50 protein-coding genes, 1 tRNA gene and 2 pseudogenes (1 of these 53 running past the window's edge) are annotated in these 57,671 nt (G+C 58.7%); 40 read left to right on the forward strand and 13 right to left on the reverse strand.

What is annotated here, in order from left to right; translation table 11 throughout:
* Positions 1–286: transposase (locus tag MAIT1_RS02310; protein ID WP_085440407.1), on the reverse strand; the 286-nt coding region annotated here is incomplete at its 3' end.
* 506 nt (positions 287–792) lie between these two features.
* Between MAIT1_RS02310 and MAIT1_RS02320 the strand changes: the two genes are divergently transcribed.
* Positions 793–1,074 (forward strand): hypothetical protein, encoded by a 282-nt coding sequence (locus MAIT1_RS02320; RefSeq protein WP_085440409.1) that lies wholly within the window; start codon positions 793–795, stop codon positions 1,072–1,074.
* Between the two features lie 93 nt (positions 1,075–1,167).
* Here MAIT1_RS02320 and MAIT1_RS02325 read toward each other — a convergent pair whose 3' ends face one another.
* The 4 genes from MAIT1_RS02325 to MAIT1_RS02340 all read right to left on the reverse strand — a co-directional run bounded on the left by MAIT1_RS02325 (position 1,168) and on the right by MAIT1_RS02340 (position 3,603).
* On the reverse strand, positions 1,168–1,449 hold the full coding sequence (locus tag MAIT1_RS02325) for a type II toxin-antitoxin system YafQ family toxin (RefSeq protein WP_085440410.1): 282 nt from the start codon (positions 1,447–1,449) through the stop codon (positions 1,168–1,170).
* The gene (locus tag MAIT1_RS02330) at positions 1,436–1,708 is read right to left on the reverse strand and encodes a type II toxin-antitoxin system RelB/DinJ family antitoxin (RefSeq protein ID WP_085440411.1); all 273 of its coding nucleotides are present in this window, start codon (positions 1,706–1,708) and stop codon (positions 1,436–1,438) included. Before MAIT1_RS02330 ends, MAIT1_RS02325 begins: the two co-directional genes overlap by 14 nt.
* A gap of 838 nt (positions 1,709–2,546) precedes the next feature.
* Positions 2,547–3,380: a plasmid replication initiator TrfA gene (gene trfA, locus MAIT1_RS02335; RefSeq protein ID WP_085440412.1), complete on the reverse strand. Its 834-nt coding sequence runs from the start codon at positions 3,378–3,380 to the stop codon at positions 2,547–2,549.
* On the reverse strand, positions 3,367–3,603 hold the full coding sequence (locus MAIT1_RS02340) for a hypothetical protein (protein ID WP_085440413.1): 237 nt from the start codon (positions 3,601–3,603) through the stop codon (positions 3,367–3,369). Before MAIT1_RS02340 ends, trfA begins: the two co-directional genes overlap by 14 nt.
* A 901-nt stretch (positions 3,604–4,504) precedes the next feature.
* Between MAIT1_RS02340 and MAIT1_RS02345 the strand changes: the two genes are divergently transcribed.
* From MAIT1_RS02345 to MAIT1_RS02390, 11 genes are all read left to right on the forward strand, one after another.
* A complete protein-coding gene (locus MAIT1_RS02345) occupies positions 4,505–5,101 on the forward strand; it encodes a ParA family protein (RefSeq protein WP_085440414.1) in 597 nt (198 codons plus the stop codon).
* A gap of 17 nt (positions 5,102–5,118) precedes the next feature.
* Entirely contained in the window at positions 5,119–5,379 is a 261-nt protein-coding gene (locus MAIT1_RS02350; protein ID WP_085440415.1) for a hypothetical protein, read from the forward strand.
* A 788-nt stretch (positions 5,380–6,167) separates the two neighbouring features.
* Complete coding sequence (gene pglW, locus MAIT1_RS02355; protein WP_085440416.1) at positions 6,168–10,400, forward strand: BREX system serine/threonine kinase PglW; 4,233 nt, start codon at positions 6,168–6,170, stop codon at positions 10,398–10,400.
* 16 nt (positions 10,401–10,416) lie between these two features.
* Positions 10,417–10,569, forward strand: coding sequence for a hypothetical protein (locus MAIT1_RS21740; protein ID WP_158089263.1), 153 nt, complete (start codon positions 10,417–10,419; stop codon positions 10,567–10,569).
* A gap of 22 nt (positions 10,570–10,591) precedes the next feature.
* Positions 10,592–14,200 (forward strand): BREX-2 system adenine-specific DNA-methyltransferase PglX, encoded by a 3,609-nt coding sequence (pglX, locus tag MAIT1_RS02360; protein WP_085440417.1) that lies wholly within the window; start codon positions 10,592–10,594, stop codon positions 14,198–14,200.
* Complete coding sequence (locus MAIT1_RS02365) at positions 14,197–14,574, forward strand: HEPN domain-containing protein (RefSeq protein ID WP_085440418.1); 378 nt, start codon at positions 14,197–14,199, stop codon at positions 14,572–14,574. Before pglX ends, MAIT1_RS02365 begins: the two co-directional genes overlap by 4 nt.
* Positions 14,553–14,879: a nucleotidyltransferase domain-containing protein gene (locus MAIT1_RS02370; protein ID WP_085440419.1), complete on the forward strand. Its 327-nt coding sequence runs from the start codon at positions 14,553–14,555 to the stop codon at positions 14,877–14,879. Before MAIT1_RS02365 ends, MAIT1_RS02370 begins: the two co-directional genes overlap by 22 nt.
* A 19-nt stretch (positions 14,880–14,898) precedes the next feature.
* Positions 14,899–18,549 carry a BREX-2 system ATPase PglY family protein gene (locus tag MAIT1_RS02375; protein WP_085440420.1) on the forward strand — a complete coding sequence of 1,217 codons (3,651 nt, stop codon included), beginning with the start codon at positions 14,899–14,901 and terminating at the stop codon, positions 18,547–18,549.
* 4 nt (positions 18,550–18,553) lie between these two features.
* A complete protein-coding gene (gene pglZ, locus MAIT1_RS02380) occupies positions 18,554–21,253 on the forward strand; it encodes a BREX-2 system phosphatase PglZ (protein ID WP_085440421.1) in 2,700 nt (899 codons plus the stop codon).
* Positions 21,254–21,269: 16 nt separating this feature from the next.
* Positions 21,270–22,586, forward strand: coding sequence for a BREX system ATP-binding protein BrxD (gene brxD, locus MAIT1_RS02385; protein ID WP_085440422.1), 1,317 nt, complete (start codon positions 21,270–21,272; stop codon positions 22,584–22,586).
* Positions 22,583–24,709, forward strand: a complete 2,127-nt coding sequence (locus tag MAIT1_RS02390; RefSeq protein ID WP_085440423.1) for a DEAD/DEAH box helicase — start codon at positions 22,583–22,585, stop codon at positions 24,707–24,709. The genes brxD and MAIT1_RS02390 overlap by 4 nt, the downstream gene beginning before the upstream one ends.
* Here the strand turns inward: MAIT1_RS02390 and MAIT1_RS22180 are convergent.
* Positions 24,644–24,811: pseudogene (locus MAIT1_RS22180) on the reverse strand (IS3-like element ISMasp3 family transposase); the annotation flags it as partial. The gene MAIT1_RS02390 and the pseudogene MAIT1_RS22180 overlap by 66 nt on opposite strands.
* 130 nt (positions 24,812–24,941) lie before the next feature.
* Between MAIT1_RS22180 and istA the strand changes: the two are divergent.
* The 7 genes and pseudogenes from istA (at position 24,942) to MAIT1_RS21415 (ending at position 31,103) form a co-directional block, all read left to right on the forward strand.
* Positions 24,942–26,442: pseudogene (gene istA / locus MAIT1_RS02395) on the forward strand (IS21 family transposase).
* Positions 26,439–27,239, forward strand: a complete 801-nt coding sequence (gene istB / locus MAIT1_RS02400) for an IS21-like element helper ATPase IstB (RefSeq protein WP_085440234.1) — start codon at positions 26,439–26,441, stop codon at positions 27,237–27,239. Before istA ends, istB begins: the two are co-directional and overlap by 4 nt.
* 227 nt (positions 27,240–27,466) lie before the next feature.
* Entirely contained in the window at positions 27,467–27,970 is a 504-nt protein-coding gene (locus MAIT1_RS02405; RefSeq protein ID WP_198947779.1) for a tyrosine-type recombinase/integrase, read from the forward strand.
* A gap of 301 nt (positions 27,971–28,271) precedes the next feature.
* On the forward strand, positions 28,272–28,520 hold the full coding sequence (locus MAIT1_RS02410; protein ID WP_085441204.1) for a type II toxin-antitoxin system RelE family toxin: 249 nt from the start codon (positions 28,272–28,274) through the stop codon (positions 28,518–28,520).
* 14 nt (positions 28,521–28,534) lie between these two features.
* Positions 28,535–28,906, forward strand: a complete 372-nt coding sequence (locus tag MAIT1_RS02415; protein WP_085440425.1) for a helix-turn-helix domain-containing protein — start codon at positions 28,535–28,537, stop codon at positions 28,904–28,906.
* A gap of 189 nt (positions 28,907–29,095) precedes the next feature.
* Positions 29,096–29,632 carry an ImmA/IrrE family metallo-endopeptidase gene (locus MAIT1_RS02420; protein ID WP_085440426.1) on the forward strand — a complete coding sequence of 179 codons (537 nt, stop codon included), beginning with the start codon at positions 29,096–29,098 and terminating at the stop codon, positions 29,630–29,632.
* 1 nt (position 29,633) lies between these two features.
* Positions 29,634–31,103 (forward strand): NUDIX domain-containing protein, encoded by a 1,470-nt coding sequence (locus tag MAIT1_RS21415; RefSeq protein ID WP_143814612.1) that lies wholly within the window; start codon positions 29,634–29,636, stop codon positions 31,101–31,103.
* 4 nt (positions 31,104–31,107) lie between these two features.
* Here MAIT1_RS21415 and MAIT1_RS02435 read toward each other — a convergent pair whose 3' ends face one another.
* Together MAIT1_RS02435 and MAIT1_RS02440 are read right to left on the reverse strand one after the other, a co-directional pair.
* Complete coding sequence (locus MAIT1_RS02435; protein WP_158089264.1) at positions 31,108–32,094, reverse strand: site-specific integrase; 987 nt, start codon at positions 32,092–32,094, stop codon at positions 31,108–31,110.
* A 935-nt stretch (positions 32,095–33,029) separates the two neighbouring features.
* Entirely contained in the window at positions 33,030–33,245 is a 216-nt protein-coding gene (locus MAIT1_RS02440) for a hypothetical protein (RefSeq protein ID WP_085440430.1), read from the reverse strand.
* Positions 33,246–33,494: 249 nt separating this feature from the next.
* Between MAIT1_RS02440 and MAIT1_RS02445 the strand changes: the two genes are divergently transcribed.
* Positions 33,495–33,869, forward strand: coding sequence for a helix-turn-helix domain-containing protein (locus MAIT1_RS02445; RefSeq protein ID WP_085440431.1), 375 nt, complete (start codon positions 33,495–33,497; stop codon positions 33,867–33,869).
* 472 nt (positions 33,870–34,341) lie between these two features.
* On the opposite strand, the gene MAIT1_RS02450 is transcribed toward MAIT1_RS02445, so the two are convergent.
* Together MAIT1_RS02450 and MAIT1_RS02455 are read right to left on the reverse strand one after the other, a co-directional pair.
* Positions 34,342–35,142: a DUF3800 domain-containing protein gene (locus tag MAIT1_RS02450; RefSeq protein ID WP_158089265.1), complete on the reverse strand. Its 801-nt coding sequence runs from the start codon at positions 35,140–35,142 to the stop codon at positions 34,342–34,344.
* A 259-nt stretch (positions 35,143–35,401) separates the two neighbouring features.
* Positions 35,402–36,592, reverse strand: coding sequence for a helix-turn-helix domain-containing protein (locus tag MAIT1_RS02455; protein WP_085440433.1), 1,191 nt, complete (start codon positions 36,590–36,592; stop codon positions 35,402–35,404).
* Positions 36,593–36,697: 105 nt separating this feature from the next.
* On the opposite strand from MAIT1_RS02455, the gene MAIT1_RS02460 reads away from it, so the two are divergent.
* The 13 genes from MAIT1_RS02460 (at position 36,698) to MAIT1_RS02520 (ending at position 45,085) form a co-directional block, all read left to right on the forward strand.
* Positions 36,698–36,925, forward strand: a complete 228-nt coding sequence (locus MAIT1_RS02460; protein ID WP_085440434.1) for a helix-turn-helix domain-containing protein — start codon at positions 36,698–36,700, stop codon at positions 36,923–36,925.
* Between the two features lie 11 nt (positions 36,926–36,936).
* Positions 36,937–37,542, forward strand: coding sequence for a hypothetical protein (locus tag MAIT1_RS02465; RefSeq protein WP_085440435.1), 606 nt, complete (start codon positions 36,937–36,939; stop codon positions 37,540–37,542).
* On the forward strand, positions 37,539–37,766 hold the full coding sequence (locus MAIT1_RS02470) for a hypothetical protein (protein WP_085440436.1): 228 nt from the start codon (positions 37,539–37,541) through the stop codon (positions 37,764–37,766). The genes MAIT1_RS02465 and MAIT1_RS02470 overlap by 4 nt, the downstream gene beginning before the upstream one ends.
* Positions 37,767–37,920: 154 nt before the next feature.
* Entirely contained in the window at positions 37,921–38,289 is a 369-nt protein-coding gene (locus tag MAIT1_RS02475) for a hypothetical protein (protein WP_085440437.1), read from the forward strand.
* A gap of 23 nt (positions 38,290–38,312) precedes the next feature.
* Complete coding sequence (locus tag MAIT1_RS02480) at positions 38,313–38,594, forward strand: helix-turn-helix domain-containing protein (RefSeq protein ID WP_085440438.1); 282 nt, start codon at positions 38,313–38,315, stop codon at positions 38,592–38,594.
* A 12-nt stretch (positions 38,595–38,606) separates the two neighbouring features.
* Positions 38,607–40,670: a toprim domain-containing protein gene (locus MAIT1_RS02485; protein WP_085440439.1), complete on the forward strand. Its 2,064-nt coding sequence runs from the start codon at positions 38,607–38,609 to the stop codon at positions 40,668–40,670.
* Positions 40,615–41,223, forward strand: a complete 609-nt coding sequence (locus MAIT1_RS02490; protein ID WP_085440440.1) for a hypothetical protein — start codon at positions 40,615–40,617, stop codon at positions 41,221–41,223. Before MAIT1_RS02485 ends, MAIT1_RS02490 begins: the two co-directional genes overlap by 56 nt.
* On the forward strand, positions 41,220–41,489 hold the full coding sequence (locus MAIT1_RS02495) for a hypothetical protein (RefSeq protein WP_085440441.1): 270 nt from the start codon (positions 41,220–41,222) through the stop codon (positions 41,487–41,489). The genes MAIT1_RS02490 and MAIT1_RS02495 overlap by 4 nt, the downstream gene beginning before the upstream one ends.
* Positions 41,489–41,980, forward strand: coding sequence for a hypothetical protein (locus MAIT1_RS02500; RefSeq protein WP_085440442.1), 492 nt, complete (start codon positions 41,489–41,491; stop codon positions 41,978–41,980). The genes MAIT1_RS02495 and MAIT1_RS02500 overlap by 1 nt, the downstream gene beginning before the upstream one ends.
* Positions 41,977–42,810: a terminase large subunit domain-containing protein gene (locus MAIT1_RS02505; RefSeq protein WP_085440443.1), complete on the forward strand. Its 834-nt coding sequence runs from the start codon at positions 41,977–41,979 to the stop codon at positions 42,808–42,810. The genes MAIT1_RS02500 and MAIT1_RS02505 overlap by 4 nt, the downstream gene beginning before the upstream one ends.
* Before the next feature lie 28 nt (positions 42,811–42,838).
* A complete protein-coding gene (locus MAIT1_RS02510) occupies positions 42,839–43,579 on the forward strand; it encodes a hypothetical protein (RefSeq protein WP_085440444.1) in 741 nt (246 codons plus the stop codon).
* Positions 43,580–43,742: 163 nt separating this feature from the next.
* Positions 43,743–43,940, forward strand: coding sequence for a helix-turn-helix transcriptional regulator (locus MAIT1_RS02515; RefSeq protein WP_085440445.1), 198 nt, complete (start codon positions 43,743–43,745; stop codon positions 43,938–43,940).
* Complete coding sequence (locus MAIT1_RS02520) at positions 43,913–45,085, forward strand: site-specific integrase (protein ID WP_085440446.1); 1,173 nt, start codon at positions 43,913–43,915, stop codon at positions 45,083–45,085. Before MAIT1_RS02515 ends, MAIT1_RS02520 begins: the two co-directional genes overlap by 28 nt.
* A 158-nt stretch (positions 45,086–45,243) precedes the next feature.
* Here the strand turns inward: MAIT1_RS02520 and MAIT1_RS02525 are convergent.
* Positions 45,244–45,333, reverse strand: a tRNA-Ser gene (locus MAIT1_RS02525).
* Between the two features lie 199 nt (positions 45,334–45,532).
* Between MAIT1_RS02525 and gpmI the strand changes: the two genes are divergently transcribed.
* From gpmI to MAIT1_RS02550, 5 genes are all read left to right on the forward strand, one after another.
* Positions 45,533–47,083 (forward strand): 2,3-bisphosphoglycerate-independent phosphoglycerate mutase, encoded by a 1,551-nt coding sequence (gene gpmI / locus MAIT1_RS02530; protein ID WP_085440447.1) that lies wholly within the window; start codon positions 45,533–45,535, stop codon positions 47,081–47,083.
* Positions 47,073–48,272 (forward strand): murein hydrolase activator EnvC family protein, encoded by a 1,200-nt coding sequence (locus MAIT1_RS02535; RefSeq protein WP_085440448.1) that lies wholly within the window; start codon positions 47,073–47,075, stop codon positions 48,270–48,272. The genes gpmI and MAIT1_RS02535 overlap by 11 nt, the downstream gene beginning before the upstream one ends.
* A 92-nt stretch (positions 48,273–48,364) precedes the next feature.
* On the forward strand, positions 48,365–49,780 hold the full coding sequence (locus tag MAIT1_RS02540; RefSeq protein ID WP_085440449.1) for a S41 family peptidase: 1,416 nt from the start codon (positions 48,365–48,367) through the stop codon (positions 49,778–49,780).
* Positions 49,777–51,246 (forward strand): divergent polysaccharide deacetylase family protein, encoded by a 1,470-nt coding sequence (locus MAIT1_RS02545; protein WP_085440450.1) that lies wholly within the window; start codon positions 49,777–49,779, stop codon positions 51,244–51,246. Before MAIT1_RS02540 ends, MAIT1_RS02545 begins: the two co-directional genes overlap by 4 nt.
* A gap of 5 nt (positions 51,247–51,251) precedes the next feature.
* Entirely contained in the window at positions 51,252–52,649 is a 1,398-nt protein-coding gene (locus tag MAIT1_RS02550; protein WP_085440451.1) for a diguanylate cyclase domain-containing protein, read from the forward strand.
* A 658-nt stretch (positions 52,650–53,307) separates the two neighbouring features.
* On the opposite strand, the gene MAIT1_RS02555 is transcribed toward MAIT1_RS02550, so the two are convergent.
* A complete protein-coding gene (locus MAIT1_RS02555; RefSeq protein WP_085440452.1) occupies positions 53,308–54,123 on the reverse strand; it encodes a FecR family protein in 816 nt (271 codons plus the stop codon).
* Between the two features lie 556 nt (positions 54,124–54,679).
* Here MAIT1_RS02555 and MAIT1_RS02560 point away from each other — a divergent pair.
* Positions 54,680–55,123 (forward strand): rhodanese-like domain-containing protein, encoded by a 444-nt coding sequence (locus tag MAIT1_RS02560; protein ID WP_158089266.1) that lies wholly within the window; start codon positions 54,680–54,682, stop codon positions 55,121–55,123.
* Positions 55,124–55,133: 10 nt separating this feature from the next.
* Here MAIT1_RS02560 and MAIT1_RS02565 read toward each other — a convergent pair whose 3' ends face one another.
* Positions 55,134–56,765: a phosphoethanolamine transferase gene (locus tag MAIT1_RS02565; RefSeq protein WP_085440454.1), complete on the reverse strand. Its 1,632-nt coding sequence runs from the start codon at positions 56,763–56,765 to the stop codon at positions 55,134–55,136.
* A 269-nt stretch (positions 56,766–57,034) separates the two neighbouring features.
* Between MAIT1_RS02565 and ispH the strand changes: the two genes are divergently transcribed.
* A protein-coding gene (ispH, locus tag MAIT1_RS02570) for a 4-hydroxy-3-methylbut-2-enyl diphosphate reductase (protein ID WP_085440455.1) crosses the window boundary here: on the forward strand, positions 57,035–57,671 show its 5' portion. Its footprint extends 293 nt past the window's final position; the window shows 637 of its 930 coding nt (coding positions 1–637); its start codon is at positions 57,035–57,037; the stop codon falls past the right edge of the window.

Genomic DNA, 57,671 nt, shown 5'->3' on the forward strand with positions numbered 1-57,671 from the left:
TTTTTTTTAGCGCAACATGCGCCTCAAGAAGCTCGGACATAACTTCATTTTTGGTTGCCAACTTCGCTTCTAGTTCGGCAATCTGTCGGTCACAAGCCTTTTGGCCGCGTTTGTCAGACAAGGCCGCTTCGCCGTTCTCAAACAAAGCCTTTTGCCAGCGATAGTACTGGCTGGGCTGAATGCCCGCCTCGTCGCACAGATCCGAGAGAACCACCTTCTCGACCAGGTGACGGCGCACATAGCCTACCTTCTGCTCAGCCGTAAATCTCCGCTTCTTCCGTTCCATACAAACCTCCGCTCAATATCTCTACATTATGAACGATTGGTTTGTCATTTTCCATCTGAACCGAAACAAAAGAGGAGAAGGCTCTCCAGGCGCAGCTAAAAAGGGAGCATGAGAAAAAGATAGCCCTTCGCAACGGCGTCATGGGACGGTGGTTACAGAGCCAAATTGATCAAGGAGAGAATGGCTGGAGTGAAGAGCGGATCTTCCACATTATGGATCGCTACCTCACAAACACCAAAGAGCGGTCCGTGTTCGGACTGCCAGAGAAATCTGCTCAACAAGAAAGCGAGGGATTTTCTGACGCAACGACCGAGATATGATCAAAATCTGTGTATGCGCGGGATGTGATCAGGCGGCGTATCCTGGTGGCGCTTTGCCGAGCATCCTCGAGAATCCACAAGGAAAGGATACGCCATAAAGAAGGGTAGCGTTGTTGCTCAACGTGCGGCAGCACAAGCGCCAAATGACCCACTCACGGAGGTGATTCGCCAAGAGGGGCGCGTTGATTGATTCATCAGGCCGTTGAGGCGGAGGTGGCGGCGCTGCTGGCGCAATACATCGCAGAAGTCGACGAAGCGGGGCGTCAGCAGATTGTGCGCTATGGCTATTTGCGGGAACGCAGCGTACAGACGGGGGTGGGAGCGATTTCGGTTCGCGTGCCCCGGGTGTGTGATCGGCGAGCTATTCTGACGGAGCAGAAAGTGCGCTTCCGCTCTTCTGTCAATGGCGCTCGAAACCTCCAACGAGCTCAACATTTTGCCGAAGTCGCGGCAAACCAAGGCCAATAAATATATCTCGTGGGCTCCCGGATACGTCTAACTGCTGCTGTCTTCCCGGAAAAGCCGGGGGATTTCCTACGTAAAGGTTATGTAAAGGCATAATTACCCGAACAGTTCGCTATGCGAACCAAGACGGGCCAGTTTGAGGGTATTGTCATTTGGCTTTTGGTAAATGAGGAGTAAATCGGGTTTGATATGGCATTCTCGATACCCTGCCCAGTTCCCACCAAGGTCATGGTCGCGGAATTTGGCTGCAAGGCTCTGGTCATTGGCCAAAGCTCCCAGAATAGCCCTCAAATCCCCATCAAGCACATTCCGGTGCTTTCCCCTAGCCTCACGCTTAAAATCACGTTTGAAGGTGGAACTGCGCTCAATCGTCCGCATGAAGATCGGCCATCAGATCGTCCACACTCGCAAATTTCTCGGCTTTTCCTGATTCAAGCTCTGCAATCGCCTCTATGGTCGTAGCATTGGGCGCCTTCACCTCGAATGGCAAACGGTGCTCTGTGGCTATGCGAACCATCAGCATCCGGATCGCATCTGAGACAGAAAGCCCCATTGCGTTGAGCGCATCGGTAGCACGTTCCTTGGTCTCGGTATCTATTCGAGCGCGAACGTAGGCTGAATTGGCGGCGGTGCTCATATAGGTCCCCCTGCGGCCAGTTTGTAGTCTATTTGTGACTACAATAGCAAATCCATGTCCAGAAGTCATTCTTAACGTTGATGCAGACGTGCATCCCGATATTCCGAGTCTACTCAGACTAAGGTGGACCCCGTTCCTGACACAGCAGGATAAGCTACACTCTGCCTCTCAAGAGGAGGGTCAGAGATGAGCAAACAACAGCGGAAGAATCATAGTTCCGAGTTCAAAGCCCGATTGACACGTACCGGACTGAATCTGAAAAGTTCGTGGTAAATCCGACAGACTGTTCGCTCTCAAAAATATTATGTCCTGTTTTGCCAATTACTACTGATTAAAGACCGTTTAAATTTTGGATAAAGAACGGATAAGGGTCGAAAGAACGCCTATAACTATATGAAGGAATTATGTTAATTTATCCACAGGGTCCCTGAAACGCCGCATTTCGGCCCCTGAAACGCCGCATTGTGGTCCCTGCTATGCCATACATCGGCCCCTGAAACGCCGCAGACAAAATCCCCTCTCTGGAAGTTATCCACATTTTATCCACAGGCGGAATAATTCAAGCGATTACAGAAGCCTATTCGTGTGTTCTGCAACAGGTCATCGCTGGATGCGGCGTTACAGGGGCTAAGGTCCAAGTGCGGCGTTTCAGGGACCATAAGCCCAGTGCGGCGTTTCAGGGACCAAAGCCTGGTGCGGCGTTTCAGGGACCAAGGCCCGGTGCGGCGTTTCAGGGACCAAGGCCCGGTGCTGCGTTTCAGGGACCAAGGCCCGGTGCGGCGTTTCAGGGACCACAGCTCGGTGCGGCGTTTCAGGGACCATGACCAAGTGCGGCGTTTCAGGGACCATAGCCCAGGCGCGGCGTTTCAGGGACCACCGCGCGCTCAGGTCGGGTTAACACCACCACCCCCTGCGCCGTAATCTCCCAATCCGCCAAAACGCCCTGCTCCTTCAACTGCTCCAGACCAGCCCGCAACATCTCGCGGAACTTCTTGTCCGTCGCGCGGGATCCCGTCAGGGGTTTGAGCGTCGACAATTTCACCCGATGCGGATTCTCCAATGTCGCGCGATGGGAGTTCACATACCCATACAGCCATTTGGACAGATCGGTTTTCAGCGCTTGGCGCACCTCCTGGATCATCCGGGTATAGTTGCCCCCGCCAAACATCTCCGCCAAGCGCGGGTTGAGCACGATCTTATACGCTTGCGTTTTTTCGTCGCGCAAAAACTCCTGAATCAGGGAGCCCTGATAGGTGGCGCGACCATTGGAGGTGATCTGTATGGAATTATTCTGCAAGCGCTCGATGGATTGCCCCAACCAGGTGCACTGTGTGCCGCCGGTCTTCTTCCCCATACAGCGCAAGAGTTCCCGCGCCGACGTTTCCACCGGCGCCGTGGTCTCCTGACTACGCGCCCGATGCAGCAATTCCAGCAGCGTATCCAGATCCCCCTGATCCATCTGTTGACCCGTTACCCGCAAAATGTGATCCCCCCAGACCGCCACCTCCTCCGACTCCAAACGCCGTCGCGTTCCGCGTTTCACCACTGGGAACAGTCCCGAAAGCAAAAACGGACGCGGCGCGGCGCGATCCGTATCGGGCCAATAGGGCAGCGCCAGGGTCAGTTGATCCCCCTCCCCTGTTTTCGAAAGCGCCTGATCACGCCTGGCCATGATCACCCCCCTCCCCTTTCGCGCTCACCGTAATGCGCACGCCGCGCGCCAGCGACATCCCGCCTGGGCTGGCCACCAGCACGGATTCGGTGCGCACCTCAACCCCCAGGCGTCTACCCACCGTGCGCGCCGTTCCACCGATCACTTTGACCTCTTCGGCGTTGCCCGCCTCCAGAATAATGGGCCGACCCGCCGCCATCGCCTGTTTCAACATCTCTTTCATCGTGTTCCCCTCCCACCTGAGGGTTCACATCTTGAATGACTCGCAAAGTGCGAGTCAAGGACAACGCGCGGAGTGCGCGGGGCGGAACGGGCGCGCGGTTGACGCGGAATGATCCGGTCACACCGGGCGCGCGGGACGAGCGGCATAAGCGGAATACGCGGGATATCCCGCGTGATCGGAACAAGCGGAATGTGCAGAGCGAACCGGATACGCGGTAGGCGCGGAATGATCCGGTCACACCGGGCGCGCGGGACGAGCGGCATAAGCGGAATACGCGGGATATCCCGCGTGATCGGAACAAGCGGAATGCGAGGAGCTAACCGGATACGCGGTAGGCGCGGAATAGGCCGGACGCACCGGGCGCGCGGGATGACCGGCATAAGCGGAGTGAGCGGAACGCGCGGGATATCCCGTGTGATCGGATCAAGCGGTAGGAGCGGAACGAACCGTATGCACGGTAGGCGCGGAATGGGCCGGACGCACCGCGCGCGCGGGACGAGCGGCATAAGCCGAGTGAGCGGAGTGCGCGGGATATCCCGCGTGATCGGAACAAGCGGAATGCGCGGAGCAAACCGGATACGCGGTAGGCGCGGGATGAGCCGGACGCACCGGGCGCGCGGGGTGTACGGAATGACCGGCAATAGCGGAGTGAGCGGAATGCGCGGCTTATTCCGCGTAATCGGATCAAGCGGTAGGCGCGGAATGAGCGGAGCGAACCGCATGCACGGAGAGCGCGGAACGCGCCGGATCAGCCGGGCGCGCCGGATGCGCGTGGCAAGCGGATTGCAACGCGTAAGCAGGATAAGCGGAATTCGCGGTATACGCCGCGCATTCCGCGAATTCCATGACGCTATCGCCAATGTCTTGGCGTTTTCAGAATCCCAGTGAGGGGAGGGGACCGATGTCCATTGCGTTTTTCAACATCAAGGGGGGGGTTGGCAAGACCTCTTTGGCGGTCAATTTTGCGCTGCAGCATGATTACGCCATTGTCACCAACGATCTGTATACCCAGCTGGAGCGGGCGTTGCCAGAGGGGAAGATTCTCAAGGTGGGGCCCGGCGAGCCATTCCCGGAGATTCCCGGCGATGCCCCGGTGGCGTATGACCTGGGCGGCTACATCGATCCGCGCATCATCCCAGTGCTGACGCGGGTGAGTCATGTGGTGGTGCCGGTTCTGGACGAGGATAACGACATTCAAGTCACCGCCCAGGCCATTGCGGAGATCCGTCAGCACAATCCCAATCTGGTGGTCGTGCCCAACCGATTGGATCGCGATGATGACGCCATGCGCATCATCAATATTCTGGTGGGGTTGGAGGTGGTGGACGCCAAAACCCAGTTTTTCCCCATCAAGCGCAGCAAGGGATTCTCCTATGCCATGCGGGATGGGCGCTCCATCCGCCAACAGATGGCGGACAACAAGTTGATGAATCGCGCGTATCATGCGGTGGCGACACAATTTGACGCGCTCTCGCGCTATTTGCTGCAACCGGTTTAACAGGGGAGGGGAGTCTCATGAGCCAAGCAGAGAAATTTGATCTCAACGCGTTTCGTAAACCGCAAGCGGGCGCGCTGCAATCGGTAGCGGCGACGCCGGAGCCCAAGGCCAAGTCGACCGCGGCGAAAAAAGACGTCGCCGAACGTCAGAGCGAGCGCTTGGAGTTGCGTTTGACCCCATCAGAGATGGCGGCCTTAACCAAGGGTCTGCCCCGGGGCATGCCCATCGCCACCCACGTGCGCTATCTGATGCAGGACGCCGGCATGCTGGGCGAATGATGCCCAGCCAAACACTCTCAGGATCCAGTCGCCTTTGGTTTGAAGGGGCAACTATCTCGAAGTTCCGGATAGTTGCCCAGCATGTTTCATACGGCGTCAGATAAACGAGCAATTCGCTCTTGTCGCCAAGGTTCATCTCTATCAGACTGAAGATGGACGCCAGAATGGAGCCCCGTTTTGTGGAAAGAGTCCTCTGGCTATCCTGGCCATTCAGGGCGGATCTGACCCGAAATAGATGGTGTCGTCATGAGAGGCAAATCTCGGGCTTCTGGCTCAAAATGAGCGCATTTTAGGCGCGCCGATCGACTTGAGCCGCCCTCAAGGAGTGAGGCGCAACGACAAAGGCGCCATTTTGAGACGGAGAATGCAAAGCATGCCCCGTTTTTGCCTCTCATGACGACACCATCTAAGGCACAGACGATCCAATGAGCATCTGGAAGTATGGCAAACATCACATCCCCACTTATTTCATATGTCAGGTGAGGAGTCGTTCGGGATCTGGCGGCTAGCCCGGATATTTCATGAATCTCTACGATGATTGCGTAGAGATTTGATCCAAAAGGGGGATTTTCGACTACGGCGAATGCTTATTGCCTTCGCAAAGGAGGAAATTCCCCTTTTGGATCAAAGATCAAGCAAGGGCGTCTGAGATTCATGAAATATCCGGGCTAGGGAAGGGGACTTTGTCGCAAAAGTTTCATCTATGGAAAAGGCTTTATAGTAGTAGAAAGTGAGTGGCGAAAAGTGACTTGAGTTCAGACTGTTAATTGATTTCTGGTAGGAAGTATATGGACAAATTTTGGACCGAAATCACCCCCTCTGAGTTTGCCTGGGAGAGAGAAGCGCTTGAGTTCATTCGGCAACAACTGCCGGATCACGAGCCGTACCGAGCGTGGTCCAATTTTGAGTTTATTGCCGATGATGGGTCCATTAATGAAGTGGATCTTCTGGTCTTAACTCCTAAAGGCTTCTTCCTCGTTGAAATCAAAAGCCGTCCAGGCCGCTTAACGGGCAATGCTGGCGCTTGGGTTTGGGTTACCGATGGGCGTGAATACGTCCATGACAACCCCCTCATCCTAACCAATCGCAAATCAAAAAAGCTGGTTTCCCTTCTGAAACGTCAAAAGGCAATGCGAGGGGATCGACTTCCCTTTTTGTCCGCACTGGTCTTTTGCTCCGATCCCAATCTGAAATGTGATCTGGATGATCATGCTCGAACAGGTGTCTGGCTCCGAGATCGAGATGAGCAGGGCGACCGGCCTGCCCGTCGAGGCATTATTCACGCTTTGACCAAAGCGCTGACGCCAGAAGAGGTCCGACGCTACCAGCGCCTGGATAAACCCATAGCCAAGAAGATTAGCCGCGCAATTGAAGAGGCAGGGATCCGGCGCTCCAATAAATTCCGCAAGGTCGGCCAATACCAACTGGGGCAACTCCTGGTTGAAGAGGACATCTATCAAGAGTGGGAAGCTCAGCACGTTGAGCTGGAAAAAATACGTCGCAGGGTGCGCATTTACCTTGTTTCCTCTAAAGAGCCTGGAGTGAGGGAAGCGATTATCCGCGCCGCCCAGCGAGAGTTCCAGATTCTTGAAGGCATTGATCATGTGGGGATCTTGCGTGCTGAGAACTATGTTGAGCATGAGCTGGGCCCAGCGCTGATCTTCGAACATCATCCGGGCGCCATTCGGCTCGATCACTTCCTGGTCCAACACAGCAAATCTTTGAGCATGGAGCAGAAGCTGCATCTGCTTCGCCAAATCGGCGAAGGCTTGAGCTATGCTCACCAGAAGCGCTTGATCCATCGAGCTCTGAATCCACAAAGCATTCTGGTTCTTGATCCTGAGTCTGATCTGCCTCGTATTAAAATCCTCAATTGGCAAACCGCCCGCCGCCAGATCGAGAGCGCCACAAGCCAAGGCTTCACGGCCACCCGCCACGTTCAGGATTTGGTGGATGATGCCGGATTGGTCTATTTGGCCCCGGAGGTTCATACAGACCCTTCGGCAAGTGGAGAGGAGTTGGATATCTTCTCTCTTGGCGCCATTGCTTATCACATCTTCTCTGGGCAGCCGCCTGCGCAAAACATTTATGGATTGGTGGACAAACTGTCTGAGCAGGACGGTTTGCAGATCTCATCTGTGATGGATGGCGCTGGGGAAAAACTCCAGGAGCTCATCCAGTACGCGACCCATCGTGACGCCAGTTTGCGCATTGATGCGCTCAAAGACTTCTTCGATCTGTTGGATGAAGTTGAAGAGGAAACTACCCGGCCTGATGGAGAGGGCTCCACCACGCGCACGCCTATCGAAGCGGGCGTCGGGGATGTGCTGGAAGGCGGGTTTCTGGTTAAGAAACGCCTGGGGCGTGGGGCGACATCCATCGCATTTCTGGTCGAGAGAGATGGCAAACAGACGGTCCTGAAACTGGCGGCTGAGTACGCGCATAACGATCGTATTCAGGAAGAGGCCCAGGTCCTGGAGGAGATCCGTCATTCAGGCATCATCGCCCTGGAAGGGGCGGTTGAGGTCAGTGGATATCGGGGCCTGCTGCTCCAATTCGCCAGCAAGGGGACATTGGACGAACGGATTCGTAAAGAGGGCCGAATCCATTCAGAGTTGCTGGAGAGATTTGGCGGGGATCTGCTCCAAGCGCTGAATCATCTGGAGGAACACGGTATTTCCCACCGGGATATCAAGCCTGGCAACTTGGGATTGGTGGCGTCTGGCGGCACGGGCAAGTTGCATCTGGTTCTATTTGATTTCTCTTTGGCGCGCGTATCAGCAGAGAACATCCGGGCTGGCACGCCGCCCTATCTGGATCCATTCCTCAATACGCCATCCCGCCGTCGCTGGGATCTTCACGCCGAGCGTTTTGCTGCGGCGATGACCCTTTATGAGATGGCCACTGGCGCCCTGCCTAAGTGGGGCGATGGTCGCAGCGATCCGGCGCTGTTGGATTGCGAAGTCACCATTGATGGCGAGCTGTTTGAACCCTCCTTGCGTGAGGGCCTCAGCAGTTTCTTCGCCAAGGCGCTGGCGCGGGACGCCAAGCGCCGATATGACACCTGTGAGGAGATGCTCAAAGCCTTCAGCCACCTGTTTCGTGAGGTGGAGCTGGCCGAGCAACGAAGCGGCTCTGGGGTCGAAGCGGATTGGCAGAGCCACGTCTCGACCCTCACCCTGGACACGCCTTTGGCAAGCCTGCCATTCAGCGATAGGGCGTTGAGCGCTTTGGAGCGCATGGACGCCAGGACGGTTTCTGAGCTGCTTGGCATTCACATCTTCCGACTTTCCCGCATGCGCGGGGTGGGGCGTGAGACGCAGAAAGAGTTGACTCAGGCGCATCGGCGACTCAGTCAGCGCTTCCCAGAGCAACAAGGGGCGACTCCGCCCACAGGCTCACCCGCCAAGACAGAAGAGTCCGCAGTCGAAGTCGAAGCCGAGGTCCAGAGCATCGACCTGTTGGTCCATCAGCTCATTCCCAAACCGACTCGTGCGGACTCGGAGACGACGGGGCGCGCTTTGCGACTGCACCTGGGGCTGGATGAGTTGCCGGCGACTCGCCGCGAACAGAGCCTCTCCATGTGGCCGGGACAGTTGGACATCAGCCAAGCGGTCGGTGTGTCGCGGGGACGAATCAGTCAAATTCTGAACACGGCGCGCAAACGCTGGGGCAAGCGCATTCCCACCTTGACGGCGTTGCGCACGGAGATCGCCGAACTGCTGGCCTCCAGCGGCGGCGTGATGACCCTGCGTGAGCTTGGCGAAGCGGTGTTGGTGCGTCGCGGATCGGCCCAGCAGGAGCCGGAGCGCTCCCGTATCGCCCAGGCCGTAACGCGCGCCGCGTTGGAAATCGAACGGGATATGAAGGAGCCCCGGTGGGTCGAGCGACGCAGTGGCCAGCAGCTCTTGCTTGCCTTGGATAAAGAGGATCGCGGCCAGGAGTTGGCCGACTATGCGATGCGCTTGGGCAAGCGGGCCGATGCGTTGGCCGCGCAGGATCCGTTGCCAACGCCTGCGCGTGTGGTGGAGGCGTTGCAGTTGGAGCGGTTGCCAGAGGATGCGCCCGTTCTGGCCAGCAGCCGGTTGCTCAAGTTGGCGGTTGCGGTCAGTGGTTCGGCCGCCGTTTCCAGTAGGCAGGAGATCTATCCCCGAGGACTCTCCGCAGCACGGGCCCTGAAACTGGCGCAGGGGGCGTTGCTGGGGGCCAAGGAGCTGACCATCGCCCAGGTGCGAGAGCGCGTGGAGGGGCGCTATCCAGAGGCCGAATCCCTACCGGAGCGCCCGCAACTGGATACGCTGTTGGACGAGGCGGGTTGCCGGTTTGTGTGGACGCCCACCGAAGGGCCGGGCGGCGAAGGAATCTACAAGGCCATTATCCCTGATTTCACCACGCTGCACACCAGCATGACCACCCGTCGGTCCACAGCGGATGACGGGGAGGGGCCGAAGGGTGAGGGCGGCGTCTCACCAAAAGAGGCGGAGGCGGAGGCGTTCCAGCAGCGCTTGGACCGCGCGGCCCAAGAGGGCGCTTTCCTGGCGCTGCTCACGCCGCCCAAACACGCGGTGGATGTGGCGGCGCGGCTTGAGGCGCTCTATGATTTGCCTGTCTACAGTCTGGACGCGCTGCTGCTGGATGCGCTCAAGGCGGTGGCGCAGGAGAAGGGGATCAAACGCTGGGAGGTGATTCTGGAGGCCGACGCCGAGGGCGCGACCGGGGCGCACTGGGGAAAATTGATGGGCTTGGTGACTCTGGCCATGCCGCGCATTGAGCAGAAGCTGCTGGATCAACAGCGCACCGCTGTGCTGACCGACCCCGGTCTGTTGGCCCGCTATGACCAGATGGGCCTGGTGAGCCGCCTGTTGGAGCAGACGCAGCGCCCGCACGGGTTGCCGGGGCTATGGATGGTGATCCCCGCCGATGGCCAGAGCGCTGGACCGGCCATCAATGGTCAGGCGGTTCCGGTGATTACGCCCAACCAGTGGGCGCGCGTGCCCGATGGGTGGATCGCTTCAAAATGACGTAAGGAAGGGCGCAATGGAGGCTTTTGTCGTTTTGCTTGCTCTTTTTCTGATTCTGTGGGCCGCGTCATATCTTCTCTTGTCACTGCTGCGTTTTCCGCTGTTTCGTGTGATATTGGTGATTTTGGGCATCTCCTGGCTTTTCGGGGGGGATGATGATGACAGTTGAACGCTGTGGATGACGCTACGCCATGATCAACGCCGCCAGATTGTTGAAGGATCTCAAAGCCCATCTGCCCAAGCTGGAGGCGGATATCCGCGAGCGGCTGGAGGAGGTGGCCGAGGAGCGGGCGCGGCTGGAGGGGCTCTATCAAGGGGCCCGCGATGGCGGGCGCACCGGCGCGACCTGGGCGACGTGGCGCGATGAGCAGGTGACCCAGGCGGCGGCGGCGTGGCTACTGGCGGGGGTGTTTATCCGCTTTCTGGAGGATAACCGGCTGATCGAGAAGCCCGGTTTGTCCGGGCCGACCCATGAGGCCGATAACCGGCGGCAGTTGGCGCTGGATCGGCATACGCTCTATTTCCGCCAACACCCCAGCCACTCGGACCGCGACTATCTGCTGGCGCTGTTCGACGAGGCGGCGCGCCATGCAGCGGTGGCGGCGCTGTTCGACCACCGCTTCAACCCCCTATGGCGGCTGATGCCCAGCGGCGACGGCGCGGCGGCGCTGCTCGACTTTTGGCGCGCCATCGATCCGAGCAGCGGCGAATTGATCCACGATTTTACCGACCCCGCGTGGAGCACCCGCTTTCTGGGCGATCTCTATCAGGACCTTTCCGAGAACATCCGCAAGCACTATGCGCTGTTGCAGACGCCGGAGTTTGTCGAGGAATTCATCCTCGACCGCACCCTGACCCCGGCGCTGGACGCGTTTGGCTTGAAAGCGGTGCGCCTGATCGACCCCACCTGCGGCTCGGGCCACTTTCTGTTAGGGGCGTTTGAGCGGCTGTATGAGCGCTGGAGCCGGGAGGACGCCAACGGCCATGCCCGAATCTGGGCGCAAAAGGCGCTGGATGGGGTGTGGGGGGTGGATCTGAACCCCTACGCGGTGGCCATTGCGCGCTTTCGCTTGATGATCGCGGCGTTAAAGCGGGTCAAGCAGGCGGAAGGGGAGCGGGTGCGCACCATTGCCGATGCGCCGGGTTTTACCCTCCATCTGGCGGTGGGGGATTCGCTGCTGCACGGGCCGCGCTTTCGTCGTGGCGGCGGTATGTTGCAGACGAGTTTCCATGGCGCGGAGGGGTTTGTGGACCCCCTGGCCAGCGTGCTGGAGACCGAGGACCGTGCGGCGCTCAAAGAGATCCTGGGCCAGCAGTACCACGCGGTGGTGGGCAACCCGCCCTACATCACCCCCAAGGACAAGGCGCTCAATCAGGCCTATCGGGAGCGTTATGACGCCTGCCATCGGCAGTATTCGTTGGGCGTGCCGTTCACCGAGCGCTTTTTTGACCTGGCCGTGACAGGGGAGGGGGGCGCGCCAGCGGGTCGGGTGGGGATGATCACCGCCAACTCTTTCATGAAGCGGGAGTTTGGCAAAAAGTTGATCGAATCCTTCTTCAAGACCGTGGATCTGGATACCGTCATCGACACCAGCGGGGCCTATATTCCCGGCCACGGCACGCCGACTGTGCTTCTGTTTGGCCAGCATCGCCCGCCGGTTTTATCCACCGTGCGCACGGTGCAGGGCATTCGCGGCGAACCCGGGACGCCCGATGATGCAGCTAAGGGAAAGGTGTGGTCATCCATTGTGGCGATGATCGACCAGCCTGGTTCCGAGAATGAGTTTATCAGCGTGGTGGAGACCGAACGGCCGACGTTTGAAACCCATCCTTGGAGTTTGGGCGGGGGCGGCGCAGCAGATCTCAAAGAACTGGTTGAGCGCAATTCGTCTAAAGTTGTAGATGAATATATTGAAGATACTGGATTTGTTTGTGTGACGCGTGCAGATGACGTTTATTTCAATCCACGCCATGCCCTTAGTTCTAGAGGAATTACAAGCGATTTTATCATAGAAAATGTAATTGGAGATTGCGTAAGGGATTTGGGTATACGAGACCCACTGACAACAATTTTCCCATATAACGACCGGTTAGAGGCAGATGAAGGGCCAAAGGGAGAAGCTGTTCGACGCTTTCTTTGGCCGCATCGCACATCTCTCTGGCTCCGAAGAGAGCCACACGGTAACCACCGAGAAATCGGGTTAACTTGGTTTGAGTGGAGTCGTTTTAATAGAAGGAGATTTTTACGTCCTCTTTCAATTACATTTGCCTTTGTCGCCACCCATAACCATTTTGTGCTGGATCGGGGCGGCAAGGTCTTTAATCGCACTGCCCCGGTGATCAAGCTGCCCCCGGAGGCTACCGAAGCGGACCACCTGGCCCTGTTGGGGCTGCTCAATAGCTCTACCGCCTGCTTCTGGATGAAGCAGACCTTCCATAACAAAGGCAGCACCGTTGACCAGAAGGGCGCGCGGCAGACCACGGTGGAGTTTGAGAACTTCTACGAATTTACCGGCACCGGTCTCAAGAGCTATCCCGTTCCAGAAGAGAAGCCTCTAACCCTCGCCTCTCAGTTGGAGCAACTGGCCCAGCAGCGCCAAGCCTGCCTGCCCGCGCAGTTGGCCCCGCAACTGCCCATGCCCCGCGAAGCGCTGGACGCCAAACGCGTGGAGGCCGAGAACCTGCTGGGCCAGATGATCGCGCGGCAAGAGGAGCTGGATTGGGACTGCTACCGCCTCTACGGCGTCATCGACCAAGACCTCACCTATCCCGGCGAACCGCCCATCATCGAACTGGGCGAACGCCCGTTTGAGATCGCCATGGGGCGCAAAATCGCCGCGGGCGAACTGGAGACCACCTGGTTCCAGCGCCACGGCTCCACGCCGATCACGGAGATCCCAGATGACTGGCCAGATGAGTATAAGAACACGGTGCAAAAGCGCCTGGAGGCCATCGCACAGAACCACAATATCCGCCTCATCGAACAGCCGGAGTACAAACGGCGCTGGAACCTGGAGTCCTGGGAGGAGCAAGAACAGCGCGCCCTGCGCGGCTGGCTCTTGGACCGCATCGAAGCCATGCCCCTGTGGCAAACCGATACGCCGGAACTGACCAGCGTCGCCCGCATCGCCGACCAGCTGCATCACGACGCCGCGTTCCAACAGGTCGCCACGCTCTATCGCGGCCGCGATGACTTCGACCTGACCAAACTGGTCGAGGAACTGGTATTGGAAGAGGCGGTCCCGTTCCTGCCGATCCTACGCTATAAGCCCTCGGGCCTGCGCAAGCGCGCCGACTGGGAGGCAACCTGGGATCTGCAACGCCGCGAGGACGCCGGCGAGGATGTCGGGGAGATCCCGGTCCCGCCCAAATACGCGGCGGCGGATTTTCTCAAACCCCACTGGTGGAAGCTGCGCGGTAAGCTGGATGTGCCCAAAGAGCGCTTTGTGCTCTACCCCCACTGTGAAAAGATCGGCGACCCCACCTCCGTGGTGTGCTGGGCGGGCTGGAATCCCCTGCAACAGGCGCAGGCGCTCTCCGGCTATTATATCGCCAGGAAGGAGGGCGAAGGGTGGGAGCCCGAACGCCTCACCCCGCTGCTGCTGGGGCTGGCGGAGCTCATCCCCTGGCTCAAACAGTGGCATAATGAATTGGACCCCCTCTATGGGGTGCGCATGGGCGACCATTTCGCCGGCTTCCTGGACGAAGAGCGCCGCGCCCTGGGCCTCACCCCAGAGCAGACGCAAGCCTGGCAGCCGCCCAAAGCCGCCATACGCAAAGGGGGGCGCAATAAATCATGAACGTGCAACGACAGATTGACCATTGGCGCACGGGATCTGATGAGGATCTGGAGGCTGCGGAGATCATGATTACCGCCGGTAAACGGCGGCATGGTCTGTTCTTTCTCCATCTGAGCGTGGAGAAGATCCTCAAAGCCCACGTCTGGCGGGTAACGCAAGAGCATCCGCCCAAGATCCATAATCTGCTGCGATTGGTCCAGATTGCGGCGCTCTCCCTGGGGCAAGAGCAGAGCGCCCTGCTGGTCAAACTGAATCGCCATTGCCTGGAAGGGCGCTACGCCGAAGAGGTGGCGGCCACGCCCGATGCGGCGGAGACCGAGATCCTATTGCAACAGGCCAAAGAGGTGCAGACATGGTTGCGCAATCAGTTATAGAGACGGTTCAAGGGTACTTGGATGCGCTCAAACGGCAGGGCGTACCCGTAGAATTTGCCGTGCTCTACGGCTCGTTTGCCCGCGGCGAGCAACACGAGTGGAGCGACATCGATCTAATGGTGATCTCTCCCCTGTTTGACGCGCCCAAAAAGAGCGCGGATGTGGACCTCCTCTGGCTGGCGACGTTGGATTCCGATGTGCGCATTGAACCGGTGGCCATCGGCGCCCAACAGTGGCGCGAAGATGACTCAATCGGCCTGATCGAAATCGCCCGTCGCGAAGGCCAGATCATTCAGCCCCATTGATTCAATCCGAGTTTTATTCATGACCCTGATTCAAGAACTCATCGACATCCCCGAGCGGGTCCACAAAGGCGACTTCGTGCTGCGCCTGACCGAAGGGGTGGACCACGCCGACCAGACTCTGCGCAATTACGTGGTCACCCCGCAACTGCGCGACTGCTTCGACCACGCAGCGGCCTTCATTAAAGGCGCGGTGGCGGCGGGCTCCAGCAAGGCGGCCTATCTGCACGGCAGCTTCGGCTCCGGCAAATCCCACTTCATGGCGGTGCTGCATCTGCTGCTGCAAGGCAATCGCGACGCCAAATCAATCCCGGAACTGGCCCCGGTGGCAGCCAAATATGGCGAGTGGATGGAGAGCAAAAAGCTGCTCATGGTCCCCTACCATATGATCGGCGCCAAGAGCCTGGAGTCGGCCATCTTCGGCGGCTACGTCAAGCATGTGCGCAAGCTGCATCCCGACGCCCCGCTACCTGGCGTCTATCAGGCCGAAGGGCTGTTTCGCGACGCCATCAAACTGCGCGAAAAACTGGGCGATTACGGCTTCTTTCCCATGATCAACGGTCCGGGCAAAGTGGACAGCGAATGGGGCGAGATGGAGGCGACCTGGACGCCGAAAAGCTTCGATCAGGCCATCGCCGAGCCGCCGGGCAGCCCGTTGCGCGCCAATCTGGTGGGGGATCTGGTCAAGAACCTGTTCACCGCCCAGGCGCAGATGGCCCACGCCCAGGAGGAGGCGTTCATCCCCATCGAGGAGGGGCTCAGCGTGCTCAGCCGCCACGCCCACAGCCTGGGCTATGACGGCCTGATCCTGTTTCTGGACGAATTGATTCTGTGGCTGGCCAGCCACGTGGCCAATCTGCAGTTCGTCGGCAGTGAAATCCAGAAGGTGATCAAACTGGTGGAGTCCGGCGTAGCCGGACGCCCGGTTCCCATCATCAGCTTTGTGGCGCGGCAGCGGGACCTGCGCGAGTTGGTGGGCGAACACATGCCCGGCGCGCAGCAGCTCTCCTTTGCCGACACCCTCAAATATTGGGAGGGGCGCTTCGACCAGATCACCCTGGAGGATCGCAACCTGCCGGTGATTGCGCAAAAACGCGTGCTCAAGCCCAAATCCGAGGCCGCCAAGGCGCAGTTGGCCAGCGCTTTTGAAACCTCCACCCGCATGCGCGAAGAGTCGCTCGCCACTCTGCTCACCGCCGAGGGCGACCGCGCCATGTTCCAGCAAGTCTACCCCTTCAGCCCGGCGCTGGTGCAGGCGCTGGTGGCGCTCTCCTCGGTGCTGCAACGGGAGCGCACCGCGCTTAAGGTGATGATTCAACTGCTGGTCAATCAGCGCGAGACGCTGAAATTGGGCGAAATCGTGCCGGTGGGGGATCTCTACGACGCCATCGCCGACGAAGCCGAGCCGTTCACCAGCGAGATGCGCCACCACTTCGAAAACGCCCGCAAACTCTACCGTCAGAAGCTGCTGCCCATGCTCGAAACCGAGCACGGCATGCGCGCTGAAGCGGTGCGGGAACTGCCCGTAGGCGACGCCAAACGCAACGCCTTTCTAGCCGATGATCGCCTGGTCAAAACCCTGCTGCTGTCGGCGTTGGTCCCCGAGGTGGATTGTTTCAAGGGGCTCACCGCCAGCCGTTTGACCGCTCTGAACCACGGCAGCGTGCGCTCGCCCATCCCCGGTCAGGAGACCAGCATGGCGCTGCGCAAGTGCCGCGCCTGGGCCGGTAAGGTGGGAGAGATCAAAATCGGCGAAGAGCCCAACAACCCCACCATCGCCGTGCAACTGACCGGGGTGGACATCGAAACCATCCTCGAGAAAGCCCGTGGGGTGGACAACGCGGGCGCGCGCGCCAAGAAGATCCGCGAAATGCTGTTCGCCCAGTTCGGCATCGCCGACTCCGATAGCCTGTATGGGGTGGAGATGGCCCATCTGTGGCGCGGAACGCCCCGCACGTTGGATATCGTCTTCGCCAATGTGCGCGAGATGGCCGATGAGGCGCTGAAAAGCGACCATGACCGCTGGAAGCTGGTGATCGACTTTCCCTTCGACGCCGAAGGCCACACCCCGCAGGACGATCTGGCGGCGTTGGAGCGTTTCCGCGATCGTCACCGCGATGCGCCCAGCCGCACCCTCTGCTGGCTGCCGACGTTCTTCAGTCGTGAGGTGCAGACCGATCTGGGCAATCTGGTGAAGATGGAGCATGTGCTGGCCAGCGATGACCGCTTCCGCGATTACGCCAATCACTTGTCGGAAGTGGAGCGCGCTTCCGCGCGCAGCTTGATGGACAATCAACGCAGTCAGCTGCGCCAGCATGTGCTCAATAGTCTGGAAGGGGCGTATGGCGTGGCCGCGCCGCAACCCGGGACGCTGGATGGCGCGCACAATCTGGCGGATCACTTCCAATCCCTGGACCCCACTTTTGATCCACAACCTCCGGTGGGCGCCAATCTGAAAGGGGCTTTCACGCACTTGGCCGATCAGGCGCTGGCGCACCAGTTTCCCGCACACCCGCTGTTTGAAGCGGAGGTGAAAACCAGCACGCTGCGCAAAGTGTGGGAAGAGACGCAGAAGGCTTTGCAAGCAAGTGATGGGCGCACGCCGGTGGAGAAACCCAATCGGCTGCTGATGCGCCAGTTGGCCAACCCACTGCAATTGGGCGAGATGCATGAAACCCACTTTGTGCTGGGCAACTACTGGAAAGTCCATTTCGATAAACGCATCGCCAGCCAGGGTGGGCAGGCTAGCGTGCATGCTCTGCGCGCCTGCTGTGACGACCCCAAGCCCATGGGGCTGCCCGCCATTGCCCAAAACCTGCTGATTCTCACCTTTGCCGCGCAGACCAATCGGGTGTTTCTCCAGCGTGGCGGCCCCATTGAGCCGACATTAGACAATCTGCCCGACGAGGCGACCTTAGAGCAGCAAACCCTGCCGACACAAGATCAATGGGAGCACGCTGTAGAGCGGGTGGGGGCTGTTTTCGGCATGGTGGAATCGGATCTGTGCAACGCCGTCAATCTGGTCAATTTGAGTAAACAGATCGAGGCGCTCATTCCGCAGCACCTGGAGAGCTGCCACAAATTGGCCAAGGCGTTGCGCTCGCGCTTGGAGGCGTTTGATCTCTCCGCTGAAGCCGACCGACGACGCAGCGCCGATGCGGCATTGACGCTCTTGGAAAAACTCAAACGCAGCGACGCCAACAGCCGGATAACAGTACTGTCGGAGTGGACATCGCCAACCAGTGACGAAGCGTTGGGGACGAGCCTGAAAAAGGCCCGAGATGTGCTGAGCGCGTTGGAGTTCGCCAATTGGGAGCTGCTGGAAATGGCATGGGCTGTGCCGGGCGAGAAGGCGCAGTTCAACCGCCAAAAGATCATGGAGGCGTTGACCCGTGATGAGTTGATCGAGCCGCTTGGCGGCGCCATCAAAGCGGCTGAAAAAGAGGCGCTGCTATTGCTCAAACCGCCGTCTGCGCTCCAAGCTCCCGCTCAACCGCCTGAGCCTTCAACACCGCCGTCGACGCCTGGCCGGCGTACATTCAAGGCGCTGCCTAAGACACGCCTGCGCGGCGCCGAGGCCAAGCAGATGCTTACAGAGTTGGAGGCGGAATTGAGCAAACATCCCAACGCAGAGATGACCATCGAAGTGCGTATTGAGGGTGAAGAGGAGTAGACCCTTGAGTCCGCTGGAAGTCACAGAGTCCCAGGTGATCGCGCAAGTCCGCGCCATTTTGCGCAAGGATCCGCTTGCGCGCGCCATCGGCATCCGCTCCGTTGGTCCCTGGCGCGGCGAAACCAACCTCACTCTGGGCGAGCATCACTTGCACATACGCAACTATGCGTCCTCATTGGCTTTGCGTGAAGCGCTGGTCAATCACGGTGGTTCAGATGAAGTCGCGGTCTTTCTGACTTCGTTGGATGAGAAGAGTCTGGGACTGGATGTTCTCGCCCGCTTATGGAATCAGCGGATCTATTCCATCCAAAGTTGGCGGATTGTGCGCGATCTGTTTGCCGTGGATGAGATCGATGCGCGCCTGGATCATCAAGGGTGGATGGCGGACGCCTTGCTCCAAGCCCAGCCAAAAGAGGGGTTTCCGCCCATTCCGGGCCAAGTGTTAACCGCTGATTTTGCTTGGCAGCTTTTGCTCAGACTCTATCTTGGGTTCGATCAGCGCCAAGTGGACGCCATTGAACTGGCGCGATGGGCTAAAGATGCGTCAAGCGTAGAGACCTACCTCACCGCGCCAATGGAGTTTCGCAAAAGTCTGCCAGACTGGATTGCCCTGTCCGCAGGGGATGTGGGTCGGATCATGCTGATGGCGCTGGAGGAGGGGCATGGCAAGGAGTTGCTCCCGTTGGGACTGGTTTGCCAGGTGATCTTTGATGCTTCCGCCTCTGGAGAAGCAGAATTGGCCACTGCCGCCGCAAGATTGGAAGAGCGTTTCTTGGGTGGGTCCAGCCTCAAGCCGGAAGTCGGTCGTGGGTGGGGCGCGGCGGTCTCCTCAGTCATGGAAGCCGAACTGGCCAAACGGGAGTTGCATGCCACGCACGCCTTCCAACGTCGAGCTGAGGAGATCCTGGCGGATATCAAGGCCGATGCTTTTGTGGCCGCCAGCCCAATTCTACCCAAAGGATTTGAACGCCGATTGGATGCGGTAGCCAGTACGATTGTGCGCGCAATTTCCGCCAAAGCTGGGAAGAAGACGCTGGAGAATCTTGAGGGAGCGGCCCAGTTCGCGCTTGATCACCGGATGGCCGGAGTCAAGCCGAATAGAGCGGACAGTCTCAAAATGGCGGTACGCTTGGTCCGATGGCTTGAAGGTTCTAGGGAGCATCACGTTGCGGATTCATTTCCGGAGGCTGTTGAACATTACTTCAGCGACAGCGGGTTTGTGGATTGGGCTCGCGCAAGAATTTGGGATGGGGACAGCAATCCTGAACTGTCAAAAGCCTATGCAAAGCTGGCAAACAAGGTGGATGAGGCCAGGGAAGAGGAAAATCGCCGGTTTGGCCAACTGATCGCGCAATGGAGCACTCACGCCGCACCGTCCACAACGGTGCTTTGGATCGAGGAACTACTGGATCGTGTCGTCGCGCCTTTGGCAAAGGATCGCCCCGCGCTCCTGCTGGTGCTGGATGGCATGAGCGTCGCGGTCTTCCGGGAGCTGTTGCAGGATCTGCATAGCCAGGGCTGGGTCGAACTGGGGCATGGAGAAGTTGGCGAGCGCAAACCCGTGGTGGCGGCCCTGCCAACCAGAACCGAGATTTCCCGGGCCAGCTTGCTGTGTGGGCAGCTCACATCAGGGAACAGCGCCAAGGAGAAAGAGGGATTCAAAAAGCATGAGGGGCTTCGCTCCATTTCGAGCGCCAAGTTCCCGCCTATTCTCTACCACAAGGCGGAACTGACCGAATCTGGGGGGCGAGGGCTTTCTCAGGAAGTGCGTAGCCAGATCGCAGGAACAGAGCGGCGAGTTATCGGGGTGGTCATCAATACCGTGGATGATTATCTGGCCAAAGGGGGACAGTTCAAAGAGAGCTGGACCTCGGAGACCATCGTTCCTCTCAGTCAGGTGCTGGATGCCGCCCGTGAATCCAATCGAACCGTGATTATCACCAGCGATCATGGGCATGTGTTGGAGCGTGATCTGGAGTATCGCGCCCATGAGCAGAGCCAAGAGCGGAGTCGACCTGTTGTTGGCGACCCTGATGATGAGGAAGTCATCATCACGGGGCCTCGGGTGTGGCCAGAGGGTGAGCGCTTGATCGCGCCCTGGAGTGAGAAGATTCGCTACGCCACCAAGAAGTATGGCTACCATGGGGGCGTGTCTCCTCAAGAGGTCGTTGTGCCCCTTGCTGTGCTCCATTCGGGGACGCAAACAACGCCGGAAGATTGGACGGAAACCACCAGCGCCTGGCCCGCTTGGTGGGATAAGATGGAGCCTGAGCAACCCAAGCCAGCAGCCAAGAAATCCAAGGCTAACAAGAGAGTGGATTCTGAGCCCTCTGCTCCCAACTTGTTCTCGGGTGTTGAGGAGTCGCTGGAAGAGTCGCTCAAGGCGGATGGATGGATCGCCGCCTTATTGCTTTCCGAGGTTTATCAGGAGCAAAAATCCATGGGAGCCCGCGTGGCGCTGGATGACGCCAAAGTCAGAAGCTTCCTTGTGGCGCTGGATGCGCGGGGTGGCAAGATGACGCGCGCTGGTCTTGCAAAAGCGCTGGAAGCGCCCCGCATGCGTTTTCCTGGCATGTTGGCGGCCTTGCGTCGAATCCTCAATGTTGATGGCTTCCCCATTCTTGAAGTGGATGAGAATAGCGATATGGTGGAGCTGGATAAGAAGCTTCTCACCACCCAATTTGAGCTCAAAGGCCCATTCTGATGGGAGGAGGACATTGATGATCAGTCCCCAGCGACGCAAAGAGATTATCGACTCTCTCCGCCGGGGAACGGTGCCTCAGCGGAGTCTGGACGCCTTTGCCGTGGGGCTCGATCGTTTTGAAGCTGCCTTGGAAGAGGAGTTGGCTGGCGTTGAACGAGGTCAGGGAGCGTTCAAGGCGGTGCGCGGCGAATATGGCAGCGGAAAGACCTTCTTTGCGCGCTGGCTCCAGGAGAGAGCCAAGAAAAAGGGCTTTGCAACCTCAGAGGTGCAGATCTCAGAGACGGAAACCCCATTGCATCGCCTGGAAACCGTCTACCGACGCTTAGTGGAGCGCCTCTCTACTTCGGATACGCCCAACGGCGCATTAAGACAAATTCTGGATGGGTGGTTCTACGCTCTGGAAGAGGATGTCCTGGCTGCAGGCGACGTGGTTGAGGATGATGAGAAGCAGCTTCTGTCCAAGACCAACGAGATGATGGAAAAACGCCTCTGGGAGATCACCCGGAGCGCCCCCGCCTTGGCCGCCGCCCTGCGGACTTATCGCGTCGCGCTTGCAGAGGATGATGCGGCCACCGCAGAAGGATTGATTGCTTGGATCTCTGGGCAACCCAATGTGTCCGCCAGCATTAAGCGCAAAGCGGGCATCAAGGGCGATATGGATCACTTTGGGGCCTTGAGCTTTCTACAGGGGCTGTTGGTCATCCTGCGCGATTCTGGTCACCCTGGGCTTCTGTTGGTGTTGGATGAGGTCGAGACACTCCAACGCGTGCGCACTGATGTCCGGGATAAGGGGCTCAATGCCCTAAGGCAGTTTATCGATGAGGTGGATTCGGGACGATTCCCCGGGCTCTACCTTCTGATCACGGGCACGCCCGCATTCTACGAAGGCCCACAAGGCATTCAGCGACTCGCGCCGCTGGCGCAGCGGCTTAATGTAGACTTCACCACGGATGCGCGTTTCGACAATCCCCGTGCAGTGCAGATTCGGCTGGCGGGATTTGATCTTCCCAAACTGGGGGAAGTCGGGCGGAATATTCGTGATCTGTTCGCTCAGGGAAGTGCGTCTGAAGAGCATATCCGCAAGATGGCCGATAATGCCTATGTGGATGTTTTGGCGCAGGCGGTGACGGGAAATCTCGGTGGGAAAGTGGGGATTGCCCCCCGCATCTTCCTGCGAAAGCTGGTCAGCGACGTGCTGGACCGAATCGATCAGTTCCCGGATTTCAACCCTCGGGAGCACTATGCTCTCACACTCAACGATAGTGACCTCAATGAGTCTGAGCGGAATGTGATGGGGGCATCGTCTGTCAACGACATTGAGCTTAGCATATGAGCTCGTTTGAAAACCTGCACCCAGCCGTACAGCATCACATTGTCAACTCACTGGGCTGGCCATCTCTCCGGCCTCTGCAAGAGTCCTCCATTGATCCCATCATGAAGGGGCGGAACGCGATTCTCCTGGCCCCAACGGCAGGGGGGAAGACGGAAGCCGCCATCTTTCCCATCTTTTCCCGCATGCTCAAAGAGAACTGGCAAGGGCTGTCTGTCCTCTATATCTGCCCGATCAAAGCGCTGCTAAACAATCTGGAACATAGACTTGAGAGCTTTGGTAACCTCATTGGACGACGCGTTGCCTTGTGGCATGGCGATGTAAAGGACAGCAAGCGTCTGAAAATCGCCAACGATCCCCCCGATATCCTGCTGGCAACCCCGGAATCCATCGAAGTGATCCTGGTTTCCCGTCGCATCGACCATCGGATTCTTCTCCAGAACGTTAAAGCTGTTGTCATCGATGAGGTTCACGCGTTTGCCGGGGACGACCGGGGATGGCATCTCCTCGCGCTTCTGGAACGATTGACGCATCTAACTGGCCGGGACATTCAGCGCATCGGCCTGTCCGCGACCGTTGGGAACCCCGAGGAGCTTCTACAGTGGGTTTCCGGCTCCTCCAAGTCCGAGGGACTGGTGATTAATCCGCCGGTGAGGGACGCCGTCAAGCCGGATGTGCAGGTGGATTACGTTGGCAACCTGAGCAATGCCGCCATTGTCATCTCCCGCTTGCACAGGGGAGAAAAGAGGCTGGTCTTCTGCGATAGCCGCAACCAAGTTGAAAAGCTCTCGGTGGAGCTGCGTGGTCTAGGCGTCGAGACCTACGTCTCCCACAGTTCGCTGAGTCTGGATGAAAGAAAGCGTGCTGAAGCAGCATTCTCACAAGGACAAGACTGTGTGATCGTCGCCACCAGCACTCTGGAGCTAGGCATCGATGTGGGGGATCTGGATCGAGTGATTCAGATCGATGCGCCCTTTACGGTCTCATCCTTTCTGCAACGCATTGGGCGCACGGGACGTAGGCCGGGAAGTAGTCGTAACTGCCTCTTTCTCACGACCTCCGAGGATGCTTTTCTCAGAGCAATGGGATTGATGCGACTTTGGGCGGATGGGTATGTGGAGCCGATCACTCCTCCGCCCTTGCCATTTCACATCCTGGCCCAGCAGATCATGGCTTTGGCGCTACAGGAATCCGGTATTGGCATACGAGCTTGGCGGGAACATATCTGTGGCATGCCTGGATTCGCAGAGATGGAGCTTAATGATCAGAATACAGTTCTCCAGCACATGCTCATTGAGGGGATTCTATTCGAAGATGGCGGGTTGCTCATAATGGGCGATGAGGGGGAAGCGACGTTTGGTCGGCGCAACTTCATGGAATTAATGTCCGTATTCCTCAGTCCCCCGATGTTTACCATCCTCCATGGTCGTAAGGAGATCGGGCAAGTTCATCAGAACTCATTCCAGACCAATAAAGAGGCGCCGGCGGTGTTAGCGCTGGCTGGTCAAAGTTGGCGCGTTACACACATAGACTGGAACCGGCATATTGCTTACGTTGAGCCTTCAAAGGAGAGAGGCTCATCCCGTTGGGTTGGCGGCGGTCAACCTATGTATTTCGAGCTTTGCCAATCTGTTGCTCAGGTATTAATGGGGCAGGTCGAAGGGATTGTCTTTTCAGAAAGGGGTCGATCTTTGTTAGGGGAACTCCATGATGAGTTTGAGTGGTTGGAGGCTGGGAAGACATTTTTAATCGACGAGGGGAAAGCCGCGATTCGCTGGTGGACCTTTGCAGGCGGGACCTTCAATGCCATGGTGGCCAAATGCATGAATCAAATGTCCCTTGTTACGCATTCGGACAATTACTCTCTGGCGATTCGTGGAAATGCGCAGAGTGAGCAGATCCGTACGGCGATAGCGTCCTGTTTGCAGCGGATGGAAAACTTAGACGCGGGAATCTGTGGAGGGGCCACATCTCCGTATAAATTTGATGAGTGCCTTCCCGTACGGATTGTTGAAAAGATGTTGGTCAGGAGAAACTCTGCGTTGGTCTTTACCCCGAAATACGTAGGCGCAATCTGGGCGGGACGCCGTAAACTCCCTGTTCAGGCGATTTGGCGCAACAGGTAGAACGTGATCTGAATCCGTTGTCACGACTTTGAAGCGGCGCTGCGCCTTGCAAACCAGCCCCAAGCCCCTTTTGATCCGAGCGACGCGACGACGACTGAGAATGGCGCCGTAATAATGCATCACTGAAACAGCTTGGATCGTCCAAAAATGGCGGTCCAAAAATCCCACACCAGAAAAAGACTCTCTAACTCAGAAAACTCAGTCATAGAGTTTCCGGGTCAGGGGTGGGAGGATGTATTCAGTGAGCATGTACAGAGAAGTGCGTTTGGCGGTAACCAGAGGCGGGATGAGCAAGCGCAAGGCGGCGGAGGCCTTTGAGCTGGATCCGCGCACGGTGCGCAAAATGATGGAGAACCCTGAGCCGCCAGGCTACCAGCGGAGCAAGCCGGTCAGATTGCCCAAACTGGGGCCGTTCACCGGGTTCATAGATCAGATTCTCAAGAACGAGTCTGGAGAAGATCAAGAAGGAGCGCCACACCGCGCAGCGGATATATGAACGGCTGTGCGATGAATACGGCTACGACGGGAAATATGGCGCGGTCAAGGAGTATGTGCGCGGCAAGCGTCTGCATCTGAAAGAGAAGTTTGTTCCCCTCAGCCATGCGCCCGGACACGCCCAGGTGGACTTTGGGCAAACGCACGGCGTGATCGGCGGCGTGGAGCGCAAGATCCACTTTTTCTGTATGAGTCTGCCCTACAGCGACGACAGCTTCGTTATGGGCTTCCCCGCGGAAACCACGGAAGCGTTTTGTGCGGGGCATAACGCCGCCTGTGATCACTTCGGCGGCGTTCCCCAAAGCATTCTGTACGACAACACCAGCATCGCCGTGGTCAAAGTTTACCGGGATGGTCGCCGAGATCTGACCGAAGAGATGATCCGGCTGCAATCCCATTACCTGTTCGATAGCCGCTTTGGCCGCCCGGCGCGAGGTAACGACAAAGGCAAGGTCGAGGGGCTGGTCGGCTACGCCCGACGCAACTTCATGGTCCCGGCTCCCCGCTTTGAATCGTTTGATGCGCTCAACGCTCACCTGCGCCAGAAATGCCTGGAGCGTCGTCAACAGACATTGCGAGGCTGTCAGCGGAGTATCGGAGAACGATTTTCCACAGACCAGGCGGCGTTCCTGCCGCTGCCGCCAATTCCCTACGACGCTTGCGAGAAGGTGAGCGCCAAGGTCACATCCCAGGCGCTGGTGCGCTATCGAACCAATGACTATTCGGTTCCGGTGCGTTATGGCTTTCACGATGTGCAGGTGCGGGGCTACATCCACGAAGTGGTGATCGCCTGTGGCGCTGAGGTGATTGCCCGGCATCCACGCTCCTATGCGCGTGAGGACGCCATCTATGACCCCTTGCACTATCTGGCGCTGCTGGAGGAGAAACCCAGGGCGCTGGATCAAGCCGCCCCGTTGCAAGGATGGGAACTGCCAGATGAGTTCGCCACCTTGCGCCGTCTGATGGAGTCCCGCCTGGGTAAAAAGGGCAAGCGGGAATATATTCAGGTTCTGCGCCTATTGGAGACGTTCTCCTTTGAACAGGTCCATTTTGCCGTGCAACAGGCGTTGAAGTTGGGCGCCATTGGCTTTGAGGCGGTCAAACATCTGCTGATCCGGCACATTGAACAACGTCCGCTCCGTTTGGATCTGTCCCGATATCCCTTTTTGCCCGAAGTGCATGTGGCGCGTACATCCGCCAGGGATTACGCCGCGTTGACGTCAGGAGAGCAACCATGAACGACTCTCCGCAGATCCTCCTGGCGCACCACCTCAAAGCGCTCAAACTGCCCACATTTTATCGAGAATATGAAAAGATCGCCAAACAGTGCGCGGCGGAAGGCGTTGATCATAGCCGATACCTGCTGCGACTGAGCGAACTGGAGTTGATTGAGCGGGAGCGGCGCATGGTGGAGCGACGTATCAAACAAGCCCGGTTTCCCACCATCAAGAGCCTGGACTCCTTTGATTTCCTGGCCATGCCCTCATTGAACAAGGTTCTGGTGATGGAGCTGGCGCGTTGCGAATACATTCAGCGCCGAGCCAATATCATCGCCTTGGGCAACAGCGGAACCGGGAAAACCCATATTGCGTTGGGATTGGGCCTGGCCGCCTGTCAGCAGGGGTTGGCGGTTGGCTTCACCACTGCCGCGTCGCTGGTACACCAGTTGATGGAGGCGCGCGACGAAAAGCAGCTGCAGCGTTTCCAGAGTCAGTTGAGTAAACACAAGCTGTTGATCATCGACGAATTGGGCTTCGTCCCACTCTCCAAAACGGGGGCTGAGCTGCTCTTTGAGGTGATCAGCCAGCGCTATGAGCAGGGTTCAGTGATGGTGACCAGCAACCTGCCGTTCGAGGAGTGGACGGAGGTCTTCGGCTCCGAGCGCCTCACCGGCGCCCTGCTGGATCGGTTGACCCATCATGTCCACATCCTGGAGATGAACGGCGAAAGCTATCGACTGAATCAAAGCAAACGGCAAAAGCGCGCTGCAGAAACAAAAGCTTCCTGCTCAAATAGCAAAACCGACCCTTCCTGAAACTGGCGATCCTGCCCACTTGCGGCTCCGGGAGAGGCGGACGCTCCGCTATCCCTGTGGAAAACGAAAACACGTTTCCCACAGGTCTGCCGCCTCTCCCTCATTCTGAATCTCAAGTGTGTTGAAAAGATGTTTTTGTTCGTTTTTTTAAAGACAAAGGAAAACGGCAAACCCCGTTGTGCGCTACGCGCCCAACCAATGCCCAAGTGATGCATTATTGCGGCGCCATGGTGCTGCATTTTTCGGGCGCCATTGACACAGTGGACCAAAGCAGTAATCCCGATTTGCCGGTGGTGGTGCGGATCTGCTTGGCAACGGGGGCCAGATGGGGCGAAGCGGAAGGGTTGTTGACAAGCCAACTGCACCGGGACCGCATAGAATTTCAGCGAACCAAAGGGGGCCGTAATCGCGTGGTTCCGGTCGATCTGGATTTGATGGCCATGATTGAAACTCGTATTCAGGAGCATGGCCATTTCCGCCCCTCGATGAACGCTTTCCGCACGGCGCTGGACAAGTCCGGCCTGGAGCTTCCCAAGGGGCAGTTGACCCATGTATTGCGCCACACCTTCGCCAGCCACTTCATCATGGCTGGGGGGAACATTCTGGTGCTGCAACGCATTCTGGGCCACACCACGTTGACCATGACAATGCGGTATGCGCATCTCGCCCCGGATCACTTGCTGGAAGCTGTGAAGCTCAACCCGCTAAAATCCGCGTTGACACTTTGTTGACAGTTTAGGGGAATTTACAGGGTAGTGAGCAGAGCGGAAAACGGTGCTAAATACTTGAAAAGATGGCGGAGGAGCAGGGATTCGAACCCCACGCATGGGGTTCGAATCCTTTTTTTATGCCTGCTCTGAGTCGGTCTATGACCATGAAAGGCAAGGGGCTTTGGCGACCATGGGAATTTGTGCCTGTGGGCATGCTTTGGCCCGATTTGGTTGCGCATAGTCACCGTATGGTCACAACTTGGTGGAAAGTGATGAGCCCTTTCTGTTTGCAATCTATTTGCACCATGCTAACATTGTCTGCATGTTCACCATCACGTATTCCAAACAAGCCGCCAGGGCGTTGACCCGGATGCCCGCCAACGAACGCAAGCGGGTACGCGGCAAGATTCGGGAGTACGCGACCAATCCCGATCAGCAGGCCAACAACGTCAAGAAGCTGCAAGGGCGGGAAGGCTACCGGCTTCGGGTGGGCAACTGGCGGGTGATTTTCACACAAGATGGCCGTGTGATGGCCATTCATGAAATAGGCGCGCGTGGCGGCGTCTATTGAAGGTGAGGTGAGTTATGGGCAAGCCGCAAATCATTGAGACCGCGTCCGGGGAAAAGCTGGCTGTGTTGCCCCTGGTGGAGTATGAGCGGATGGTGGAGGCTCTGGAAGAGAAGGCGGATATCCAAGCCTATGATGAGGCCATGGCGCGCGATGAGGAGTATTTCCCCGCCGAAGTCATCGACCGCATCGTGGATGGGGAAAACCCGATTCGTGTCTATCGGGAGTACCGTGGGCTGACCTTGGATCAGTTGGCCCAACAGTGCGGGCTCTCCAAGCCCTACCTGAGCCAGCTTGAGAACGGGAAGCGCTCTGGGGTTGAGGCTAAGCTGAAAAAGATAGCGCCAGCGTTGGGCGTTGAGCCTGATATGTTGTTGGTTTCGGAGTGAGAAAGGGGATTCCAAATGCGCACCATTCAATTGGCAGGCGGATCAAAGGCGGCAGCTTGGGGCGGGTCTGCTCTCTAATGCAGGTTCAGCGAAATGGGGCATCAAGCTTGAAAAGTTGCATTCAAGCCCCCGTTTCTCCAGAATGCACTTCTCAGGAATTTCCCCCTATGTATAAAGCGAGACAGCGCCATGGATGAACATAAGCGCCAGATTATCAATGAGATGGCAGATGATATCCGGGAGTCGCTTGGGTTGAGCGTTCCTGTGGATGTGCGTCAAGCTGTGGCTAAGCTCCAGGGGGAGATCAGGGAGCTTGGCTTCAAAGAGATGGCCTATGAAGCCACAGTGCATAAAAGCGATGAGTGGGGGTTTAGGATCAATTTACGTGAGGGCGTGAGCGAAGTCAGAGAGCGCTTTTCCATCGCCCATGAACTTGGGCACCTCTTCCTGCATATGGGCTTCGGTGTTAACTGGGAAAAGTGGAATACCATTGAGCAGGGGGACAACTCAGTTCGCACTAGATATGGAGCCACGGAGGCAGAATATGAGGCCAACGAATTTGCGGGGGCCTTTCTTATGCCTCAAGCCCAATATTTAGAGGTGTTTGACCAACACACTGATGCTGAACAGAGGGTAGACATCAAACGTGTTGCGCAGCATTTTGGCGTCTCTGAGCCTGCTGCAAGATTGAGAGGGCGCTGGCTGGGCGTGCTGGAGTGGGATTGACATGGTTAACCCCAAGAAAGCTCAAGTAGATGCGGCTCTGAGTAAGCGCAAGCATACAGACGCCGACAAAGAGTATGACCAAGCTCATAACGATGAAAATGCAGTACCGCCATCAGCACAGCTTTTTGTCTCATTGGACCTTGTAAACTCAACATCATTCAAGGCGCGCACCGAAAAATGGCCTGTAGCGTTAGATCGTTTCTATGTTAAAGCAGAAGAAGCTTTAGTGAGCGACGGTCAATTTCAGGTCTGGAAACATGTTGGAGATGAAGTGCTATTTCGCCTTCATATCCGTTCTCCAGAAGAAATTTTGTCCGCTATTCTGGAAACATACAATAAAATGAATGACGTAAAAGCAAAGTTAGATGCTTTGTGTGCAGAAGATGAGGATTTCCCCAGTGGTGTGTTAGATGTCAAAGGGACAGTTTGGATTGCATGCGTACGGTTCGAATCTGGTAACGAACGTCAAAATGATTCCCAAAATGATTGGAGCGCCATTCCAAATATTTCCCGTCAAGTTGGGGGGCAGCATCATATTGGCGCGCGGGATTTTCTGGGGCCACATATTGATGAAGGGTTCCGCGTTGCCAGTCATGCGGATAAGCGCAAACTGGCTATAAGTGCGACATTGATGGGGGTGTTGCGTCAAACTGCCAAGGGCAATGCAGAACTTGCAAACTTTCAAGTGGTTGAATATGCAAGGCTAAAGGGGATCTGGGGAGGGTTGCCCTATCCAATCATTTGGTATCATCACGATTGGAAACATATCGCCAATACTTTCCTTTATTTTGAGCAGTTAGAACCTGAGCTTAATGATCTGGGCGATTTCAAGGGAAAACGCTCTGTACGCAATGTGGGCAACGAGAAGAATGAAAAGTTAACCCGTCAGCTTGACGCAGCTTTAGTACACAATGAGGTTGATGAGTCTGTGAAGCAAATTCTTAGCGCCATCAACGATGCTCAGATGTTTCCTAACCATCCATTGGACAAGCGCCGTCAGTCCCCACGCGCCGAAGTGCATGTAGCAGCCATCGTATTAAATCGTAGGGGAGATAAAGTCCTTCTTTCAAAGCGCAAAGAGAACAAAGAGCAACTCAAAGGGAAATGGGAATTTGGTTGCGGCCAGCTTGTTCAAGGAGTGAGCCCTGTCGAGCAACTCAAAAAAGAATATCAAGCAGATTATGGCTTGGAAATCGAGGTGATTGGCGAAACCCCTGTAGGGGCTTACCTCTTTCCACGGAGTGTGGAAAAGATTCCGGGTTACCTCTATTTAGCAATTGCCCAAGAAAGCAGAAAAAATCCGCCAATATCGAGAAAGCATTCTGAAGTAAAATGGCATACCTCTAACCAATTGAAAGCTCTAAATCTCCAGGATTGTGTTCCAGATCTACATAAGAATATCTCGATAGCTCAGCGCAGATACAAAGAGTTGCGCCCCCCAAAGACCAAACAAGAGCCCCAGAGCCAGTGAACACTCATTCCCTGTTCTGAAGCGTCGCCAGTTTGCGCGCAGCGCCACGTTGGGCCGCTTGGCGTTCGGTATAGCGGGCCACCATGGCCGGGGTCTTCCATCCGCCCGCCTGCATCACGTCCGGCAAGCCCAACCCCACGTTCACCATGTCTTGCGCAGCGCCCACCCGGCATGAATGGCCAGAGATCTGGGCGGCATCCACGCCCGCCCGATCCGCCAGCCGCTTGAAGGCTCTGGCCACGCCTTGGGCGCTCAGACGCTTGTTGAGCCGGTTGGCGTTATCCACCCCCCGGAACACGGCCCCTTCGGTGATCTTGGCCAGCGCCAGCCACTCTTTGAGCGTGCGCATGCTGTCAGGAGCCAGATAGCGCACCGCGCCCGCCCCCTCTTGGTCCGTCTTGCTGCGCCGAATCAGAACGGTTCCCGAGCCATCGCCCACTTCCTCTATGTCTTCCACGTTGATGGCCACCAACTCCGAACGTCGGCACAGGGTGTCATAGGAGATGGCCAGCATGGCCACGTCGCGGGCGTCGCGGAATTGGCCGTTGTCGCCCTGCTCGATGAGCCGATCAAACACCGGGCGATTGATGGGTGAGGCTTGGCGCTGGCGCGTCCCTTTCTCCCGGTTCAAGCGCTTGACGGCCAGTTTGACCTCTTGAGCGGCGCACGGATTGTCAAAGCCCGCCGCCTTGTGCATAGCGCTGATGCTGGCGATGTAGCGGCGAATGGAGGCGGGCGCATGGCTCATGGCCATGGCATCTACGAAGGCCGCCACCGTCTCCCCCGATGCGGGCAAGGCATGATGGCCATGGGAGACGCACCACGAAGAGAAGAGGCGATTATCGTTGCGCCATGCCCTGACGGTGTTGTCTGAGAATGCGCCCCTGGCTTGCTGGGCATATTCGGCCAACCGCCCTTCCACCTCTTCCGGCGTGATGAGGCTCCCCCCGGCGTGCTTGAGCATCAGGCCCTTCTGTTCCGCTTCATTCACAGCCGCCCCCTTCATATGTGATCGTTAAGTGTAATTATCACTCACATTTGAGAGCCCATTTTACGTGGGTGAATCGGTGGCCGCAAGTCGATTCCGCGCCCGGTTCTGAGCAGGCGGATTGATGGCCACAGCGGCGGCCACGTCGTCATCTGATGGCTATAGCCAGGAACAGAGAGATGTGGCAAGCGCGCATGGCCATTCGCTTGGCGCGTTTGGGGGGAGATCGAGCGCCAAATGGACTTCCTGAGCCCTGAAAAGGGAATAAGATCTTTTCTCAACTAGGAGCCTATATTCCTCACATGCGAGGGGAGCGCATGCACATCCGTCCACTTACTTATATATCTATTTGAATTGTATAGATATAGATATATAGAGTGGACGGAAAGTCAGGAAAAGTGGACGGAATAGAAAATTCCTTGGACGGGCTGGAGTAGTGCAATGGACGGAATAGAGGCTTGGCCGGACTGACTAGACGATGATTGCAAGCGCAATCAAAAAATCGCTATTCCGTCCACCAGACACCCTATTCCGTCCACTGGACAGAATCACTCATATACATGTTTTTACTTAGTAAATTTCTTATTCTTAGCAGATTGTGGCAAAAGGGTGGACGGGTTCCGTTTTGCATTCCGTCCAGGCCTAACTATATGTAATAAGTCTAGAATCTTCGCTTCTGGACGGAAAAACGAGATTTTCGCATCTCCCCCCCCTATATATTTATTGCTGAGATCCCTTCTTCAGGGCCAGTCCTGGCGCTAAGGAATGGGCGCGCTCTACCCATAGCGCAAGGGCGGGCAATCGCAGATGGCGCGCTTATGGAAATCCTTGCATGAATAACATGTTATACGGAAATTATGGCGGTGAATTGCGCAGCGCGGTGCGCGCACAATGCCGATGATTGGGCAAGCTGCGCGCATTGGAAGCATGCGCCCCGCTCACGAACTCCAATGATCCCCTGCCAGGGCATCCCAGCAAATGAGTATGAGGAAGATGGCCATCAGCGAAGCCACCCAGCCCAAGCCGTAGAGGATGGCCAGAGCTATGAGCGTGCCCAAGGAGAGGTCAAGTTCAGGTGGGGAGCCGCTTAGCCAGAACAAAAGCCCAAGCAGGGTGACCGCCCCGGCGTGGATGCTGATTCGATAGGCTGTCATGACGCAGGCTCCCTCAAAGCACTGGGATTGCTATCGGGAAGGATGAAAAGGACAGGTTCAGTTTAGCAAAGAATTCTTCTGCTTGATGCAAAGATTGCGAAAAATCTCATCAATATCAAACAACTCGAAAGATAGGCCGGGATGCTTTTGCGATGGCTGGCTGGGTAGCCTGATGGGGCGTGTTCATCGGGGCGGGCGTCTGACTCTGGGCGTTCGCCTCTCTCCTTTCCCAGCCGATCATTTCAAACCATGGCCGCGAAACCACCGCCGAAGTATCGCTATGGCTCAGGCCATATCCGCCGCATTGCAGAGATTGCCGGGCATGACGCCGCCATGAAGATTGCATTGGAGTTGGGCGGCAAACAACTCTATATCCCAACTGATCCAACCAACTCCAGACTTGAAGCGTGTGTGGGCGAAGAGGCGGCGGCAGCACTCTCAACGGCGCTGGCGGATGAAGTGATTGAAGTGGCTTTTGAAAACAGAACTTTGGCGCGCTGGCTCTTTCAGGCGGGATGGAGTATGGCAGATATCGCCAACCGCTTGCGCGTCTCTCGTGTAAGCATCCGGCAATGGCTGAAGGGCAACGTCAAACCTTCACCGCTCAACGATCTGGTGGAATAGCCGTTCTCTTGGGGGAGTGATAGGGAGTGTCGGCGGGCGGTGGGGCCTCCCAGTCCGGCCAAGCCGGAAACCCCACATAGCACTCCGCAGCATGCTGCGTGTTACGACCGGGAGATTCATCACCGTGTCGCGCCCGCCGACACTTCAACTTATCTCACCCCATGAACCATTCCAGACAAATACTTCTTGGGTTCTGCCCTTCACCCACATAAGATTGTGTTTGGCAGTCCATCATGGTCATGAAAGCACTCCGGGGTTTGTGCGCCCAAAGGAACCATGGGGCGGGAGGTGATGCCCGGACGTCGCCTCCCATTGCCTGATTGACTGGGCATCAGGGGGGCAGTTCCCGCCAGGATATCCCACTCCCACCCCTGGCTTGACTTCAACGTGGCGGCGTTGAAGCCATCGCATAAAAAACAAAGCCGGGAGGGCTCATGCCTTCCCGGCTTTGTCGTTTCTTAACCCGTGCGTGTCATTTGCGCTTGGCGTCATGGGCGGTTTTGAATGCGTTATACATGGCCGTGGGGGCGGATGTCTGCCGTCGCTTGTTGATATTGCTGTTCTGGTGATTGCTCCGTATGCGGTCGCCGAAATAGCGCTCAGCCCATTCAAAATCTTGATATACATACGGATCGTACGAGTAGGCCGCCCAGCGGCCAATGAGGGCGCAAATCCAGTCGGCGCATTGCAGAGTCTGGTACAGGTGGCTTTCTACCTGAAATGGCAACTCAATAAGTGTTCTCACTTCATCAGAGCCAAACATGGCTTGCGCCGACTCTCTGACCATCTCAGTGCGCTGTTGATGCTGATCCATAACCAGAATGAGCTTATCGTGTGTTTTGGAAAGATGAGAGTCGATTAGCTTCAATGATTTCTTGAAGTTACCTATATAGATCTGGAGCGTTTTATGCTCCTCTGGGCGCATGTACTTTTCCACGCCGGAATAGAACACATACCCGTCCATCTCATGGATTTTATTGAGCAACCTGAATGTGAATCGCCTTAGTTCTGGATAGTTATGGATGTTTTGCGATGTGTAGAGGGACGCGCCTTTTTTCTCCCATCGTCCTGGATGCTCGCCGGACCGCTTAATTTCCCAGTCAAGCAGTTCATTCTTCCGCTGGTAGAACCAAGAACCAAAAGGGCGTGCCGCGTTCCATGGCAATACAATGCCGCCAAATCCAAACACTGGGCTTGTATTGTATTTCAGATGGCTGCGAGAGACGAATTGGCCGTCATGACCGAACTCATCCAGATAGGCGATATAGAGCATGGAGGAACTCCAGAAACGCGGAAGCCTGTGACACGCTAGCATCACAGGCCCCGGAAGGAGCGCGCACGCTCATAGAACGCCGCCACTCGCGAGAAGCAGTAGCAAACTTACTGCCATCAGTCAAGATAAATATTCGCCGCAATACTGCACGAGAATTCATCATGAGGCATCATTACCAAAGAGTATCAGGCGTTTCAGCAGAGACAGGGAAACCCTTATTGCGTTTGTTGTGTGATGCGCCTCCCGCCCGGTTGCGCACTCAGCCCGCCATGCGCGCCTTGGCGATTTCGTGGAGTTGCTCAAACAGGGCTTCCAGGGCCTCGGCGAAGGGCTCTTGGATATCCTTTTGATCCGATTCGCAGATGGACATCAGGTCATCAAACGCGGGGGCGTCAGCGAAGCTTGTTGACACGTAGCGATCAATAATGGCGTGAGCGTCTCTGAATCGCGTAGTGAAATCCAAGAAGTCCTGCCTGCGCCATGTTGCAATCTGGAGCTTGAGAATGACTTCCTTAGCCCAATGTGATCTGTGCTCCTCAACAACCCATCTGGAGATTCCCCCCTCAAGACCTTCTCTTCGTAGCTCAACCGATTTAGCTTCTAAGATATCAATCGCCTTCTCAATATCAACACATTGAATAAAGCTTTTTTCATGACAGTCAATTGACACATGCCCATCAAGAATCATGTTGAGACGGAACTTTACGATCTCTTCATGTCTCCTTTTTTCAAAGCTGAACCTGCTCAACCAATGAAAATCAATTTCTTTTTTCGGCCCTCTTGTATCCAAAATGTCCTTGGCAAAATCGGCCTTAAACTCCTCCCATGACGCAACACAGACTGATTCAATCAACGAGAACACTTTTAGCTGGCGACCAGAGAGCCCTTTTTGTTCTTCTTCACGCATATCGGCAAAATAAGGTTGCGCGAATTTATAGTCGATCCTGCCATCAGGCGCGCGTGGAATATTGTCCTTCCCAAAAACAAACCGATAAATCCGCTCAACATACTCTCTGATCAAATCTTCTTTCTCTCTGTAACCCTCAACAAGACAAGCCTTCTCGTATATCTTCGCGGCAAGAAACGCGGTTGAGGAAGCATAAAGCACCGGCATTGACTGAAATGATTCTTCTGGCCACATATCTTCATCACAGTGCCAGCTATCAAAGCCAAGCTCTTTATCAAGTTCGTGGATGATCTCCCCCAGAAGCGCATGATTGATCTCAGGCGCAACGGGCTCCCCCTTCATCCCTCCTTCACCAGTCAATAGCCAATTAGCTGAAACACCAGAGGCCTTGACGAATGCCGCAGTGATATCAAAACCCGGCTTTTTAGGGCCTGCTATGTAGTCTCTGAGCGCTTGGTATGAAATTCCTGAATCTCTACTGAATTGCTTGATGCTTTTCCCAGTGGCCTGTACAGCCGCCTTGATGCGGTCATTTGCGCTCATCGCGTTTTTCCTGTTGACAATGTAATCAATCGCTGACATCTGTTAAGCAATCGCAGCACATTATGCACTGCTGTTATCTAGTCACGTATTTTGGTGGAGATTGCCATGGATATCAACGGATTCCCCCCTGGGCAGGTTCTGCATAGACAGATTAAAGGGGCTTTTGTCGCCAAAGGTACCACTTTCACAGCTTGGTGCCGTGAAAATGGCATCTCGCCAGCCGCTGGCAAGAACAGCTTGCTTGGCGCATGGGACGGCCCGAAAGGCCGCCAAGTGCGCCAGCAACTCATTGAAGCGGCGGGCTTAACCGCTGATTCATCCGGCAACGCCTAAAGGAGGCAAGCATGTACCACAACTCAGTCACGCCCTTTTCCTGGGAAAACCTCACCCTCTGCGAAGCCATCGACCTGAATGGCGTTCCCCACGTCACCCGCCGCGCCATGGGCGAGTGGTTGGAGTATGCCAACCCTCAAACCTCGGTAGATACCATCATCAAACGCAATCCCCATATTGAGAACCATTCAGTAGCCATCAGTCTGATGGCTACTGACGGCAAGCAATACGACACCAGCGTCTATCACCCCATCGGCTTCCTGTTGACGGTGATGGCGTCGGACCAGCCCAAGGCCAAGGCGATGCAAGAGGCCGTCGCCAAATTCGTTTGGCACTTCAGCCAACAGAGTGGCCGCATTCAGGAGATGACCACGGCGCAGCGGATTCAGATGCGCAATCAACTCTTCCGGGCCATTGACCGCTACCGCAAGACCCGCAACGCCTTCGTGCGCAGCGAAATGGCGCTCATTATTCAGGATCTTCATGAAGGTCTGGGATTGGCGTCTCCCCAACTGGAGATGATTAACACTCTCTTCACCGTCTCCATTGATGGCCAAGTCACCTATCAACGGACTGACCCGCCCTATGACGACGACGACAAGGAAACGCTCCAATGAGCGCGCCCACCACACCGGCCACCACCAAGAGCGTTCGCGCCAAACTGGACCACTGCCAACGGGCGTTGAAAGCGTTTGATCTGCTGCAAGGGCTCTCCCCCGATTTGGAGAATCTGAGCTACGCCAGCCTGGAGGCGAAAAACGCCGCCAAAGAGTGTCTGCTTCAGGCGGCGGAGATGGTGGACAAGCTCCCCCTGAATCATGGGAGCGCCATCCATCCATAAAGCAACGCGCCCACGCCGCCGCCGGGAGCCAACGATAAGGCGGCGGGGCGCAATCCCCTGGCAAGCGCGTTTTTTCGCGCAGTTTCAGGGATTCTATCGTGCCAATCATCCACCAACAGCCGCGATCAAAGACGGCGAAAAGGGAGCGTGGAAAATGAGCGATGACCGGTTTCACAAATGGGAATTGAGGGAGGAGTTACAAGGCCCTCCCATCGTCGGCGATGCGCAAACGCCCGGCTATGCGGCGGGCAATGTCGCCAGCTTTCTGGAACAGGCGTTGGGCTATGCCGCCGTGCGGGGTGAAGGGCTGTTCCTGAGCCCGGACGCCCTGGAGGGAATGCGGCTGATTCTGTGCCGCGCCGCTGAGGACGCCTACACCGCGCAAAGCCGCGCCAGCGAAGCGAACCAACGCCTTGCCCAATCTGATGAAATCAACCGCATGTTGATGCGCCAACACCTTCAGCAAACCGCCGATCCAACGCCGCCGGACAACGTTGCGCCGCTGCGCTCTCCCACCCCATAGCCTCTGACATCAGGTCTAAGCCAATGAACGCGCAAAATACCGAACCACCCCTTGATCATTTCCAAGCCGCTTTGGATCAAGCCGGGCTCACGCTCAAAGACCGCTACTCCATCCCAGAAGCCGCCAAAGCGCTGGGCGTGTCGCCACAAACAGCGCGCGCTTGGGTACATGATGGCAAGTTAGCGGTAATGGAGATGGGGCCGCGCGCCCGCTGGGTGCTGGCGCAAGACCTCAAGGCGTTTATCAACGCCGCCTATCGCGCCGCCGAACGCGGCCCGAACCCCGCCGCCAAACTCTCTGCTTGAGCGGGGCCAAGCATGGACGCGGCGCAATTACGGGAACGGGTGGATCTACACGACCTCTGCCACAAGCTGGGCATCCAGAAGGGCAAATCCGGCAACTACCGGGCTCCCTGGCGCGATGACAAGAAGGCGTCTCTCTCCATCTTTGGCGAAGGGCGCAAGTGGAAGGATCATGCGGACGGCGACAAGGGCGGATCGTGCATTGATCTGGTGATGCACGCCCGTAGCGTGGCCATGCCCGAAGCCATGAGCCTCTTGCATGACCTCTATGGCTTTGCGCGGGATCTGCCGCAAACGCCCGCCCAGACGCAACCCGAATCCACAGAGCAATACGTCTGGCGGCAGGCCAAAAGCTCCCCCAAGCTCTCAGAGGCCAAAACCTACCTGATTGAGCGCCGTAAACTGCCCAAGGAGTGGGTAGAGCGATGGGCAGGCAAGGCGTTTGGCTACTCCGATTGGAGCCCATCCGGCGAAGGCAAGAACCCTGCTGAGTATGGCCCGGCCATCGTCTTCCCGGTGCATGACGCCCACGGCCAGGCGGTGGGGGTGAATCAGCGTTATCTGGCCGACGATCACCCAATCAAAATGCGCATGCTGGGCGGCGCATCAGGCGGTTTCTACCGGCCAGACGCCGCCACGCTGCGCAAGCCGGTGTTGACGTTGGTTGAGAGTCCCATTGATGCCCTGACGCTGACCGCCGCCGGTTGCCCGGCCATCGCCTTTTTATCGGCTTCCATGATAGGGAGCCTCCCCCTTTCCTGGCTCAATGATACGCAACGCCTGATGATTCTGGCCGATGACGACGACGCAGGCCGCAAAGCCGCCAACGGGCTCTATCACCGCGCGCTATCCCAAGGGATTACGGTGCAGATGGCCGGTTGGGCCAGCGCGTGGGCGGTGGCCCGCAAAGATCCCAACGACGCGCTGCAAGCAGGGGAGTCCTTGGAAGCCATCAAGGAGGCCGCCAGGAGCGCCGACAGGGCGCTTTTCCCCGCTGGCGCGCCCTTTGTGCCAGCGGGCGAATTTGGGCGCAGCAAGGGCTATCTGTGCGACCTGGACAGCATGCACTTTCAAAAGAGCGTCCGCATTGATGGCGATGACCACACGATTGAAGAGCCTATGGCGGGCTTCCGCGTCTACCGCATCGACCCCATCACCATCCATGACCCAGAAACCGCCTTGGCCAGTGTCGCCTATGGCCACGCCGCAACCCGCTCTGTGGTCACCTATCGGCGCGCGGAATCGGACTACATGCAACAGGCGGTCATAGACGCCAAGGATATGGGCGATCCACGCAAATGGCGCACACTTGGGCATGTGCATAACTCCAAGCAACTGGCTTTGGCCATGCAAACCCTCTCCCGCGACCGCAACAACCAACAGGAATCAGTGGATGTCATCGGCTTGGTTCGGGTGGGGGAGCGCATCCGCGTCAATGACGGCGAATCCGCCTTCCTGGACGCTGAACGCTGTCTCTATCACCGCTGGCGCGCGCCATCTGGCCCCATAGCAGACGCCGCCATGACCGTCAGGCAGATGCGCAGCCTGCTCAAAGGCGATCTGGGTTTGTTCCTGCTGGCGTGGCACTTGGGGGCGTTTCTCAAGGCGTTCATTGGCTTCTGGCCGCATCTGGCCATATCCGCCCATGCGGGCAGCGGCAAAACCACCATTGTGGAGATTATGCGCAGCCTGACGGGGGCCATCTCCGTAGAGCCCAGCGAACTGAGCACCGGCTATCGCGCCATGAAGTCTCTGAGCAACCACGCCTTGCCCATCTACTTTGATGAGATTTCCCGCGCCAAGCCGCAACCGCTGTCCAACTTCCTGGACCTGCTCAACGTCGCCTATCGCCAGGAGCGGCGCAACCATGGCTCGGCGTCCACGGCGTTCCTGTTGGCCGGTTCCGCCTGCATGATTGGGCAGGACAACCCCACCGATGACGCCGCGTTGGCGTCCAAGGTGATTCAATTCGACATCGACGGCGCCAAGGGGGGAGCTATTCGACCCCAAGCGCCCGTTTCCGGTGCGCGAATGGGGGGAGTATCTGGCGTCCAAATGGAGCCGGGAGAGCGCCCGTGAGCGCCTGGAGGGGCATAAGAAGCGCCTGTTGAAAAAGCTCCCAGATGGTAGCGACGCCGCCAAGCTGGATCGCTTCGTCAACAACTACGCCGCCCTGCGTCTGGCGCTGGAAGAGGTGATGCACTTCGCTGGAATGGAGCCCAGCCAAGAGCGCGCCGTTTGGCTCAGCCTGGAAGGGTTGTTGAAGAGCCATTTGGCGGGCACCAACACCATTCGCCGCGAGTCCGCCGCCATTCTGGACCGCATGGCGCGGGAAGTGGCCATCTCCCGCCCCGATGAGCGCCCGCCCTTCGCTATTGAGGGCGATCAACTGATTGTGCCCGCCAAGGTGATTCTGGACTTCCTCAATCGGCGCGGCTTCACTTTCCCGGTCACCTCCCCCAATCGCTTAACCAGTCATCTGAAGATTGATGGCTTCTTGCTGGAAACCGGCGTGCAAAAGCGGCTGGGCGGGCGCAAGTTCTCCAGTTGCTTGGCCATCTCCCTCAAGGCGCTGGAAGAGGCGGGCGTTGACTGGCCCACCGACAACGGACCCGAAGGGCCATTCTCATGAGCGCCCGCCCCGTCATCGACCGGCAAGCGTGGCGCAACGCCATTCGCCAACGCGCCCCGGAACTGCAAGCGGTCTATGGTTTCCCCACGCAGTTGGCGGAGACCATGGCCGCGTTTGAGACCCAACAGCGCCCGCCTGAGATCCCCGCCGATTCCTGGAATCAGTTCGTTGAGGATCTGCGCAACTACTTGGGCTCCTGGCATGGCGTGGGTAGTGAATACCATCCGGTCAAGAGTAGCGGGCCCATCAAGAAAGGCGGCGCGTGATGGCCCGCCAATGCACCGTATGCGCTCATAGGAAGCTGAACGCCATTGATGAAGCCTTGGTGGCGGGGGAGTCCATGGCGGGCCTTGCCAAACGCTACAAGCTTTCCCGCGACGCTTTGCGGCGGCATCGAGACAGCCACTTGCCCGAAGTCATGGTGAAGTCGGAAGAGGCGCAACAGACCGCGCGCGGCGATAGCCTGATTGATCAACTCAAGGCGCTGCAAACTCGCGCCCACAACATCGCTATGAAGGCAGAGAAAGAGGGGGATTTGCGCGCCGCTCTGGCGGGCATTCGGGAGTTGGTGCGCATCGTGGAGTTGCTGGGCAAGCTGCAAGGGGAGTTGGAGAGCGGCGGGCCAGTAGTGAACGTCTCCATCAACGCCGAATGGGTGGAGATCCGCGCTGTTGTGCTGAGCGCCCTGGCCCCCTACCCAGACGCCCGCCAAGCCGTGGCCAAGGCGCTTTCAGCTAAGACGGGGGGCGCATCATGACTCTGCCCGCTATGGCCAGAGATCTGCGCTACGCCTTGGACCCGGTGGCGTGGGCGGTTGAACGCCTGCAATGGGAGCCGGATACGTGGCAACGCCGGTTCCTGCTATCGGCCTCTCAGCGGGTGATTCTGCTTTGTTCGCGTCAGGTGGGCAAAAGCACCGCCGCCGCCGCCCTGGCGCTGCATACGGCTATCTTTCGACCCGGCTCCAACACGCTGTTGCTCTCCCCCAGCCAGCGCCAGAGCGGCGAGTTGTTCCGCAAGATTTCCGGCTTCCTCAAGGCGTTGCCGGAACAGGAGCGCCCGCAACTGCCTGAAGACAACCGCCTCTCTCTGGCCACGGCCAGCGGCTCCCGCGTGGTTTCGCTTCCCGGCTCCCCCGATACCATCCGGGGCTATTCCGGCGTTGATTTGTTGGTTCTGGATGAAGCGGCGTTCGCCTCTGATGCGCTCTACATGGCCGTGTTGCCCATGTTGGCTGCGTCTGGTGGGAGGCTGGTGTTGCTTAGCACCCCACAAGGCAAACGCGGCTTCTTCTACCGGGAATGGGCGGATGGAGGCGCGGATTGGGCGCGGATTCAAGTGCGGGCCAGTGAATGCCCGCGCATCTCCCCCGCGTTTCTGGAGCAACAACGCCAGACCATGGGAGAGGCGTGGTTTCAGCAAGAGTACATGGCGGAGTTCAGTGACAATTTAAATGCCGTCTTCTCACACAACGCCATCCAGGCGGCGTTTTGCAATGACGTTGACCCCCTGTTCCCTTCTGGGCTTGAAGGCTTTGAAGGAGGAGCAGGCGATATGTTTGCCGTAAACCCGGCATTCAGAACATGACTGTTTAGGACTTCATAGGAAGAGTGTCATGAGAGAGCAGAATCAACAGGCAAAGCCCTTATTTATCGCTGGTTTGGATCTTGGGCAAGCCAACGACTACACCGCTTTGGCGATATTGGAGCAACGCCGCCTTGAAGGAGATACCTATGGATGGCGCTATCTGGCAAGACACTTAAACCGATACCCGCGCGGCACGAGCTACCCGGATGTCGTCAAAGGCATTTCTCAGTTGCTTGAATCGCCTCAGCTCCAAGGCTGCGTTAACGCTTTGGTGATTGATGGTTCCGGCTGTGGCCGCCCTGTGGTGGATATGTTTGTTGAAGCCCGGCTACGCACGACGATTGCCGCTATCACCGTGCATGGAGGGGATGCCGTTACGGAAGAGCATCCTGAGCGATTGAGTCTGAAGCGTTTGAAGATCCCCAAACGGGATCTTGTGGGGACGCTCCAAGCCACTCTGCAAACACAGCGGCTGCAATTTGCCGCCTCCCTGGAGCATGCCGCCGCCTTACGCCATGAACTGGAGAATTTTCGCGCCAAGATCAATATTGCCACAGGGCATGAGAGTTTCGAGGCATGGCGCGAAGGGGATCATGATGACTTGGTGTTTGCGGTGGGATTGGCCGTTTGGTGGGGGGAGCGACACCCACCCCAGCAATACGCCTACATCCCTGTACGCCTCTCAAGAGACTCTGACGACGATCCCGTTCCGCGCCGTGTGCGCATGCCTGGGAAAATGGGTGGGCGCGCCGCATGGCGGGGTTTCTAACCGGATGTGCAGTGGAATAGGCGACCGTGTTGCGGTTCCATCGCATGAGTACGAGACAGCGGCCATTGAGGCGCTATAGGCAATGGTGGCGAAGAAGAAATAATCGGGAGTGATGTGACATGCATCAAAATATGAGAGCGTTCGAAGCCACGGGAGACCATTCATGAACATGCGACCCATGAAATATGTGACTTTGAGGAAGTTCAGCGAGTTGACCGGCTATTCAAAACAGGCCGCTGAATCGAAGATGAAGCGCGGGGATTGGATGCGGGATCAACATTACCGGAAAGCCCCAGACGGGCGCATTCTGATGGATCTGGAGGCGATTGAAAAATGGATCGAAGAAAATCCGGCGGCGTAAGAGTCAGGGGGAAAGGCATCCAGATTGATTTCTATTGTCGAGGCGTGCGTTGTCGGGAGACGTTGCGCCTCTCCCCCACCAAAACCAACTTGCATCGGGCCGCCAACATCAAGGCCAAGATCGAAGAGGAGATTGCAACAGGCACGTTCGATTACGCCAAGTACTTCCCCAATAGCTCCCGCGTCGCTCTGTTCAGCAAAGGGCCGAAGCCAAGCAATCAACGGGTGGGGGAGGCCCTGGAAGACTTCTTGGCTGATAAGCGGCGCGGCTGTGCGGTGTCCACCTGGAAGGATTACCGCAGCGCCATTCAGAACTATCTGATTCCCGAGTTTGGAGCGCTACGGCTTCGCGACCTGACAACGGCGCATATTCGGCAGTGGTTGGGCGGTTTAACCATCAGCAACAAGCGCATCAACAACGTTCTCGTGCCGCTTCGGGGGATGCTCAAAGATGCCTATGTGGATGGCCTGATTGACCGTGATCCCATGGACCGCATCCGCAACTTGCCCATTACGCGGGAAGATCCAGACCCGTTTGCGCCAGATGAGCAAGAGAGCATCCTGGCGGCCTTGGCGGGCACGGCCCAGGCGCGCAATCTCATCCAGTTCGCTTTCTGGACGGGCTTGCGCACTTCGGAGTTGTTGGCGGTGGAGTGGGGCGACGTGGATTGGAAGCGCGGCGTGGTGAGAATCCGCCGCGCCAATGTGCGGGGCGACGTTAAGACCCCGAAGACGCGCGCCGGAATGCGCGACGTGAAATTATTGGCTCCCGCCAAGGAAGCCTTGAAAGCGCAAAAGGCGCATTCATTTCTGGCTGGCGGGGCGATCTTCCTCAATCCGCGTTCAAGCAAGCCTTGGCGGGATGACACACACATTCGGCAACAGGTTTGGGAGCCCGCCTTAAAGCGCTCTGGCGTGCGCTATCGCAACCTCTATCAAACCCGCCACACTTATGCATCTATGATGTTATCCACGGGGGAGAACCCCATGTGGGTGGCTCAGCAGATGGGGCACGCGGATTGGGGAATGATTCGCAAGATCTACGGGCGTTGGATTGCCGACATGAACCCCGACGCCGGGGCCAAGGCCGAAGCTTGGTTGCGGGGCTATAAGTCCCAATCTTCTATAAAGGGGGAGAGCGCATAGAGCGCCAATCCGTCATGGAAACGGGCATGTGTAGGCATGGCGCAGTGGCGCAATATGGCTCATGCATAGCCGGGCCTGAGCGTATCCGCATTGGTCACATGGTGGTCACAAAGCGAGGGCTGTAGTTGTATAAGTATTTGATTTGCAAGGAATGTAAATGGCGGAGGAGCAGGGATTCGAACCCTGGGTGGGCGTGAGCCCACAACGGTTTTCGAGACCGTCCCGTTCAACCGCTCCGGCACTCCTCCGTGGCGCGGTCTGGCTTGACAAGGCCCAACAAATTACACCATTGCGCTGGCCAGGGCAAGGCGATTACGCGGCGAAGGGTCGGTTGGCCTGTTGGACAACGCATGATATGATGCTCCATTGGCGCCAGTATGTGTTGGCGTCGAGTCCACACGACCAAACGCGGCGGGCCGTCTGCGGGCCGCGCCGGGAGGCAGCATCATGTCGAATCGACCCAAGCCCATGACCCTGGTGATCCTCGATGGCTGGGGCGTGCGCGCATCGACCGAAAGCAACGCCATCCACTACGCCAACAAACCCAATTTCGACCGCTGGCGCGCCGAGCGCCCCTTCGCCACCGTGGAGACGGCGGCGGGCCATGTCGGTCTGCCCGACGGCCAGATGGGCAACTCCGAGGTGGGCCATATGAACCTCGGCGCCGGACGCATCGTCTATCAAGAGTATACCCGCATCGGCAAAGCCGTGGCCGACGGTAGTTTCCATCATAATGAAGCTGTGGTGAAGGCGTGTGACGCCGCCAAGGAGCAGGGCGGCGCGGTGCACATCATGGGGCTGCTCTCGCCCGGCGGCGTACACTCCCATCAGGATCATCTGCTGGCGGCTGTGGAGGCGGCCAAACAGCGTGGCCACGACGCCATTTTCGTGCATGCGATCCTGGATGGCCGCGACACCCCGCCGCGCTCGGCGCTGGGATTCATTGACGACTTCGAAGCGGGCCTCAAGCGCATCGGCGTGGGTCGCATCGCCAGCGTCACCGGACGCTACTTCACCATGGACCGCGACAATCGCTGGGACCGCGTGGCGCGCGGCTACCGGGTGATGACCGACGGCGACGGCCATGTGGCGCTGTCGGCGCGGGCGGCGGTGCTGTCGGCCTACGAGCGGGATCAGAATGACGAATTTGTCGAGCCCACGGTGATCACCGAACTGGGCGCGCCGCTGTCCATGATTCAGGATGGCGACGCGGTGCTGTGCATGAACTTCCGCGCCGACCGCGTACGCGAGATCAGCGCCGCCTTCACCAAAGATGATTTTGACGGCTTCGAGCGCGGCGCGCGTCTGCAGCTGGCCGCTTACGTCTGTCTGACCCAGTACTCCGAGGATCTGACCAACGTGCTGGTGGCGTTCCCGCCGCAGAAGCTCACCCACATTCTGGGCGAGGAGATCAGCCGTCTGGGACTCAAACAGTTGCGCGCGGCGGAAACCGAGAAGTACGCCCATGTGACCTACTTCTTTAACGGCGGCGAAGAGAGCCCGTTTGAGAATGAGGATCGCCTGTTGATCCCGTCGCCGGACGTCGCCACCTATGATCTCAAGCCGGAGATGTCCGCCGTGGAGCTGACCGATCAGGTGATCGAGCGGGTGCAGAGCGGCGCCTATGACCTGATCGTGGTCAACTACGCCAACCCCGACATGGTGGGCCATACCGGCGTGTATGAGGCGGCGGTGACCGCTATCGAAACCGTGGACGCCTGTTTGGGCCGTCTGTGGGAGGCGGTGCGTCAGGCGGGCGGCGAGATGCTGATCACCGCCGACCACGGCAACGCCGACCAGATGGTGGATGGCGACGCCCCCCACACCGCCCACACCAACAACGCCGCGCCGCTGATCTATCTGGGCGAGCGCGAGGCGGCGTTGGAGCATGGGGCGTTGTGCGATATCGCGCCCACCCTGCTGGCGCTGATGGATCTGCCGCAACCGGCGGAGATGGATGGACGCGCCCTGGTGACTCTGCGCGCTCATGCCGCGTAAGATCCCCAGCGGATCATGTTGGCGCGCGCAGCGCTGGCTGCTGCTCGCGCTGCTGGGGCTCCTGGTCGCGTTGGCGCCGGGGAGGGCCACTCTCGCCCAGGAGGAGAAAACGGCGCAATTGGCGCAGGAGCGCGCGCGTTTGGCGGAGATCGTCAACGCGCTGCGGCGCGAACAGAAGAGCCTGGAGCAGGCGCAAGGGCAGGAGCGGTCGCTGTTGGCGCAGGCGCAGCAGATTGACCAGAAACTCAGCGCCGCGCGCAAGCGCGGCGAGGAGATCGCCAAACGGCTGCAGCAGACCCGGGCCAAACTGCCGGGGCTGGAGGCGGCCATGGCGGAGAGGCGCGGCGCCATGGCGCGGCAACAGCAACTGCTGGCGGGTCACCTGCGTCTGTTGTATGGTCTGGGCGAGCGTGGGGGGTTGCGCATGGCGCTGTCCCCCGGAGCGGATATGAGCCTGCTGCGCGCCAGCGGCTATTTTCGCTATCTGTTGCGCGCCCGCGCCGAGCGTTTCGCCGCCTACGGTCAGGCTCTGCAAGAGCTGGAGTTCGCCGCTCGCGCCCGGCAGGAGGCGCTGGCGGGACTGGAGCAGTTGGCGGCGCAGCAGCGCGAGGCCGAACAGGCCTTGCAGGCGCAGCAGCGCGAGCGTCAGACGCTGTTGGCGCAGGTGAGCCGGGAACGGAAGTTGCATGAGCGCCAGCTGGCGGAACTGCAGCAGGCGCGCGATCAGTTGACGCAGTTTCTCAGCCGCTTGGGCGATGAGTTGGAGAAACGGCGCGGCGAGGCGCTGATGTCGCCCCATGAGTCGTTTGGCAAAATCGCCAAGCGCCGCGGCAAGCTGCCGCGCCCCGTGCAGGGGAGCTTTGAGACGCGTCTGCCCGGGGTGTTCTTCCCGCTGCCCACGGGGCGTCCGGTGAAAGCGGTGCATCGCGGGCAGGTGGTGTATGCGGACTGGTTTCGCGGCTACGGTCAGCTGTTGATTCTGGGCCATGGGGATCGGGTGTATACCCTGTATGGTCATAATCAACGTCTGCTGGCGGCTCAGGGCGACTGGGTGGAGGCGGGCGAAGTCATCGCCAAGAGCGGTGAGAGTGGTTCGTTGGATGGCCGTTCCGGCCTCTATTTTGAGATTCGCCGCAACGGCCGCACAGAGAATCCGCGCCGGTGGCTGAGTAAAGAGAACGGCGCCTGAAGGCGGGGGCCACAACGCGCAGTGCGCGCGAAACTTCATTTCATTGACTGCAACCACCGGCGGCGGGCCGGACATGGGGTTGGCGAGAATTCATGAACGGCATCAAACATCTCAAAGGGTTGGCTGCGTGGAGCCTGGCGGCGTTCTTTCTGGCCTATTTGGGGCTGCAGACCGCGGAAAACGGCTTCGCCCTGGGGCGCGTGACCTATGAAAAGCTCAAGGTCTTCACCGAAGTGCTGGATCTGATCAAGACCCAGTACGTGGAAGACGTGGATGAGCAGAAGGTGCTCTACGGCGCGGTGGACGGCATGCTGCGCACCCTCGACCCCCACTCCTCGTTTCTCAATCCTGAGAGCTTCAAGGAGATGAAGGTGGATACGCGCGGCGAATTCGGCGGTTTGGGCATCGAGATCACCCGTGGCGAACAGGCCATTCGCGTGGTCTCGCCCATTGAGGACACCCCGGCCTTCCGCGTCGGCATGAAGGCGGGCGACCTGATCATCAAGATCGAAGATGAGTCCACCCAGGACATGAACCTGATGGACGCGGTCAAGAAGATGCGCGGCAAGCCCGGCACCGATATCCACCTGACCGTGGCGCGTAAGGGCGAGACCCAGCCGCTGGAGTTCACCATCACCCGCGCGGTGATCAAGGTGCGCTCGGTCAAGTGGCGCGCCGAAGAGAACAACTTGGCCTACGTGCGCATCACCCAGTTCAACGAACAGGTGCATCCGCTGCTGGAGCAGGCGCTGGAGGAGATCGGCGACGAGCTGGAGAAGAGCGGCGGCGTCAAGGGTCTGGTGCTGGATCTGCGCAACGATCCGGGCGGCCTGCTGGATCAGGCGGTGCAGGTCTCCGACGCCTTCCTGGAGTCGGGCCGCATTGTCTACACCAAGGGCCGCATCCCCGGCAAGGATATGTCGTTTGACTCCCACCCCGGCGACCTGCTTAACGGCGCGCCCATCGTGGTGCTGATCAACGGCGGTTCGGCCTCGGCTTCGGAGATCGTCGCCGGCGCGCTGCAGGATCATGGCCGCGCGGTGATCATGGGCACGCAATCTTTCGGCAAGGGCTCGGTGCAGACCATTATTCCCCTCTCCGACGGCTCCGGTCTGCGTCTGACCACGGCGCAATACTTCACCCCCAGCGGGCGCTCGATCCAGGCCAAAGGGATCACCCCGGACATCGTGGTGGAGGATCTGGAGGTGACCAAGCCCAAGGAGAAGGGCTTTGATCGCCCCAAAGAGGCCGATTTGAAAGGTCATCTGGAGAATCATGATGACGGCGGCGCAGCCATGACCAAAGAGGATAAAGAGGGCGGCGCCCCCGCCACGGAGGCTGAGAAAGAGATCGAGAAACGCGATCGCATCACCGGCCGCAGCAAAGAGGATTACCAACTGTGGCGCGCCCTGGATCTGCTCAAGGGTCTGCAGGTGTTCGAGCGTCAACGTGACAAGCGCGCGCAGATGCAGGCGCCCCTCCAGCGGAAGACGGCTGATCTCTCTTGAAACAGGCGGGCGCAGACAGCGCCGCGCGCGTCCAGTCGGCGCGGCGGCGCGCGCGACTGGGCGACTTTTTCCAGATTGCGCTTCTTTCGGCGCTGATCACGCTGGGCGTTGGCTTGACGTGGATTGTCGAACCCTGGTCCCGCGCTGAGGCCCAGAGCGGCGATGCGTGGCGTCTGGGCTTTGCCGGCGATGGCGCTTTAGAGGAGTCCATGGCGCCGGTGGAGGCGCCGATTCCGGTGTCGATGCAGCCGGTGGTCCAGCCGGTGGCGCAGGTGATCCAGTCGCAGACGTCGGCGCCGGAAGATCCCCGCGCTTTGCGTCGCGCCACGCAGTCTGAAGCGAAGGCGCGACAGGCGGAGGCGTCGGCCACGACTGACACCGCCGCTGATGCTGGGGGGGCGAGCGCCGAGGAGGCGGCGGCGACTGCCGAAACTTCGCCGCTGATGAAGCAGAGCCTCAAGGGCGAGGCGACGCCGCAGAAACTCAACCAAACCTTCCATATCGACTTGCAAACCCGCCCGCGCCCGGTGACTGGCGCAGAGGCGGCGCAGCCTGCGATCGACCCGGCGGTGACGAAGCCGAAAGCGGACGCCCAGGCCAACGCCGATCCCACCTCGGGAATTCAGTACGAAGAGCATCTGGATCCGGCGCTGGACCAGGTGGAGCCGCCGCCTCCGCCCAGCGCGCGGCCCAAACGGCGCGCCGTGGCCGCATCCTCTTCCAGCAAAGGCGATGTCGACGTCAGCGCGGTGAAGCTGGCGCTGATCATTGATGATCTGGGCTACAACGGTCCCATCGGTCGCGCCATCGCCAAACTACCCGGTCAACTCACCCTGGCGATCCTGCCCGGCGGCAACTATTCGCGCCAAGTGGTCAATCTCGGCGTGCGCGAGGGCAAGGAGATCATGCTGCACCAGCCCATGGAGCCGCAGGGCTATCCGCGCGTCAACCCCGGTCCCGGGGCGCTGCTCAAAGGGATGCCGGACAAGCGCATCCGCCGCATTCTCGCCCACAATCTGGATGAGTTTCCCGAAGCCATCGGCGTCAACAACCATATGGGCTCGCGCCTGACCACCGATCGCAGCGCCATGAATGCAGTGATGGGGGTGATCCTGCAGCGCGGACTCTACTTCGTCGATAGCCGCACCTCGGGCAAAACCGTCGCCTTCAGCGCCGCCGCCAATCAGGGCGTGCCGCGCGCCCAGCGCGCGGTGTTCATCGACAACACCCGCAGCAAATCCGCCATCCTCAACCAGTTGCGCCAGTTGGAGCGGGTCGGGCGCAGCCATGGCGAGGCGGTGGGCATCGGCCACCCCTACCCGGAGACCCTGGCGGCGCTCAGAAGCTGGCTGCCCATGTTGGCGCGTAAGAACATCCAACTGGTCAGCGCCTCGCAACTGCTCACCCCCCACGCCAGTCGCGCCAAGTTCGCCGACAAGCGCCGTCGGATCGCCGCCAAGCGGTAGCCGCCATGGAGCCCGCGGTCGCCACTCTGGAGCGGATTCTCACGGCCTTGAAGGCCGACCCTGCCGATATTCAACAAGCCGTCAGTCTTCTCAAAGAGTTATTGGTCAAAGGGCCGTGCGACGCCGAAATGGCGCAGATCAAATCCCTGCTCGAAAGCTGTCTGTCACAACTGGTCAAACCGGCGCTGGAGAAGGATCGCGAAAAGCAGTCGCAACTGGAGCGGCTGATCAAGCAGATTCAATCCACCCGCGAGTTGGATCTCAATGGCGTGGCGCAGCGGCTGGGGGAGATTGCGCCGTGGATCACCGATCCGCCGGACTGGCGCGCGCGCGAACGCAGTTCCGATGCGCCGGGGGATTTTCCCGCCAAGCTGCTGGAGGCGCTGCGCCATATGGGGCAGGGCGATGCGTGGCTGGCGGGGGAGGTGGAGAAGTTGGCGTCTGGGGCTCAACCGACTGCGCAGACGGCCACCTGGACGGCGCTGGCGGAGCTGCTGGCGCGCATTGTCAAGCGTGATGAGCTGGGACAGGCGGCGTGGCGCGCGGAGCGCGCCGAGTTCAAACAGAGTCTGCTGGAGCTGGCGCAAGGCATGGGCGAGAGCTTGCGCGCGTTGGGGCGCTCCGAAGGCGAAGTGGACGGCGTGCTGGAGCGGCTGCGCAGTGAGGAGTCCGGCGACGACCTGCAGGCGCTCAAGAAGGCGCTGCTCAAGGAGGCGCAAGCGTTTCAGACCCACTCCCGCTCATTGGGCGAGCGGTTGGAGCGGGACCGCGAACGGCTGGAGCAGGCGCGCAATCGCCTGCGCGAGATGGATGCGGCGTTGATGAGCGCGCGGGACGAACAACTCCAGGAGCCGGGCACTGGCTTGCCCAACCGCTACGCCTATTTGGGCCATCTGGAGCGGCAGATCAGCCGCGCGCGTCACTTGAAGGAGCCTTTTGCCCTGCTGCTGCTGCATCTGGACCATTTGGCGGGCGTGCTGGGCGGCATGAGCGAGCAGCGCGGGGACCGGCTGGTGGCGGGATTGGCCAAGCATTTTCGCGGCGTGGTGGGCGAACACGGATTCCTGGCGCGTTTGAGCGAAGAGCGCTTTGCCCTCTTGATGCCCGGCGCCGCCGCCGCCGTAGCGCAAGAGCGCGGGCAGGCGTTGTTGACTCTGTTCGAGCGCATTCGCACGCAGTTGGGCGGCAAGGATCTGCGTATTCGCGCTTCAGTGGGCGGCAGCATATTTCTACCCGACTGGAATGGCGAGGGGATCACGCGTCGCGCTGAAATTGCCCTGGGACTGGCGCGACGGCGACCGCAGGCGCCCCATCTGCATCTATACGATCCAAAGCGTGATCCGCAGCCTGGCGCCGAGGCGGGGGAGGGCAGTGGGGCATTTGACCCGCCTGGCGCGGATTAATCTTGCTTATTGCCACAGTTTGCGGAAAGATTGATGGGACTTCGTTCACACATTTTTGATTAGGGGAGCGTGCGGTATGGATGACATGACCTACAGCCTGCTGGTCTACTTTGGCCCGATCCTTCTGGTGACCCTGGGTCTGTTCGGCTGGATCATGACCAAGTTTTTCAGCGATTGACGGCGTCTTCCGTCGCCAGCGGGTGCGCATGATGACGCATCCGCTGGCGGACGCGCCAGCACACGCCGCGCCTCACCTGAGTGAGCGCGGTTTTTTTTGTCTGCTGTTTTGAAGTGGCCGACATCCGCCGTAGCGCCGATTCCTGCTATAGTCGCTTGAATCCAGAGTGACACAAATCCAAAGCTCTCAATGTTTGCGTGACGTTGGTTCAGCTTGCGCTGACTAGGGGACAAATTTCCAACGGAAATTTGTCGGGATTCTTAAGGGTTATAAACCCTTAAGTGGGGTGTGGGGCAAAGCCCCACGGTGTGGCTGTTGACCTTGGGAGCTCGAGGGCTACGCCCTCGATATCTTTCAGCGCCATGTGTTCACTTTTGAATGCTAGCGACTATATCTTCCAGCGCCCATATGTTCAGTTTTGAATGCTAGCGACTATATATGCCTTGAACCCTCAGCGTCAGCAGAGGGGTCTCACCCGCCTCATTTGGGCTTGGGCGCCTTCTTTTCGTACTCATAATAACCACCGCCGTAGTGGCCTGTGCCATAGGGGTAGTAGCCGTTGGGCAGCATGCCATGGCTGAGTGGATGCTGCACGAACGGCGGCTGACGGCTGGCCAGCGCTTCGATCATCATCAACTCGGCGTCGGTGTGGTTGAGCATGGGCGCCTTCTCCAGCGCCATGGGCGCGTCGGGTCCATAGATGAACAGGGGCGCGTCATGGTGGATGGAGTTCACCGTCAGGCTCTGGCGTCCGGCGCTGTCGGCCACGTCGATGGTCCCATAGCAGGGACAGAAGTAGGTGGCGCCATTGGGCATCGTCTGCATATACAGCGCGGTGCCGCGCACGCCCAGGGTGGCGGTGGTGGAGGTGAGGGTGCGTTTGGGGCCTTTGGAAAAAGCGCTCAGAATGCCGCCCTTTTTCAGCTTGAAGCCCGATAGCCAGCGGTTGGTCGTTGAGGCGCCGCCAGCGCTCTTTTCACCCACAGAGACGGTGACCTCGCTGTTGGGGCGCATCAAAAACACGTCGCCGCCCACCACAAAGGTGGCGCGCGAACGCGGGCCGGTGGCGACTACGTCGCCTTGTTTGATGCTTGCGCCTTTCTGCGCCGGCTGGCCATTGACGCGCACATCGCCATGGGCGTCGATGATGCCCTGCATGCCGGGGTGAATGTGGTGATCGGCCAGAGCGATGCGGGTGGCGGCCCAAAAACTGATGCCGCCCGCAGCGACGCCAGCGGTCAGGCGTTTCATCCATTCACGACGGGCGGGGTTGTCACAAGGGATGGCGCGGGGCATGGAGTCTCTCCTGGCGATAGCGTAAATTACTGGGCAAAATGGAAGAATTTTCTATACTCTTGTCACGCTCAAACGCAATTGATGGCGGTTTCCGTCGATGGTGCAAAAATTTCGCGCGTGTGTAACTGTTGACGCAAAACTGACGCATCGGTTCCCATTATAGCCGCTTGAATCCAGAATGACACAAATCCAAAGCGCTTAATGTTTGCGTGACACTGGTTGGTCTTGCACTGACTATGGGACAAATTTCCAACGGAAATTTGGCGGGATTCTTAAGGGTCTGTGACCCTTAAGCGGGTGTGGGCAGCGCCCACGATTTGGCAGGATTGCCGAATCGGACTCGCGCAGCGAGCCCGCAGGGTGAGGGCCATGGATGGCCCGAATCACGGTTTAGATTTTGATCTTGGGAGCTCGAGGGCGCAGCCCTCGATATCTTTCAGCGCCCATATGTGCACTTTTGAATGCTAGCGACTATAGGATGACCATTGCCTCAGCGCATGGCAATATTTTCGCGCAAATCGGTCGCGCTGGGCGGCTGAGATTTCAGGAGAGAGAGATGCCGGGTAAGTGTTGGAATCGGACGATATGTGGGGCGTTGTGTGGTGTGGCGCTGTTGTTGGGCGGCGCATCGGCGGCGCAGGCGGCCTCCGCCAAAGAGGCGGCGCGGGAGTTGATCAGCGACTACCTGATGGAGGCGACTCACACTGCGGGCATGGTGACGGTGGAGCAGGCGCGCGGCGACCTGCGCGGGGCGCTGTTTGTCGACATGCGCGAAGCGCCGCAGTATCAGGCGTCGCATATCGAGGGAGCCATCCATAAGGAGTGGCGCGAGGCGCTGGAGGATATGGATGAGATCCCCGACGACCGCATGGTGATCCTCTACTGCGGCACCGGCGCGCTATCGGCCCAGGCGGGCTTCGCCATGCGCATGCTGGGCAAGCGCAACGTGCTGATTCTGCGCGGCGGCTACGAGGATTGGGTCAAAGCCGGGGCCAAGTGAGCGCGTCTGCTCAATGATGGTCCGGTTGCAGCTGGATCCAAGACGGCGCGCTGTGTTTGGGGGCGTCGCTGCTGATCTCGAACAGCGACAGCAGCATGCCCGCCACGGCGTCGTGAGAGCTGTCCACATCACGCAGTTTTTGCGTGGCCTCAAAGTCGATGTCGGAGCTTTCGCCCGCCCACAGCAGCGCCGCCACGTGGGTCTGCTCCTTGGGCGCGAACAGATAGGGCATGCCGTGCAGGTAGAGCCCCTTCTCACCCAATGACTCGCCGTGGTCGCTGATGTAGAGCAGCGCGGTCTCGAACTCCCCATCGTTATGTTTGAGCAGATCGATGGCGCGGGCGAGGAAATTGTCCGTGGCGACGATGGCGTTGTCGTAGGCGTTGACGATCTGCGGATCGGTGCACTCGGAGAGCTCGGCGGTGGGGCAGGCGGGTTTGAAGTGTTCAAACTCCGCCGTGTAGCGCTTGTAATACGCCGGGCCATGATTGCCCATCTGATGCAGCACGATGAGAAAATCGCCGCTGTGACTGTCGATATACTCCTGCAAACCGCTGAGTAGGCCGGTGTCACGGCACTCCACTTCGTCACAATGCGGATTGCGTTCGCCGGTGCGGAAGTCCTCAAACGGCACCCGCAGCGCCACCCCTTTGGAGTCGGAGTTGTTATCCCGCCACAGCACGTTCACCCCCGCCTTGGCCAGCACGTCCAGCACGTTCTCAGTGCGTTTGGCGCGCGTGTCGTCAAAATTGTCCCGCCCATCAAATGCGAACATGCAGGGCACCGAAACCGCCGTGGAGGTGCCGCAGGAGTGGATGTTGGCGTAGCTCACCAGCCGCTCCTCTTGGGAGAGTTGCGGCAGGGTGTTGCGTCCATAGCCGTTGAGATTGATATGGTCGGCGCGCACGGTCTCGCCCACCACCACGATAATCAGATCGCGACCGGGATCCTCCGTCGGGCGTGCGGCGTGGGTGGCGCTGATGCGCAGCGGGCCGGGGTCGCGGCTCTTCCAGGAGCGCCCGGCGTATTTGCCCGCCGAGTAGAACGCATAGGCAGGGTTGGCGTAATAGCGTAACGGTTTATGCTCGCGCAGGAAGCTTGCCACCTGGCCGCTGTGGGGCAGCGCCAGACCCAGCGCAACCACCACTCCCAGCAGCGCTGCAAGAGCCAATTGACGCTTACGTCCCAGCCAGGTGGGGGCGGGCCGCCAGCGTGCGCGCCACACCAGCCAAGTCGGCAATACACCCAGCAGCGCGATGCGCAGAATGTATTGCGGGGTGATCAGATCCCCCGCCTCCTGGGGGTTGGTGGCGAGGATGTTCTCGATCATGGAGATGTCGATCACCACGCCGAACTTGTCCGCATAGTGGCCGATGGCCGAGGCCAGCAGAATGAACAGCGTGGCGGTGGGGCGCACCCCCAGCAGCAGGCTGAAGAGCGCCAGCACCAGGGTCAGAAAGGCCCACAGGATCCCCACCAGTGAGATCAGAAACGCCCGGTTGTCGGCCCAGGGGTAGACGTCGGTGACCTGATCGAAAAAGGTCACATTGCCGCTGATAGTGAGGAACGCCGCCGTCAGCGCAATGAGCGTCAGCGGCGTTAGGCCGCGTGATTCGGCGGCAGGGGAGGGGAGTCGCGCCATGGTGTTGTGTCCCGCTGTGCGTCGTGTGCGTGCGCAGGATTGCGCCGCGCGCGTTGAGGGCGAAGAGCGAGGCCAACCTACGCGGGCGCGCCGTCGGGGTCAACCCCGGCTCGGGCGCGGGCGGCGATGTGATACGAGTTGATCTTTATTTCGCACGGGGGCACAGTGGGCGGATATATTGGCGACTTAAGCAGTTAATGGGACACAGACACTTGGCGACCGCGCCCAAATGCGCGTGAGACGGCAAGGTTTTGAGCAGGAGTTGAGCGATGCGCATTCTATTGGCCGAACCGCGCGGTTTCTGCGCGGGGGTGGATCGGGCCATTCTGATTGTGGAAAAAGCGCTGGAGAAGTTCGGCGCGCCCATCTACGTGCGGCACGAAATTGTGCACAATCGTTGGGTGGTGGAGAATCTGCGCGACAAAGGGGCGGTGTTCGTACAGGAGCTGGATGAGATTCCCGACGGCGCGGTGGCGATCTACTCGGCCCATGGGGTCTCCAAGGCGGTGCAGCAGGAGGGCGCGCGGCGCGATCTGCGCATACTCGACGCCACCTGCCCGCTGGTGGACAAGGTGCATCGCGAAGCCGAGCGGCTGGATGGCGAGGGCTATCAGGTGGTGCTCATCGGCCACGCCGGGCACCCGGAGGTGGAGGGCACCATGGGGCAGTTGGCCCCGGGGCGCATGGCGCTGCTGTCGGACCAGAACGATATCGCCGCCCTGCCCGGCGCGGCGGACAAGCCCATCGCGTACATTACCCAGACCACGCTGTCGGTGGATGAAACCCGTGACACCGTGACGCAATTGAAGACGCGTTTTCCGCAAATTCGCGAGCCCGCCAAAGAGGATATCTGCTACGCCACGCAGAATCGTCAAAACGCGGTCAAGGCGCTGGCGGAACAGTGCC

Source organism: Magnetofaba australis IT-1, assembly GCF_002109495.1.
GTDB lineage: Bacteria > Pseudomonadota > Magnetococcia > Magnetococcales > Magnetococcaceae > Magnetofaba > Magnetofaba australis.

What these genes read in the sequence shown, in the direction of transcription:
- MAIT1_RS02325 (WP_085440410.1), bottom strand. Translation starts at nt 1,449, where the DNA reads ATGCGGACGATTGAGCGCAGTTCCACCTTCAAACGTGATTTTAAGCGT.
- MAIT1_RS02330 (WP_085440411.1), bottom strand. Translation starts at nt 1,708, where the DNA reads ATGAGCACCGCCGCCAATTCAGCCTACGTTCGCGCTCGAATAGATACC.
- trfA (WP_085440412.1), bottom strand. Translation starts at nt 3,380, where the DNA reads ATGGCCAGGCGTGATCAGGCGCTTTCGAAAACAGGGGAGGGGGATCAA.
- MAIT1_RS02340 (WP_085440413.1), bottom strand. Translation starts at nt 3,603, where the DNA reads ATGAAAGAGATGTTGAAACAGGCGATGGCGGCGGGTCGGCCCATTATT.
- MAIT1_RS02345 (WP_085440414.1), top strand. Translation starts at nt 4,505, where the DNA reads ATGTCCATTGCGTTTTTCAACATCAAGGGGGGGGTTGGCAAGACCTCT.
- MAIT1_RS02350 (WP_085440415.1), top strand. Translation starts at nt 5,119, where the DNA reads ATGAGCCAAGCAGAGAAATTTGATCTCAACGCGTTTCGTAAACCGCAA.
- pglW (WP_085440416.1), top strand. Translation starts at nt 6,168, where the DNA reads ATGGACAAATTTTGGACCGAAATCACCCCCTCTGAGTTTGCCTGGGAG.
- MAIT1_RS21740 (WP_158089263.1), top strand. Translation starts at nt 10,417, where the DNA reads ATGGAGGCTTTTGTCGTTTTGCTTGCTCTTTTTCTGATTCTGTGGGCC.
- pglX (WP_085440417.1), top strand. Translation starts at nt 10,592, where the DNA reads ATGATCAACGCCGCCAGATTGTTGAAGGATCTCAAAGCCCATCTGCCC.
- MAIT1_RS02365 (WP_085440418.1), top strand. Translation starts at nt 14,197, where the DNA reads ATGAACGTGCAACGACAGATTGACCATTGGCGCACGGGATCTGATGAG.
- MAIT1_RS02370 (WP_085440419.1), top strand. Translation starts at nt 14,553, where the DNA reads ATGGTTGCGCAATCAGTTATAGAGACGGTTCAAGGGTACTTGGATGCG.
- MAIT1_RS02375 (WP_085440420.1), top strand. Translation starts at nt 14,899, where the DNA reads ATGACCCTGATTCAAGAACTCATCGACATCCCCGAGCGGGTCCACAAA.
- brxD (WP_085440422.1), top strand. Translation starts at nt 21,270, where the DNA reads ATGATCAGTCCCCAGCGACGCAAAGAGATTATCGACTCTCTCCGCCGG.
- MAIT1_RS02390 (WP_085440423.1), top strand. Translation starts at nt 22,583, where the DNA reads ATGAGCTCGTTTGAAAACCTGCACCCAGCCGTACAGCATCACATTGTC.
- istB (WP_085440234.1), top strand. Translation starts at nt 26,439, where the DNA reads ATGAACGACTCTCCGCAGATCCTCCTGGCGCACCACCTCAAAGCGCTC.
- MAIT1_RS02405 (WP_198947779.1), top strand. Translation starts at nt 27,467, where the DNA reads ATGGTGCTGCATTTTTCGGGCGCCATTGACACAGTGGACCAAAGCAGT.
- MAIT1_RS02410 (WP_085441204.1), top strand. Translation starts at nt 28,272, where the DNA reads ATGTTCACCATCACGTATTCCAAACAAGCCGCCAGGGCGTTGACCCGG.
- MAIT1_RS02415 (WP_085440425.1), top strand. Translation starts at nt 28,535, where the DNA reads ATGGGCAAGCCGCAAATCATTGAGACCGCGTCCGGGGAAAAGCTGGCT.
- MAIT1_RS02420 (WP_085440426.1), top strand. Translation starts at nt 29,096, where the DNA reads ATGGATGAACATAAGCGCCAGATTATCAATGAGATGGCAGATGATATC.
- MAIT1_RS21415 (WP_143814612.1), top strand. Translation starts at nt 29,634, where the DNA reads ATGGTTAACCCCAAGAAAGCTCAAGTAGATGCGGCTCTGAGTAAGCGC.
- MAIT1_RS02440 (WP_085440430.1), bottom strand. Translation starts at nt 33,245, where the DNA reads ATGACAGCCTATCGAATCAGCATCCACGCCGGGGCGGTCACCCTGCTT.
- MAIT1_RS02445 (WP_085440431.1), top strand. Translation starts at nt 33,495, where the DNA reads ATGGCCGCGAAACCACCGCCGAAGTATCGCTATGGCTCAGGCCATATC.
- MAIT1_RS02450 (WP_158089265.1), bottom strand. Translation starts at nt 35,142, where the DNA reads ATGCTCTATATCGCCTATCTGGATGAGTTCGGTCATGACGGCCAATTC.
- MAIT1_RS02455 (WP_085440433.1), bottom strand. Translation starts at nt 36,592, where the DNA reads ATGAGCGCAAATGACCGCATCAAGGCGGCTGTACAGGCCACTGGGAAA.
- MAIT1_RS02460 (WP_085440434.1), top strand. Translation starts at nt 36,698, where the DNA reads ATGGATATCAACGGATTCCCCCCTGGGCAGGTTCTGCATAGACAGATT.
- MAIT1_RS02465 (WP_085440435.1), top strand. Translation starts at nt 36,937, where the DNA reads ATGTACCACAACTCAGTCACGCCCTTTTCCTGGGAAAACCTCACCCTC.
- MAIT1_RS02470 (WP_085440436.1), top strand. Translation starts at nt 37,539, where the DNA reads ATGAGCGCGCCCACCACACCGGCCACCACCAAGAGCGTTCGCGCCAAA.
- MAIT1_RS02475 (WP_085440437.1), top strand. Translation starts at nt 37,921, where the DNA reads ATGAGCGATGACCGGTTTCACAAATGGGAATTGAGGGAGGAGTTACAA.
- MAIT1_RS02480 (WP_085440438.1), top strand. Translation starts at nt 38,313, where the DNA reads ATGAACGCGCAAAATACCGAACCACCCCTTGATCATTTCCAAGCCGCT.
- MAIT1_RS02485 (WP_085440439.1), top strand. Translation starts at nt 38,607, where the DNA reads ATGGACGCGGCGCAATTACGGGAACGGGTGGATCTACACGACCTCTGC.
- MAIT1_RS02495 (WP_085440441.1), top strand. Translation starts at nt 41,220, where the DNA reads ATGAGCGCCCGCCCCGTCATCGACCGGCAAGCGTGGCGCAACGCCATT.
- MAIT1_RS02500 (WP_085440442.1), top strand. Translation starts at nt 41,489, where the DNA reads ATGGCCCGCCAATGCACCGTATGCGCTCATAGGAAGCTGAACGCCATT.
- MAIT1_RS02505 (WP_085440443.1), top strand. Translation starts at nt 41,977, where the DNA reads ATGACTCTGCCCGCTATGGCCAGAGATCTGCGCTACGCCTTGGACCCG.
- MAIT1_RS02510 (WP_085440444.1), top strand. Translation starts at nt 42,839, where the DNA reads ATGAGAGAGCAGAATCAACAGGCAAAGCCCTTATTTATCGCTGGTTTG.
- MAIT1_RS02515 (WP_085440445.1), top strand. Translation starts at nt 43,743, where the DNA reads ATGAACATGCGACCCATGAAATATGTGACTTTGAGGAAGTTCAGCGAG.
- MAIT1_RS02520 (WP_085440446.1), top strand. Translation starts at nt 43,913, where the DNA reads ATGGATCGAAGAAAATCCGGCGGCGTAAGAGTCAGGGGGAAAGGCATC.
- gpmI (WP_085440447.1), top strand. Translation starts at nt 45,533, where the DNA reads ATGTCGAATCGACCCAAGCCCATGACCCTGGTGATCCTCGATGGCTGG.
- MAIT1_RS02535 (WP_085440448.1), top strand. Translation starts at nt 47,073, where the DNA reads ATGCCGCGTAAGATCCCCAGCGGATCATGTTGGCGCGCGCAGCGCTGG.
- MAIT1_RS02540 (WP_085440449.1), top strand. Translation starts at nt 48,365, where the DNA reads ATGAACGGCATCAAACATCTCAAAGGGTTGGCTGCGTGGAGCCTGGCG.
- MAIT1_RS02550 (WP_085440451.1), top strand. Translation starts at nt 51,252, where the DNA reads ATGGAGCCCGCGGTCGCCACTCTGGAGCGGATTCTCACGGCCTTGAAG.
- MAIT1_RS02555 (WP_085440452.1), bottom strand. Translation starts at nt 54,123, where the DNA reads ATGCCCCGCGCCATCCCTTGTGACAACCCCGCCCGTCGTGAATGGATG.
- MAIT1_RS02560 (WP_158089266.1), top strand. Translation starts at nt 54,680, where the DNA reads ATGCCGGGTAAGTGTTGGAATCGGACGATATGTGGGGCGTTGTGTGGT.
- MAIT1_RS02565 (WP_085440454.1), bottom strand. Translation starts at nt 56,765, where the DNA reads ATGGCGCGACTCCCCTCCCCTGCCGCCGAATCACGCGGCCTAACGCCG.